Here is a 56,890-nt window from a genome sequence, read left to right as displayed (position 1 = left end):
GGGACCTCCGCGCCGACCGCCAGGTCGAGGTGGTCGATCAGGTTCAGCGCGATGAACGGCCACGCACCCTGGTTCGCCGGCTCTTCCTGCGCCCAGATGTACTTCGCCGCGTTCGGGAACTTGGCGATCTCCGCCTGGAGTTCCGTGCCCGCCAGCGGGTACAGCCGCTCGATGCGGATGATCGCCGTGTCGGTGATGCCGCGCTTCTCCCGCTCGGCCTCCAGGTCGTAGTAGACCTTGCCCGCGCAGAAGACGACCTTGCGGACCGCGTTCGGGTCCACCGCGCTGTCGCCGATGACCGGACGGAACGAACCGGTCGTGAACTCCTCCGCCTTCGACGCCGCCGCCTTCAGACGCAGCATCGACTTCGGGGTGAAGACGATGAGCGGCTTGTGGTGCGGGTTGTGGACCTGCCAGCGCAGCAGGTGGAAGTAGTTCGACGGGAGGGTGGGCATGGCCACCGTCATGTTGTCCTGCGCGCACATCTGGAGGAAGCGCTCGGGACGCGCGGACGAGTGGTCCGGGCCCTGGCCCTCGTAGCCGTGCGGGAGGAGCAGGGTGACGCCGGAGGTCTGGCCCCACTTCTGCTCGGCCGAGGAGATGAACTCGTCGACGACGGTCTGCGCGCCGTTGACGAAGTCACCGAACTGGGCCTCCCAGAGGACCAGCGCGTCCGGACGGGCCAGGGAGTAGCCGTACTCGAAGCCCATGGCCGCGTACTCGGAGAGCAGCGAGTCGTAGACGTTGTAGCGGGCCTGGTCCTCCGACAGGTAGAGGAGCGGGGTGTAGTCCTCGCCCGTCTCCCGGTCGATGAGGACCGCGTGGCGCTGGCCGAAGGTGCCGCGGCGGGAGTCCTGGCCGGACAGCCGGACCGGGGTGCCCTCCATCAGCAGCGAGCCGAAGGCGAGGGTCTCGCCCATGCCCCAGTCGATGGTGCCCTCGTCGATCATCGCCGCGCGGCGCTGCAGCTGGGGCAGCAGGCGCGGGTGGACGGTGACGCCGTCGGGGATGGTGACCTGGGACTCGGCGATCCGCTTGACGACGTCCTGGGAGATCGCGGTGTTCACGGCGACCGGGAAGACGGCGGTGGTGCCCGGGGCGGCCGGCGCGACGGCCGCGGGCTGCGTGGCGGCCTCGCGGACCTCCGCGAAGACCTTCTCCAGCTGGCCCTGGAAGTCCTGCAGCGCCTGCTCGGCCTCTTCCAGGGTGATGTCGCCGCGACCGATGAGGGACTCGGTGTACAGCTTGCGCACCGAGCGCTTCTTGTCGATCAGGTCGTACATCAGCGGCTGGGTGAAGGCCGGGTTGTCCGACTCGTTGTGCCCGCGGCGGCGGTAGCAGATGAGGTCGATGACGACGTCCTTGTTGAACGCCTGGCGGAACTCGAACGCCAGACGGGCAACGCGGACGACCGCCTCCGGGTCGTCGCCGTTCACGTGGAAGATCGGCGCCTCGATCATGCGGGCCACGTCGGTCGCGTACATCGAGGAACGCGAGGACTCCGGGGCGGCGGTGAAGCCGACCTGGTTGTTGATGACCACGTGCACGGTGCCGCCGGTGCGGTAGCCGCGCAGCTGCGACATGTTCAGCGTCTCGGCGACGACGCCCTGGCCGGCGAAGGCCGCGTCGCCGTGGAGCGCGAGCGGGAGGACCGTGAAGTCCGTGCCGCCCTTGTTGATGACGTCCTGCTTGGCGCGGGCGACGCCCTCCAGGACCGGGTCGACCGCCTCCAGGTGCGAGGGGTTCGCGACGAGCGAGACCTTGATCTGCTCGCCGTCCAGGCCCGTGAAGGTGCCCTCGGCGCCCAGGTGGTACTTGACGTCGCCGGAGCCGTGCATGGACTTCGGGTCGAGGTTGCCCTCGAACTCGCGGAAGATCTGCGCGTACGACTTGCCGACGATGTTCGCCAGGACGTTCAGGCGGCCGCGGTGGGCCATGCCGATGACGACCTCTTCGAGGCGGGCCTCGGCGGCCGAGTCGATGACGGCGTCGAGCAGCGGGATGACGGACTCGCCGCCCTCCAGGGAGAAGCGCTTCTGGCCGACGTACTTCGTCTGCAGGAAGGTCTCGAAGGCCTCCGCCGCGTTCAGCCGGCGCAGGATGCGCAGCTGCTCCTCGCGCTCCGGCTTGGTGTGCGGGCGCTCGATGCGGTCCTGGATCCAGCGGCGCTGCTTCGGGTCCTGGATGTGCATGAACTCGACGCCGGTGGTGCGGCAGTACGAGTCGCGCAGCACGCCGAGGATGTCGCGCAGCTTCATCAGCGACTTGCCGGAGAAGCCGCCGACCGCGAAGTCGCGCTCAAGGTCCCACAGGGTGAGGCCGTGCTCGGTGATGTCGAGGTCGGGGTGCTTGCGCTGCTTGTACTCCAGCGGGTCGGTGTCGGCCATGACGTGGCCGCGGACCCGGTAGGAGTGGATCAGCTCGAAGACGCGGGCGGCCTTCGTGACGTCGTCGTCGTGCGAGGCGTCGATGTCGCGGTTCCAGCGGACCGGCTCGTACGGGATGCGCAGCGACTCGAAGACGGCGTCGTAGAAGCCGTCCTCGCCGAGCAGCAGGTTCGCGACGATGCGCAGGAACTCGCCGGAGGCCGCGCCCTGGATGACCCGGTGGTCGTAGGTCGAGGTCAGGGTCATGACCTTGGAGATGCCCAGCTTGTTCAGGGTGTCCTGCGAGGTGCCCTGGAACTCGGCGGGGTAGTCCATGGAGCCGACGCCCATGATGACCGACTGTCCGGGCATCAGGCGGGGCACGGAGTGCACGGTGCCCAGGCCGCCGGGGTTGGTCAGCGAGACGGTGACACCGGTGAAGTCGTCCATCGTCAGCTTGCCGACACGGGCGCGGCGGACGATGTCCTCGTAAGCCTGCCAGAACTCGAAGAAGTTGAGGGTCTCGGCCTTCTTGATGCCGGCGACGACGAGCTGGCGGTCGCCGTTGGGCTTCACCAGGTCGATCGCGAGACCGAAGTTGATGTGCTCCGGCTTGACCAGGGTCGGCTTGCCGTCCTTCTCCGCGAAGGAGTAGTTCATGGCCGGCATGGCCTTGATCGCCTGCACCATCGCGTAGCCGATCAGGTGCGTGAAGGAGATCTTCCCGCCCCGGGCGCGCTTGAGGTGGTTGTTGATGACGATGCGGTTGTCGAACAGCAGCTTCACCGGGACGGCGCGGACGGACGTGGCCGTCGGGACGTCGAGGGAGGCGTTCATGTTCTTGGCGACAGCCGCCGCCGGGCCGCGGAGCGTCACCAGTTCGGGGCCCGTGGGGGCCTCGGTGGCGGGCGCGGGCTTCTGCGGGGCTACGGCGGAGGGGGCGGGCGCGGCCGGTGCGGCGGCCGGGGCCTGGGAGGTGACAGTCACAGCAGGGGCACCAGAGGGGGTGGCAGGAGCAGGGGCAGGAGCTGACACAGGCGTGGGCGCGGCTGTCGGGGCAGGGGCTGCGGCGCGCGCCGCCCCCGTGGCGGCCGCGTCGGTGGCCTGCGGCGCCCCGGCGACGGTGGTGGCGGCCTGTGCGGAGGCGCCGTCCGTCGTCGAGGGCTTCTCGGGACCGTCCGACTTCACCGGAGCGACAGCTACCCCCGGCTTGTAGTCGGCGAAGAAGTCCCACCAGGCCCGGTCGACCGAGTTCGGGTCCTGGAGGTACTGCTGGTAGATCTCGTCGACGAGCCACTCATTGGCACCGAAGCCTGAGGCGGGGTTCTTCCCGCCCTCTCCTGCTTCGGTCTTGGTGCTCGAGTTACTGGGGGACTGTGGCGACACGGCGGCAACCGCCCTCTTCCGCTTCACAAGGTATGGACAGCGGGAATAAAGGCTACGCCTCCTGGGCCACCAGATGCAGACCGGGCGGTACATCCGTCGTGCAGGTCACATCGAACGGCGGGTTTCGTCACCTGGAATGGCGGGAAACACCTGTGGTTCGGGTAGGGGGCACCGAGGTTGCGGCCCCCTTGGCTTCGCACCCCTGACGGACCCCGGGCACGTGTGGCCGAGATCATGTCCTTCCCACTCGAACCCTACGTCAACCCGGCGCCTGCGAGCTGCCCGGAAGCGTGACGAGGATGCGGCAGCCGCGTGACGATTCGGCCACTCCGATCCGCCCGCCGTGCAGTTCCACGGCCCACCGGGCGATCGCCAGGCCCAGTCCCGTGCCGCCGTCGCCGCCGCGCGCGCTGCCCCGGTTGAACCGCTCGAAGACCCGGTGGCGCTCCGCCTCCGGGATGCCCGGGCCCTCGTCCCGTACCTCCAGGGCCAGAGCCCCGGGCGCGTCGCCGGCCCGGGCGCGGACCGTGACCCGGCCGTGCGGGGGGCTGTGCTTGACCGCGTTGTCGATCAGGTTCGCCACCACCTGGTGCAGCCGCTCGGCGTCCGCGTACGCCCACAGCTCGGGCGGGAATACGTCCAGGTGCAGGTGCACGTCGTTGCGGGTGTGCCCGCCCGAACCGGAGAGCAGCCCCGGCCGGCCGGCGGCCGCCAGCCCCGACTCCTTCAGCACCCCCGACAGGTACGGCCACACCTCGAAGCGGCGGGCGCGCAGCGGGACCACCCCGTTGTCCACGCGGGACAGGTCCAGCAGGGTCTCCACGAGCCGGCCGAGGCGCTCGGTCTGCTTCAGCATCGTGCGCATGGTCTCCGGATCGGCGGCCGAGACCCCGTCCACCACGTTCTCCAGCACCGCCCGCAGCGCCGCGATCGGCGTGCGCAGCTCGTGCGAGACGTTGGCGACCAGTTCCTTGCGGTGCCGGTCCACCGCCTCCAGGTCGTCCGCCATCAGATTGATGGTGGAGGCCAGGTCGCCCAGCTCGTCGCGGCGTCCCGCCCCCCGCACCCGCCGGGTGTAGTCGCCGTGGGAGATCGCCCGGGCCACGGTCGTCATGTCGTCCAGCGGCGCCGTCAGGCTGTGAGCGACGAACTGGGTGATCAGCATCGAGGCGATCACCGAGAAGACCGTGATGAAGCGCAGCTCGGTGTCGGTGCGCAGGGCCACCAGCAGCAGGCCGGTCGTGATGAAGACCGAGACCACGACGAGCGTGCCCAGCTTGGTCTTGATCGAGAAGGGCGAGAAGGGCCGCAGCCCTCCGGCGGGGCGCTGCCGCTGCGTCGGCCGGCCGTTCATGCCTGGGCCGGGGTCTCCAGGGCGTACCCGACGCCGTGGACGGTACGGATCCGCTCCGCGCCGATCTTCCGCCGCAGGGCCTTGATGTGGCTGTCGACCGTACGGGTCCCGGACGCGTCGGCCCAGTCCCACACCTCGGCGAGCAGCTGCTCCCGGGAGAGCACCGCCCGCGGCGTCCCGGCCAGGCACACCAGCAGATCGAACTCGGTGGGCGTCAGGTGCACGTCCTCGGCCTGCACCCGGACCCGGCGCTGCGCGTGGTCGATCTCCAGGTCGCCCAGGCGCAGGGTGGCCCCGCGCGGGGTGTGCGCGGCGATCGTCGCCCGCTCCACGCGCCGCAGCAGGACGTGCACCCGTGCGGCCAGCTCGCGCATCGAGAACGGCTTCGTCATGTAGTCGTCCGCCCCGACGCCCAGACCGACCAGTAGGTCGGTCTCGTCGTCCCTGGCGGTGAGCATCAGCACGGGGACCGGCCGCTGCGCCTGGACCCGGCGGCAGACCTCCAGCCCGTCGAAGCCGGGCAACATCACGTCCAGGACCAGCAGCTCGGGCAGCCAGCTCTCGGCCGCGGCGACGGCGGCGGGGCCGTCCGTGGCCGTCTGCACCTGGAACCCCTCGGCGCGCAGGCGGGCCGCGATGGCCTCGGCGATGGTGTGGTCGTCCTCGACGACGAGCACACGCCGCTGGGCGCCGGGTGTCGCTGCGGCGCCGTTGTGGGTGGTGTGTGTCTGTTCCATGTCCGCCCCTGAAGATCCCGCTTGAATGGGGTGCAGCGTAGAGGAGGCACCGGCCTGCGGCTACGTGGGGTACGGACATGGCATATGTGCTGGACATCAGTAAATGGAATGAGATGTACCGGGTGCCGGACCCCCCACGGGACCGGCACCCGGCGGGCGAGACCGGTCAGGTGCCTCGCCGTTTCAGACCCCCTGGAGGGTCAGTCCGTGGCCGTGCGGGAAGACCGGGTCGTGGGTGTCGTTCGGCACGTCGGGGCGGGAGGCCGCGACGGCTTCCATCGAGCGCGGGAGCTCGAACGGGAGGCGGCCCCCGGGGCTCGCGCGGCCGAACGCCACGTCCAGCAGGGCGGCGTCCGAGGCGCCGTAGTCGGCGATCAGGGCCGCCGCGCGCGCGGCGATCTCCGGGATGACGGCGGCCCGTTCCAGGTTGATGCAGACCAGGGTGGGGACCCGGTCCAGGAGGGCCAGGACGTCGGCCAGCTCGGGCTCGGGGAAGGCCAGCGAACCCGAGTGGAAGTAGGACTCGAAGATGTTCTCGCGCGGCTCGTACGGGGTCCGCAGGCGCAGTACGGCCAGGTCCGCGTCGGCCGGGTCGGTGACGACCTCGCCGTAGGCCGCGGCGACGGTCTCGTCCACGTTCCGCACGTACAGCTTCGGTTTCGCGGAGAGCGGAAGGAATCCTTCCGGATTTGTCAGAACCGTGAGCGAGCGGCGCTGGGTCGCGGCGCCCAGGGCCGTGAAGTCGGCCCGGCCCACCGTCTCGGCCGCCGCGTCCGGATCCACGTACGGGTTCTCGAACAGGCCGAGCGTGAACTTCTCGCGCAGCAGGCGGCGCACGGACTCGTCGATCCGGGACTCGGCGATCCGGCCCGAGCGGACCAGCTCCACGACGACTTCGGGGCACTGCTCGCCGCCGAACTGGTCGCAGCCGGCCTCCAGGGCGCGGACCGCCCGCTCGGCCACGGACCGGTGCTCCAGGCCCCAGGCGCGCGCCGGGTGCGTCTGCCCGAAGATCGTCGCGTCGTTGAGCAGCCCCCAGTCGGTGCAGACGATGCCCTCGAAGCCGAGCTCCTCGCGGAGCAGGCCGGTGACCACGCCCCGGTTGAAGCCGAAGCCGACCTCCTCCCAGTCCGTGCCCATCGGCTGGCCGTAGTACGGCATCATCTGCGCGCACCCGGCGGCGATCGCCGCCTTGAACGGCTCCAGGTGGTGCTCGCGCATGCCGCCCGGATAGACCTGCTCCTTGCCGTGCGCGAAGTGCGGGTCCTCGCCGTCCTTCTGGGGGCCGCCGCCGGGGAAGTGCTTGACCATCGCGGAGACCGACCCGGGGCCGAGCGCCGGGCCCTGCAGGCCGCGTACGTACGCCTCCACGAGCTCGCCCGTCAGCCGGGCGTCGGAGCCGAAGGTGCCGGACTGGCGGGCCCAGCGGGGCTCGGTGGCCAGGTCGATCTGCGGGTGCAGGGCGACGCGGAAGCCGACGGCGAGGTACTCGCGGCGGACGGTGTCGGCGAACCGGTGGACGAGCTCGGGGTCGCCGATGGCGGCCAGGCCCAGGGCCTCCGGCCAGGCGGAGAAGGCGCCGGCGTTGAAGGAGGCGCCGATGTTGTCGGTGAAGGTGTGGCGCGGGTCGGTCGAGAGGGTGACCGGTATGCCGAGGCGGGTGCCCGCGGCCATCTCCTGGACGGCGTTCTGCCAGCGGGCCATCTCGCGGGCGCCGTGGCTGCCGAGCAGGTTGAAGTGGGAGAGGAAGCGGTCCTCGATCAGCTCGGGCGTGGTGAAGGGGAGCATCGAGCCGTCGGTCTCGGTGACCGGGGTGCCGTCCGCGTTCATCATCAGCATCGAGTGGAAGAGCTGGCCGGCCTTCTCCTCCAGCGTCATCCGGGCGAGCAGGTCCTCCACGCGCCGGTCCACGGGGAGCGAGGCGTCCTTGTAAGCGGGCGTTGCGTTCATGGCGGGGCTCCTGGAGCACGTGACCGGGCGGATCGGCAGAGCCAAGGTAAGGGTGAAAACCGTGCACCTGCTAGGTTTTTGAAAAGTGACCTGGATCACTGGGTCCGGGTGGCCGGAAACGGGCGCGTCTAGGGTGGTCCGCATGGCACAGGAGAAGGGGCGCACCGCGTCGAAGGGTCCGGCTCGGGGGACCTATGCGGTGGGCGACGCCCGCCGGCAGAAGATCCTCGACACCGCCGTCGAGCACTTCGCGCAGTGGGGCTTCCACGCGTCCTCGCTGGCCCGGATCGCGGCCGGCTGCGGGATCACCCAGGGCGGGCTGCTGCACCACTTCCGCAGCAAGGAGGATTTGCTGCTGTCGGTGCTCGCCCAGAGCGAGCAGCACGACGTCGAGCGGCTGTTCAGCGAGCCCGCCGAGTCGGTCGCCGCCCACTTCACCACGGTCGTCGCCCTCGCCGCGGACAACGAGCGGCGGCCCGGCATCGTCCGGATGTTCCACACCCTGGTCGGCGAGGCCGCCAACCCGGGGCATCCCGCACACGCCTACTTCACGCAGCGCTACGCCCGGGTGCTCGACTACACCGTCGGCCTGCTGGAGGCGGGCGTCGCCCGCGGCGAACTGCGCCCGGACACCGACTGCGAGGCCGTGGGCCGGGAGGTCCTCGCCGTCATGGACGGCCTCCAGATCCAGTGGGTGCTGGCGCCCGGGAGCGTGGACATGCCGGCGCGGCTGCGCGGGTTCCTTGACCGGCTGCTGCGGGAGATCTCGGCGGGGAGTCCCAGCGCCTCCGGCGTTTGACCTCCGGCGTTCGAGGAGCGGGGTCCGGGGCGGAGCCCCGGGAACCGGGCGGGCTCGCCCGCTCGCCCCCGTGTGCCCCTAGCTCGCCGTGAGCGGGGGCAGTGCGTCCAGCACCTTCTGCAGGGCCGGGGGCAGGGACCCCTGGTCGGCGGCGACCTCGTGGCCGCCGTGCACGAAGGAGTAGAAGAAGCCGTCGTAGATCGTGGGACCGCCCGTCGAGATCCTGGGCAGCCGGGCGAAGTCCGCGTCGCGCAGGGCGGTGCGCAGGGCTGCGAGCTGCGGCCCCGACAGCTTTCCGGTGTCCTCCGGCTTCGCCTTGACGTCCAGCCGGGTCCACGAGCCGTCGCCCTTGACGATGAGCGTGTGGGTCCGGCCGGCGAAGCCGCCGCTCTGGGTGACCCGGACCAGGGTCTCGCCGGGGGCGGGCAGCCGGTCGGCGGAGGGGCTCGCGCCGGGACCGGTGCTCGTGGCCGGGCCGGGGCTCGTGGTGGCATCGGGGGCGGGGCTCGCGCCCCCGGTCGCGCCCGGGCTCGCGGTCGCGCTCGCGCTCGGCTCCGTGGAAGCCTTCGGGGGCGTGTCGTCACCGCCCGCCGGACCGGACGGCCCGCACCCCGCCAGCACCATCACACTCAGCAGCGACGCAGCCACCGGTCTGAACGCGCGCACACCCACCTCCGCGGGAACTCGGGCCCACCCCCGAGTATGGAGTCCGCACACCCGTTCCGACAGCACCCGGAGGCCGTCATCAGCCGGATCGCCCCCTGGCGCCTGCTCCCGCCGCTGCTCGCGGTGCTCCTCGGCCTCTGGGGCCTGGAGCGGGGCGGCAGCATGTGGCGCGACGAGTCCGTCACCTGGCAGGTGGCCCACCGGCCGCTCGGCGGGATCGGGGAACTGCTCGGCCGGGTCGACGCGGTGCACGGCCTCCACTACCTGCTCATGCACGGGGTGTTCCAGGCCTGGGACGGCGGCCTGTGGGCCCTGCGGCTGCCCTCCGTCGCCGCCACCGCCCTCGCGGCCGTCGGGGTGGCCGCGATCGCCCACCGGCTCGCGGGGGAGCGGGCCGCGCTGATCGCCGGCTGCGTGTACGCCGTCCTGCCGCCCGTGCAGATGTACGCCCAGGAGGGGCGCTCGTACGCCCTGGTCGCGGCCGCGGTGGTGTGGGCGACGTACCTGATGCTGCGGGAGCGGTGGGCGGCGTACGCGGTGGTGCTGCTGATCGGCTGCTGGCTGCACGAGTTCGCGGTGCTGGCCCTGTTCGCCCACGCCTTCACGGCCTGGCGCTCGCGCGGCTGGCGGTGGAGCGCCGCGGCCGTGCTCGTCCTGCTGCTGCCGCTGGCCGTGGTGAGCGCGCGGCAGGCGCAGCAGCAGCTCGGCTGGCTCGGGCGGCCGAGCTGGCAGGACTGGGCGGCGTACGGGGTGGTGGGCGCCGCCGCCCTGCTGCTCGCGCGGGGCGCCGCGAAGGACCTCGTACGGGTGGCGCTTCCCCTGGTCCTGCTGCCGCCCGGGCTGCTGATGGTGATCTCCCTCGTGCACCCCTGGTACGTCGACCGGTACGTGCTCTACGCGCTGGCCGGGCTGGCCCTGCTGGCGGGGGCCCGGCTCGCGTCCGCCCGCGGGTGGTGGCCGTGGGTGCTGGCGGGCGCGCTCCTCGTGCCGTTCGGCATCTGGTCGGTGTGGCTGCGCACGCCCGAGAGCCGCAAGGACGACGCCCTCGCGGTGGCCGCGGTGGTGCGGGAGCGGGCCCGGCCGGGGGACGCGGTGGTGTTCATGCCGTCGCGCAGGCGCGAGTGGCTGCTGTCCTCGCCCGAGGTCTACGGGGAGCTGCGCGACGTGGCGCTGGACCGCAGCCCGGCGGCTTCGCGCAGCCTCCAGGGCGCCGAGCTGTCCGCGGACCGGATCCGCGCGGCGCTGCTCGCCTCGCCCCGGGTGATCGCCCTGCTGGACCCGGCGGGCCAGCCGCTGGACCCGTACCCGGGGGAGGCGGCCAAGCGGGAGGAACTGGCCGCCGGCTTCGACCTGTGCTCGATGACGGAGGCCCGCGGGGCCCGGATCGCGGTGTACGCCCGCCCGGGCGGCTGCGGCGCCTGAGCCCTGCGGGCCGGCTCGACCGGGCAGGGCCTGGCCCCGGCGGTCCGGTGCCGCGCCGTCTCCCGGGGCTCCGCCCCGGACCCCGCGCCTCAAACGCCGGCGGGGCTGGGTGTTGCGGCCTGGTCGGCGTGTGGCGGGGGCGGGGCTGGTTCGATTTCGTGGGCTTCCTGGCCCGGTGGCCGGGTGCCGCGCCGTTTCCCGGGGCTCCGCCCCGGACCCCGCGCCTCAAACGCCGGCGGGGCTGGGTGATGCGGCCGAGGGGGCAAGGGAGGCTCGGGGCAGGGTGGTTGTGGGGCCGGTGAAGTCGGGCTGGAGGATGGGGCGACCGCTTCGTACAGCCGGCGGGCCGGGCCGACCCAGCGGGCGGGTGCGGTGCGCCGGGCCTTCAGGAGGTGCCGTATGCCCACGTACCAGAGCCCCGCGTCCCGCGAGCCGGGGCCCGGACGGGCCGAGCCCGGACAGCGCGAGTCCGGTGGGGGCGAGACCACAGGGGCCGTGCCCAACGCAGCCGGGGCCGCAGGGGCCGAGCCCGGTGCGGCCGCCGCCGGGGCCCTCCGCGGGGGGCCCGGGCCGTTGGTCGGGGTCGGGTGGTTGGCCGAGCGGATCGGGATGCCCGGGCTGGTGGTCTTCGACGCCTCCGTCGGCGCCCATCGCGGAGCCGCTCGCAGGATCCCCGGCGCCCGGCCCTTCGACCTCGACGGGGCCCTGTCCGACCACGACGCGCCCGCCCCGCACACCATGCCCGGGGCCGCGGAGTTCACCGAGGCGGTGCGGGACCTGGGCGTCGACGACTCGGACACCGTCGTCGTGTACGACGGCGCCGGCCTCTACTCCAGCGCCCGCGCCTGGTGGATGCTGCGCGCCATGGGCTTCGACCGGGCCGCCGTCCTCGACGGCGGACTGCCCGCCTGGACGGCCGCCGGCCTGCCCGTCGAGGCCGTCGGCCCGGAGTACGGCGGCCCGCGCGGCTCCTTCACCGCCCGGCCCCGCGCCGGGTTGCTGGTCGACGCCTACACCGTCGCGCGGGCCCTGGCCGACCCGGCCGCGGCCGTCCTCGACGCCCGCACCCGCGAACGGTTCGCCGGCACCGCCCCCGAACCCCGCCCGGGGCTGCGGGGCGGCCACATGCCGGGCGCGGTCAACCTGCCGTTCGCCGACCTCCAGGGCCCCGGAGGGCTGATGCGCCCCGCCGGCGAACTCCGCGCGGCCTTCGAGGCGCTGACCGGGGACCGGGAGCGGCTCTACTTCAGCTGCGGCTCCGGTGTGACCGCCTGCGTGCTGGCCCTCGGCGCCGACCTCGCCGGGTACCGGGAGATCGCGGTGTACGACGGCTCCTGGAGCGAGTGGGGCCTGCCCTCCCCGCTGCGCCCGGTGACCACGGACCTGCGCACGACGGGGGGTTAACCCCACCGAGAGGCCGGGTACGGGCCTCATCGGCCGGGCGTCGATCCGTCGTCAGAATCGGTTCATGACCACTCACGCCTCGTCACACCGCCTCGTCCGCACCGCGATCGCCGCCCTCGGGGCCGGGTTCCTCCTGGCCGGCTGCTCCCTCTCCGACGGCTCCGTCGTGGACGGGCCGAAGAAGACGGTGACCGCCGATGCCACGGTCACCGAGGCCGTCACCGCGGTGGAGGTGACGGACGCCCGGTCCGGCTCGATCGAGGTCACCCCCGGCAACGGCCCCGGCGTCACGGTCCGCCGTACCGTCCACTACCGCGGGGACACCGTCCCCACGCCCGGCCAGCAGGTCAGCGCCGGCGTGCTCACCTTCTCCAACGGCTGCACCGGAAGCTGCTACATCGACTACCGCCTGGAGGTACCGGCCTCCGCCACGGTCAAGCTGGAGAGCAGCAGCGGCCGCCTCACCGTGACGGGCGTGGCGGCCGCCGAGCTGGAGGCCGACTCCGGCGAGGTCCGGGCCGAGCGCATCGCGGGCCCGCTGAAGATCCGTACCTCCTCGGGCGGCGTCAGCGCCACCGGCCTGTCCGGCACGAGTGCTGACGTCCGATCGGACTCGGGCGACACCCACCTGGGCTTCGCGAAGGCCCCGACCTCGGTCAAGGCCGAAACCTCCTCGGGCGGCGTCACCCTGGAGGTCCCCCCGGCCCCCTACCGGCTCGACGTCTCCACCGCCTCCGGCGCCCGCGACATCCGGTCGGCCTCGGACCCCTCGGCGTCCTCCAGCCTCGCGGTGAAGACCTCCTCGGGCGACATCCGCATCTCCGCCGTGTGACGGACGTCACGGGGGCGGTGGCCGAGTGCCGTAGCGGGCCTGCGGTTGGCGAAACCGCCAGCCAACCGCCTGGGGCAGCCGCGACAGGCACACCCGCGGCCGTTCGCCCCGGGCGAACGGGTGTTGGGGAACATCGGGAGGCGCACATGCATTGAGTCGGCATAGCTCAACTTCACTGCCGGAGGGAAGATCATGGCTTCGACGTCCGTAACGCTCACCCTGCCCGTGCTGCCGCTCGACGACGAGGTCGTGCTGCCTGGAATGGTGGTTCCGCTGGACCTGTCCGACGCCGAGGTGCGCGGGGCCGTGGAAGCGGCCCAGGCGGCGGCGGGCAGCGGGAAGCCCCGGGTGCTGCTCGTGCCGCGGGTCGACGGCAAGTACGCCGGGACCGGGGTGCTCGGGACGGTCGAGCAGGTGGGCCGGCTCTCCGATGGCGATCCCGGCGCGCTCATCCGCGGCGTCGGCCGCGTCCGGATCGGGGCCGGGACCACCGGCCCCGGGGCCGCGCTCTGGGTCGAGGGCGAGACCGTCACCGAGCAGGTGCCCGACCCGCTGCCCGGGTCGGTCGCCGAGCTCGTCAAGGAGTACAAGGCGCTCGCCACCAGCTGGCTCAAGAAGCGCGGCGCCTGGCAGGTCGTGGACCGGGTCCAGCAGATCGAGGGGGTGTCGGCGCTGGCCGACAACTCCGGCTACTCGCCCTTCCTGACCGTGGCCCAGAAGGTCGAACTGCTGGAGACCGCCGACCCGGTCGCCCGCCTGAAGTTCGCGGTCAAGGCGCTCAGCGACCACCTCGCCGAGCAGGACGTGGCCGAGTCCATCGCCAAGGACGTCCAGGACGGCGTCGAGAAGCAGCAGCGGGAGTTCCTGCTGCGCCGCCAGCTGGAGGCCGTGCGCAAGGAACTGCGCGAGCTGAACGGCGAGAAGGACGGCGAGGAGTCCGACGACTACCGGGCCCGCGTCGAGGCCGCCGACCTCCCCGAGAAGGTGCGGGAGGCCGCGCTCAAGGAGGTCGAGAAGCTGGAGCGGTCCAGCGACCAGTCGCCCGAGGGCTCCTGGATCCGGACCTGGCTGGACACCGTGCTGGAACTGCCCTGGAACGAGCGCACCGAGGACCGGTACGACATCCAGGGGGCCAGGGCGGTGCTGGACGCCGAGCACGCCGGGCTGAGCGACGTGAAGGACCGCATCACCGAGTACCTCGCCGTCAGGAAGCGGCGCAGCGAGCGCGGCATGGGCGTCATCGGCGGGCGGCGCGGCGGTGCCGTGCTCGCGCTCGTCGGACCTCCCGGGGTCGGAAAGACCTCCCTCGGGGAATCAGTGGCCCACGCCATGGGCCGCAAGTTCGTCCGGGTCGCGCTCGGCGGCGTACGGGACGAGGCGGAGGTGCGCGGACACCGCCGGACCTACGTCGGCGCCCTGCCGGGCCGGATCGTCCGCGCCATCAAGGAGGCCGGGTCGATGAACCCGGTGGTGCTGCTCGACGAGATCGACAAGGTGGGCTCCGACTACCGAGGCGACCCGGCGGCCGCCCTGCTGGAGGTCCTGGACCCGGCCCAGAACCACACCTTCCGCGACCACTACCTGGAGGTGGAGCTCGACCTGAGCGACGTGGTGTTCCTGGCCACGGCGAACGTCCTGGAGGCCATCCCGGAGGCGCTGGCCGACCGGATGGAGCTCGTCCGTCTGGACGGGTACACCGAGGACGAGAAGGTCGTCATCGCACGAGACCACCTGCTGCCGCGCCAGCTGGAGCGGGCCGGGCTCGCCACCGACGAGGTGGTCCTGGAGGAGGACGCCCTGCGCAAGCTGGCCGGGGAGTACACCCGCGAGGCGGGCGTGCGCACCCTGGAGCGGTCCCTCGCCCGCCTGCTGCGCAAGGTGGCCTCGCAGCACGAACTGGGCGAGCGCGAACTGCCCTTCCGGATCGGTGCCGGCGAGCTGCGGGGCCTGATCGGGCGCCCGCACCACGTGCCGGAGTCCGCCCAGGACCCGGCCGAGCGGCGTACCGCGGTCCCCGGTGTGGCCACCGGCCTCGCGGTGACCGGCGCGGGCGGCGACGTGCTGTTCGTGGAGGCCTCGCTGGCCGACCCGGAGACGGGCGCGGCCGGTCTGACCCTCACCGGCCAGCTCGGCGACGTCATGAAGGAGTCGGCGCAGATCGCGCTGAGCTTCCTGCGCTCGCACGGTGCGGAACTGGAACTCCCGGTCGCCGACCTGAAGGACCGGGGCGTGCACATCCACTTCCCGGCGGGCGCCGTGCCCAAGGACGGCCCGAGCGCGGGCATCACCATGACGACCGCGCTCGCCTCGCTGCTGTCCGGGCGGCAGGTGCGCACGGACGTGGCCATGACCGGTGAGGTCTCGCTGACCGGGCGCGTCCTGCCGATCGGCGGCGTCAAGCAGAAGCTGCTCGCTGCGCACCGGGCCGGGCTGACCACCGTCATCATCCCCAAGCGCAACGAGGCCGATCTGGACGACGTACCGGCCGAGGTGCTGGAGGGGCTGGAGGTGCACCCGGTGACGGACGTGCGCCAAGTCCTGGAGATCGCCCTGGACCGGGCGGAGGTGGCGGTCACCGCCGCCGCGTGACGGCCGGCCGCACGGCCCGGCATCCCGCTCCGGCGGGGTCCCGGGCCGTCGGCCTGCCCGCTGCGAAATACTGGTCCCGCACCGAACCGAGGTGCCACACACCATCGAAGGAGCGGGACGTGCACGGGAGTGAAGACCAGGAGTTCCTTGCCCTGGAGCGGGAGCTGTCCGTCTTCCTCCGGCGGGCCCGCGCCTCGTCCGGCGAGATGGCCCGCGAGCTCCACCCCGAGCTGGAGCCGGCCGCGTACGGGCTCCTCGTACGCCTGGAGGCGGCCGGACGGCAGCGCGCCACCGAGCTCGCCGCCTACTTCGGGGTGGGCAAGGCCACCATGAGCCGGCAGTTGCGGGCCCTGGAGGTCCTGGGGCTGGTGGCCCGCGAGCCGGACCCCGCCGACGGGCGGGCCTTCCTGGTCGGCCTCACCGAGGAGGGCCGCGAGCGGTTCCTGCGGGTACGGGGCGCGCGGCGCGAGCAGTACATGCGCAAGCTCGCCGACTGGGACCGCGGCGAGGTCGCGGAACTGGCCCGGCTGCTGAACCAGTTGAACGCGGGAGCGGAGTAGGGGAGCCGACCGCCGGGCGTGCCGGGATCACCGGCCACCGGCGGAGGCCGGCGCGCGGCGTGGCCGGGTTACGGAGCCGCGCCCGCGGAGGCTTCCGCGGCGAACCGCGGCTACAGCTCCGCGTAGACCGCCGACGCGTCGTCGTGCCGCTTGTACCGGCCCGACGGGCGGGCCGGGTCGGACTCGATGGCGCGGACCCGGCCGATCAGGCCCTGCGCGCCCTCCTTCCGCAGCACCGTCAGGCAGTCGGCCCAGTCGCCCTCCCCGAACGTGTCCGTCCACCGGCTCGCCCCGTCCGTGAGCGCGGCCACCGCCCGCACCTGCCCCCGCGGCGTGCGCCCGGTCACCGCCCGGGCCGCCACCGCGGGGTCCGCGGCCGCCGTGAAGAACCCGCCCTCCGCGTTGCGCAGGGCGTCCGTCGCGGCCACCGAGCCCAGCACCTCCCGCGGGATCCGGTCCAGCCGGTCGTCGAGCACCGCGGTCACCTCGCCCCCCGGCGCCTGGAGGAGCAGGACGGAGTCCGAGAGCACGAGGTGTTCCACGTACGCCTCGTCCCAGCGGACCAGGACGACCGTCGCCTGCGGGGTGCGGGGGTGAGAAAGGTCACACGTGTCGTGATGGGCTTCGGCCGTGGCGCGGACGGACTCGGCCAGGATCCGGTCCAGCGGCATGTCCCGTCGCGATCCCGACAGTTCGGTCAGTCGCCCGCCGAGCCGGGCCGCGAACCACGGCACTCCGTGCACGCAGCCGTCCTCGCCGCGCGGCGGCGTGACCCCGTCCAGGACGACCAGGACGCCGCCGCCCGAAGCGGGGATCGCGGCCGACACCCAGTCCTCATTGGGGCGTTCCTGGTGGCCGGGGGCCGAGGCGAGGTCGATGCGCATGCCGGCATTCTGCCGGGCGGCGGGCGGAAGGCGGGCTCAGGTCCGTACCGGAGCGGGAGGGGCGGGCGGGCCCGCCCGCGGACCGTTCGTCCGCGGGCCGGGAAGACCCGGGCGGCAGGGAGGGGGCGGGGGTGGGGATGTGGGCGGGCATACTGCCAAAGCCCGTATCGATCTTTCAACCACCTGTCCACGACGGTGCTCTGGGGCGGGGTGTCCGAGTTGGTCGCCAACTTATTCGTGATGTTCACTCGTTCGAGTGGCCGGGTGGGCGATGTGCGGCTCTCTCCCCAACACGCTGCAAAGGTCTGAGGCGGTACGAGGGGGCAGGGGGCGTTTACTTGTTGACCGGCCGTTACCTCGGCCACACGAGTAGACGAGAAAAAGCACACGTACAGGATTGCGAGCACCGGTGCAGAAGAAGCGGTCTCGGAAGAACGGCACCGCCGCCGACGGCCCGGCCCCCGCAGGACGTCACGTCCGCGTGCGCAGCCGGCTGGTCGTCGGCGTCGCCGTCGCAGGGCTCACGGTCCTGGCGGCCGGAGCCCCCGCCGTCGTCACCGCCGCGAGGGAGCTGAACGACTCCCAGCGGCTGGTCTCCCTCGCGGAGCAGACCGGGCAGATCCTCACCCTCGCGCACGTCCTCGCCGACGAGCGCGACGCCGTGGTCGAGTACGCCGCCAAGGGGCGTCCGGGCGCCGCCAAGGGCGCCCTCCAGGAACGCATCCTGCGCACCGACCGGCAGATCTCCGAGGCCGCGACCGAGGTGGACGAGCCCCTCGCCATGGCCCTCGCCCGCGTCGCGACCGTCCGTACGGAGGCCATCGACGGCAAGGGCACCGCCCTCGCCACCCACCAGGCCTACACCGGCGTCATCACGGAACTCCTCGCCCCGGGCGACCGGCTCGCCGAGCTCACCCCGCCGCGGGCCGAAGCCGCCCTCACCACCACCCGTCCGCTGGCCCCGCTCGGCCAGGCCGTGGAACAGGCCTCGGCCACCCGTGGACTGCTGCTCGCCGCGCTGGCCGTCCCCCGCGGTGAGCAGCTCCCCAACTCGGCCGCGGTCGACGAACTCACCACCGCCGCCCAGCGTGCGCGCGTACGGGAACTGGGCGCCCTGGACGACTTCGCGCGGGCCGCACGGCCCGACGTGCGCCAGACCCTCACCGCCACCGTCACCGGCCCCGAGGTCAAGACCGCCGAGGACTACCTCAAGCGGCTCACCGACCGGCCCACCCTGACGACCGCCGACCGCAGGACCGACGGCGCCGCCGTCGGCACGGCGCTCACCGCCCGCATCGACCGGATGCGGACCGTGGAGTCCACCCTCGCGGGCCAGCGGGCCTCCGCCCTCGCCTCCCTGCGCGACGACGACGTGACCCGACTGGAGATCATGGTCGCCCTGCTGGGCGTGCTGTTCCTGGTCGCCGTCGGCTTCTCGACCGCCGTGGCGCGGTCGCTGACCCGGCCGCTGTCGGTCCTGCGGCGCGGCGCGGAGCGGCTGGCGACGCCGGAGGGCTCGGTCGAACCGGTGCGGTTCACGGGCCGCAACGACGAGTTCGCCGAGGTCGTGCGCCATCTGAACGCGGTGCGCGACCAGACGGTCTCCCTGCACACCCGGATCGCCGGACTCGACGCCGACCGGCGCCGGATCATCGGCCGCAACGAGGCGCTGAACTCCAGCCGGGAGGTGCTGGAGGAGGAGCTGTCGAAGCTGCGGGCGGGGCTGGAGGAGCACCGCCGCGTCATGTCGACGACCTCCGTCTCGCTGTCCCTGCGGACCCTCGGCCTGGTGGAGCGCCAGCTCGCGGTGATCGAGGAGCTGGAGTCCAAGGAGCAGGACCCGGACCGGCTCGCGACCCTGTTCAAGCTGGACCACCTGGCGACCGTGATGCGCCGCCACAACGAGAACCTGCTGGTCCTGGCCGGTCAGGAACACGGCCACGGGCAGGGCCTGCCGGTACCGCTGGTCGACGTGATGCGGGCCGCCGTCAGCGAGATCGAGCGCTACGAACGCGTGGACCTCGCGGCGCTGCCCTCCTACACCCAGGTCGCGGGGCACGCGGCCGACGACATCTCGCACGTGCTGGCCGAGCTGCTGGAGAACGCGACGACGTTCTCGCCGCCGGAAGTCAAGGTGAAGGTGTCCGGCCGGCTGCTGGACTCCGGTGAGGTGGTCCTGTCCGTCGTGGACGAGGGCATCGGGATCACCGGGGACCGGCTGGAATCGCTGAACGCCCGCCTGTCCACGCCCGAGGCGTACGACGAGGAGTCCGAGGCGGAACACGGCCTGGGCCTCGGCCTGTACGTGGCCGGGCGGCTCGCGGCACGGCACGGGGTCACCGCGGAGCTGCGCGCCCCGCAGTACGGTGGGACCGAGGCCCTGGTGGTCGTCCCGGCGGCGCTGCTGCCCGCCACCCCGCCGGTCTCGCCCGTCCACACCCTGGCCACGCCGGGCGCGCCCGCGCTGCGCCTGCCGGGCGTGATCGCGGAGGCGAACGAGAACACGCTCCCGGCCCGGCCCCGCGGCGCGCATGCCGCTGGCCCGGAGTCGGGGCCGGAGCCGGTGTCGGAGTCGCCGTTGGAGTCGGAGTCGGAGTCGACGTTGACGTCGGAGCCCGAGCCCGAGCTGGAGCCCGAGCTGGAGCCGGAGTCGGAGCAGGAGTCGAAGCCCGTCCCGGTCGACATGGCCACCGCGCCGGACGAGCAGGCGTCCCTCGTCCCGGCTCCGGCCGACGAAGCGGTGCTGCCGCCTGCCGAGCAGGTCTTCACCGTTCCGGCTCCGGCTCCGGTCGTGGAGGGGCTGCCGCCTGCCGAGCAGGTGTTCGTGGTGCCTGCGGTGGCTCCGGTCGTGGAGGGGCTGCCGCCTGCCGAGCAGGTGTTCGTGGTGCCTGCGGTGGCTCCGGCCGAGGAGTTGCTCGCGCGGGTCGTCCCGGACGCGGATCCGGCTGTCTTCGGGGTGCCGGATTCCGGCGAGGGGGTCCCGGCCGTGGCGGGCGATGCCGACGCGGTGCTGCCGCCTGCCGAGCAGGTGTTCGTGGTGCCTGCGGTGGCTCCGGCCGAGGAGTTGCTCGCGCGGGTCGTCCCGGACGCGGATCCGGCTGCCTTCGCGGTGCCGGATTCCGGCGAGGGGGTCCCGGCCGTGGCGGGCGATGCCGACGCGGTGCTGCCGCCTGCCGAGCAGGTGTTCGTGGTGCCTGCGGTGGCTCCGGCCGAGGAGTTGCTCGCGCGGGTCGTCCCCGACGCGGATCCGGCTGTCTTCGGGGTGCCGGATTCCGGCGAGGGGGAGCCGGCCGCGGCGGGCGATGCCGCGCGCGTGGCCGACGTACAGGACATCGAGCCGGAGGCCGACCCGCACCGTCACGCCCCGGCCGAGGGGAACTGGCTCCCCCGCCAGGGCAGCCACCCCACCGACCCCGCCGACAGCGCCGACAGCGCCGAGGCCGTCACCGACAAGGGCCTGCCGAAGCGGACCCCGCGCACGGTCCCGGCCAAGCGGGTGGCCCGTGACGACGCACCGCCCGAGCCGCCGCGCCGGGTCGACGCCGACGAGCTGCGGCGCCGGCTGGGCGGCTTCTACCAGGGGGCCCAGGACGGCCGTCGCGTCGTCGCCGCCGAGCTCGCGCAGGACCACGCGCAGGACCACGCGCAGGGCCAGGGGAAGGACCGCGCGCAGGGCCAGGGCCAGGGGCAGAGCAAGACCGACCAGGGGGACAGCGCACAGGAGGCACGCACATGACCGCGCCCAGTACGTACGGACTGAGCACCCAGGCCCGCAATCTGCAGTGGCTGCTGACCGACCTGGTCGAGGAGGTGCCCGGCGTCAACTCCGTCGCCGTCGTCTCCTCGGACGGGCTGCTGCTCCTGTCCTCCGACCCCGGAGCGGGCGCGGGCGAGCCGGAGACCAAGCCCAAGGCCAAGGGCCCGCGCGGCGCGTCCGCCGACCTCGCCACCATCGTCTCCGGCATCGGCAGCCTCACCACCGGCGCCGCGGCCCTCATGGACAGCGGCGCCGTCAAGCAGACCATGGTGGCGATGGAGCACGGCTCCGTCTTCGTCATGGCCATCAGCGACGGCTCACTGCTGGGCGTGCACGCCACGCCCGACTGCGACATGAGCGTCGTCGCCTACCACATGGCCCTGTTCGTCGGCCGAGCCGGCCACGTCCTGACCCCCGAAGTCCGCAGCGAGCTGCGCCAGTCGATGGAGAACACCCCGTGAGGAGACCGGCCTCCGACCGCCTCCCGATACGCGGCGCCGACCGCCGTACCGCGCGCGTCCGCCCGTACTCCCTGACGGGCGGCCGCACCCGCTTCACCCAGGTCCTGCACGTCGAGACCTTCGTCGCCGCCCTGGAGACCAAGGCCTCGGAGACGCAGAAGCCCGACCGGATGCCCGAGATGCCCGCCATCGTCGAGGTCTGCCGCCGCATGCGCACGATCGCCGAGATTGCCGCGCTGCTGAAGCTGCCGCTCGGCGTGGTCCGCGTCCTGGTCAGCGACCTCGCGGACCAGGGCAGGATCCGCGTCTACGGAACGGGCCACGGCACCGGTCGTCCCGAACGCGCGCTGCTGGAAAGGGTGCTCAGTGGCCTTCGCCGTCTCTGACCAGCCGGTCTCCGGGGCCGTGGACGACGAGCCGGTCCAGCCCTGGCAGTACGACCGCTCCCGCGCGCCCGTCGCCGTCAAGGTGCTGGTCGCGGGCGGCTTCGGCGTCGGCAAGACCACGTTCGTGTCCTCCGTCTCCGAGATCACGCCGCTGCGGACCGAGGCGGTGATGACCCAGGCGAGCGCCCCGACGGACGACCTGTCCGGGACGCCGGACAAGAACACGACCACCGTCGCCATGGACTTCGGCCGCGTCACCCTCGACGACGACCTCGTCCTGTACGTGTACGGCACCCCGGGCCAGGAGCGGTTCTGGTTCATGTGGGACGACCTGGTGCGCGGGGCCATCGGCGGCCTCGTCCTGGCCGACACCCGCCGGCTGCGCGACTGCTTCCCGGCCCTCGACTACTTCGAGACCTGCGGGCTGCCGTACGCCGTCGCCGTCAACCACTTCGAGGGCTCGCAGTCGTACGAGCCCGAGGACGTGCGCGAGGCGCTCAGCATCCCGCCGCACGTGCCCGTCGTGATCATGGACGCGCGGCGCCGCCACACCGTGGTCGAGTCCTTGCTGGCGCTGGTCGGCCACGCCCTCGACACCACGCCGGAGTAGGGCAACTCCCAAAGACTTCCGAACGAAGCACTCCCGAACGAAGCACTCCCGAACGAAGCACCCCGAACACAGCGCCCCCGAACAGAGAACGTGAGAGATGCGCAAGATACTTGTCGTAGGAGCCGGCCAGTCCGGTCTCCAGCTCGCCCTCGGACTCCAGTCGAAGGGGTACGAGGTCACCCTCATGTCCAACCGGACCGCGGACGAGATCCGCACCGGGCGGGTCATGTCCACGCAGTGCATGTTCGACACGGCGCTCCAGCACGAGCGGGACCTCCAGATCAACTTCTGGGAGCAGCAGGCCCCGAAGATCGAGGGCCTCGGCGTCTCGGTCGCCGCCCCCGACGCCACCCGCGCCATCGACTGGCTCGGCCGTCTCAAGGGCCACGCGCAGTCCGTCGACCAGCGCGTGAAGATGGCCGGCTGGCTCGACACCTTCGCGCAGCGCGGCGGGCAGCTGGTCATCCACGGCGCGTCCGTCGCCGACCTCGACTACTTCTCCCGTACGTACGACCTGGTGCTGGTCGCCGCCGGCAAGGGCGAGCTGGTCTCGATGTTCGGGCGGGACGCGGCGCGTTCCCCGTACGACGCCCCGCAGCGCGCGCTGGCCGTCTCCTACGTGCACGGGCTCGGGCCGCGCCCCGAGCACCCGGAGACGGAAGCGGTCCGCTGCAACCTGGTGCCGGGCGTCGGCGAGCTGTTCGTCATGCCGACCCTGACCACCTCGGGCCGGGCGGACATCCTGTTCTGGGAGGGCATCCCGGGCGGTCCGCTGGACGTCTTCAACGGGGTCAAGGACCCGTCGGAACACCTGGCGCTCACGCTGGAACTGATGGAGAAGTTCACGCCGTGGGAGTACGCCCGGGCGACGAAGGTGGAGCTGACGGACGCGGGCGGCACGCTCGCCGGCCGGTACGCGCCGGTGGTCCGCAATCCGATCGGCCGCCTCCCGGGAGGGGGGCTCGTCCTCGGCGTCGCGGACGTGGTCGTCGCCAACGACCCGATCACGGGCCAGGGATCGAACTCCGCCGCCAAGTGCGCGGCCTCGTACCTCTCCTCGATCCTGATGCACGGGGACAACCCGTTCGACGAGGCGTGGATGAAGGCGACCTTCGACAAGTACTGGTTCACCACGGGCAAGCCGGTGACCCAGTGGACGAACGCGATGCTGGGCGTCCCGCCGGAGCACGTACTGAACCTGATCGGCGCGGCCGGGCAGCTCCAGCCGGTGGCGAACCGATTCGCCAACGGCTTCGACAACCCGGCCGACTTCGACGCGTACTTCTACGACCCGCAGGACGCGGCGGACTACCTGGCCGAGGTGACCTCGTCCGTGTCCGCGTCCGTGTCCGCTCCCGTGTCCTCGTCCGAGGGCGCCTCCTCGGCGGAGTAGCCGGTGTCGTCCCCCGCCGCCGCCTCGGGCAGCGGCGGAGGGGTGAACTGCGCCAGCGGGGTGCCGTCCGGGTCCGGGCGCACGGCGCCGAGCAGCGGATTCGCGGCGATCGGCGAGACCTTGACCTTCGCCCCCGGCCGCGGCGCCTGGATCACCTTGCCGTCGCCTACGTACAGGCCCACGTGCGTGGCCTTGGGGAAGTAGACCACCAGGTCCCCCGGCCGCAACTGCTCCAGCGGCACCTTCGGCAGTTGGGCCCACTGCTCCTGGCTGGTCCGCGGGATGGCGCGCCCGGCGTGCGCCCAGGCCTGCGAGGTGAGGCCGGAGCAGTCGAAGGACCCCGGGCCCTCGGCGCCCCAGACGTACGGCTTGCCGATCTGGGCCGCCGCATACGTGAGGGCCGCGCCGCCGGCCGCGGTGGGGGTGCCGGTACGGGTGGGAAGCCGGCCGGAGTCCACCAGGTCCCGCTGCGCCGCGGCGGTGGTCTCGGCCTCCTTCGCGCCGAGCCGGACGAGCTGCGCGGGGGTCAGCGCGGAGAGCACCCGCTCGACCTCCTTGAGCTGCACCGCGACCTGCTCCTTGTGGAGCTTCTGCCGCGCGGCCAGGTTCTGCCGGGAGTCCAGCGCCTTGCGGGCCCGGACGGCGAGCGCGTCGGCCTTCTTCTGGCCGCGCGCGAGCCGGTTCACCGCGGCGGCCCGCCGGGCGCCCTCGCGGGCGACGAGCCGACGCTGGTCCAGGGCCGCCTGGGGGTTCCCGGCGAGCAGCATCCGGACGTACGGGGAGATGCCCCGCGTGCTCTGGTACTGCTCCCGGGCCAGCTTCCCGGCGATGGCCTTCTCGGAGTCGAGCGCGGTGCGGGCCCTGCCGAGGTCGGCGGAGCGGATGCGCTCCTCGTTCTGCCCGGCCTTGAGGGCCACCTCGGTGGCGTTGTACGCCTCGGTGGCCTCCTCGGCCTTCTGGTAGAGCCCTTGCAGGCGGGTGAGGAGCACGCCGACGGACTCGCCGGACGCAGCCGGTTCGGCGTCGGCGGCGGGGACGGGGCCGGCGGTGACGAGCACCGCGGCGATGCAGGCGGCACGAAGCAGCCGATGTGACATGGGATCACCTCCGAGGTGCCCGATGTTGCCACGTATGGTATGACAAATGCCCTAAGTGGGGCGGCCGGTCGGGCGTGGTCACTCGGTTGGGGGATCGGGGGGATCGGGGTATCGGGTCGTGCGGCGGGGGCTTCGGGGGCCTGAGCCACTCGCGCCGAATCAGGGATGGTTTGGGGGGTTCCCGTCAGTCTCATCGTCTCTCCGTGGCGGGCCGGTCCCTCAAGGGCGCTCCCTTCGGTCGCGTCGCTGCGCGATGGCCTGCGGCCACCCTTGACCGACCGACCCGCCACGGAAATCCGAAGACCGACGGGAACCCCCCAAAGGAACGGGCCGGCCATTGCCTATTCAGGGGCGGGCCGATCAGCGACCCCCGGGCGGAGCCGGGGCGCGTCCGATCGCTACGCGCTTCTCGCGTCTCAGCGGCTGCAGTCCGTCTGTGGCCGGACATAAGCCGCCACACTTCGCTGCGCGCTCCTCATGTCTCAGCGGCCGACGGCCGTCTGCGCGCAGGCGCATGCTCGATGCGGTCGGCGCAGGCGGGCTGGGAGCGGTGCCGGCAGGGGGCGGTGCCGGCAGGGGGTGGTCGCTACGTCGCCCGGTCCCTCCCCGGCTACGTCAACCCGGCCGTAGTGGGCTTCGCGCTGCCCGCCGTCGGCTGCGGTGTCGCCGCAGCCGTGGCATCGGAGCGCCGGGCGCGTCGGGGCCCGGCCGTGTGACACGGGCGGGTCCGGCCCGCGTCGTCGTCAGTCGCGCAGCAGGCGGGCCTTGGCCGTCGTGAATTCCTGTGGGGTCAGCAGACCCTCGCGGGCCAGGTCGGCCAGTTGGGTGAGTTCCGCCACCAGGTGGCCGGCCGGGGGTGTCGGTCCCACCGTGGGCGCCTCGTCCTCCGGCTCCGGCTCTTCGAGGTACAGGGGTTCCGGTTCCTCTGTGGGTTCCCCTTCCGGCCAGGCCCAGTCCGGCGCTTCGGCCGGGCCTCCCGCCGCCTGCACCGCCCGCGCCAAGAGGCCCCGGCGGGGTGGTTCGTCCGGGCCGACCGCGCCCGTCGTGGCCTCCACCGCCCCGGCCGCCCGCGCCAGCAGGCCCCGTAGCAGAGGCTGCCCCGCCGGGCGGTTCGCCGCGTGGACCGTCGCTCCCACCGGTCGGATGAACATCAGGCCACCCCTGCCCGGGGGTCCGCCGGGACCCGGTCCGGCGGGATGCGGACCGAGCCCACGATGCGCCCGCCCGCCGCCCGTACGGCGATCGCCGCGTCCTCGGCCCACACGTGCTCGACCACCAGCAGCAGCGCGCAGCTCCCGCGCTCCAGCAGCCCCGCCGCCTCCTGTACGTCCTCGGGCCCGATCAGCCGGGCCACGTCCCGCCCCGTCAGCAGGCCCTGCAGTTCGACGAACTCGTCGAACTCGGCCGCCAGTACGTTCCCCGACGCCGTCCTCGTCACCACGAGTCCGTCGATCAGCCGGACCACGCCCGTCTTGCGCAGCCCCATCACGGCTTCGACCGCCGGGACCCGCAGCTGCTCCTCCGGGAAGGCGAGGACGATGAATTCCACAGGTCCCATGCGCCTCGGCTCCTCACTTCCGACCGTTTATGACGACTCTTCGGCACACTATGACATAAGCAGACATACCATCCGTTCGCTTGCTACGTTTCGGTGTATGACCGCTCTGACGGCAAAGGTGACGGAGCCCGCCCCGCCCCCGCCCCCCGGCGCCGGCGCTCCCAAGCGCCGCGGCGTCGAGCTGACGCTCCTCGCCGGCGCGGTCCTGATCTCCGTCCTCGGTCACCTCCACGTCGGCCTGGCGACCACCGGCCGCATCCCCGAGCAGGCCGCCCGCTACGCCGGCGGCCTCTCCGTGGCCGCCCTGCTCGCGCACCTCGCCGTCCGGTTCAGGGCCCCGTACGCCGATCCCCTCGTGCTTCCGATCGCCGTCCTGCTCAACGGCCTCGGCCTGGTCCTCATCCAGCGCCTCGACGTGACCACCCCCGGCCACCTCACCGCCGGGGACCAACTCCTGTGGTCCGCCCTCGGGATGGCGCTCTTCGTCCTCGTCGTCGCGCTGCTGCGCGATCACCGCGTGCTCCAGCGCTACGCGTACCTCTCCGTCGCCGTCGCCCTCGTGCTGATGCTGATCCCCGTCTTCTTCCCGGCCGTCAACGGCGCGCACATCTGGATCCGCTTCGCCGGACTGTCCTTCCAGCCGGGGGAGTTCGCCAAGATCCTGCTCGCCGTGTTCTTCGCCGCGTACCTCGCCGCGAACCGCACCGCCCTCGCCCTGACCGGACGCCGGCTCTTCTGGAAGCTGCGCCTGCTGCCCGGCCGCGTGCTCGGCCCGATCCTCGCGATCTGGCTGCTCAGCGTCGGCGTGCTCGTCCTGGAGCGGGACCTGGGGACCTCGCTGCTCTTCTTCGGACTGTTCGTGATCATGCTGTTCACCGCCACCGGACGGATCGGCTGGATCGCGATCGGGCTGCTGCTCGCCGGGGTGGGCGCGTACGCCGTCGGGACCTTCGAGCCGCACGTGAACAGCCGCGTGGACGACTGGCTGAATCCTTTCGCCTCCATCGAGCGCGGCGAGGGCCCCGGCCAGCTCGCCCAGTCCCTCTTCGCCTTCGGCGCCGGCGGCCTGCTCGGCGCCGGCCTCGGCCACGGCCAGTCCTTCCTCATCGGCTTCGCCGCCAAGTCGGACTTCATCCTCGCCACCGCCGGCGAGGAACTCGGCCTCGTCGGCCTCGCCGCGATCCTGCTGCTCTACGGGCTCCTCGTCGCCCGCGGCTTCCGCGCCGGGCTCGCCCTGCGCGACCCCTTCGGCCGGCTGCTCGCCACCGGGCTCGCCTCGATCGTCGCCCTCCAGGTGTTCGTCATCGCGGGCGGGGTCACCGGGCTGATCCCGCTCACCGGCATGGCCATGCCCTTCCTGGCCCAGGGCGGCTCCTCCGTCGTCACCAACTGGATCATCGTCGCCCTGCTGGTCCGGCTCAGCGACAGCGCCCGCAGACCCCGCCCCGCAGGGGAGCCCGCCGAGTGATCCGCTACATCCGCTGGTGCGCGTACTTCTGCGCCCTTCTGCTCGTCGCCCTGCTGTTCAACATCGCCCGCGTGCAGGTCTGGGAGTCCGCCGCCTACGGCGCGAACCCGGCCAACAAACGCCCCGCCATCGAGCGCTACGCCGAGCCGCGCGGGGACATCCTGGTCGACGGGCGCCCCGTCACCGGCTCCCGCGACAGCGGCCAGCTGCTGCGCTACGAGCGGACGTACACGAACGGCCCGCTCTACGCGCCCGTCACCGGCTTCTCCTCCCAGACGTACGGGACCAGCTTCGTGGAGCGCGCCGAGGACGCGGTCCTGTCGGGCACGGACCCCGGGCTCTCGGTCTTCCCGCTCTGGTACGAGCTGTCCCGCGGCCGCCCGGCCGGCGGGAACGCCGCCACCACCCTCCGCTCCGGCCCGCAGCTGGCCGCGTACACCGGGCTCGCGGGCAAGCGCGGGGCGGTCGCCGCCGTCGAGCCGGCGACCGGGAAGATCCTCGCGCTGGTCAGCAGCCCCTCGTACGACCCCTCGGTGCTCTCCGGCACGGGCACGAAGGTCAAGGAGGCCTGGGCGGCGCTGAACGCGGACCCCGCCAGGCCGATGCTCAACCGGGCGCTGCGCGAGACGTACCCGCCCGGCTCCACCTTCAAGATCGTGACGGCGGCGGCCGCGCTCGACGCCGGCGTGGTCACCGATGTGGACGCGCCGACCCGCACCCCCGACCCCTACCCGCTGCCCGGGACCAGCACCCTGCTGCCGAACGCGGCCACGGGCTGCGAGGACGCCTCGATGGCGGATGCGGTGCAGTGGTCCTGCAACACGGTGATGGCGAAGATCGGGGTGCAGGTCGGGCTGCGCGGGATGGTGGAGGCGGCGCGCCGCTTCGGGTTCAACGGCGAGGGGCTGCGGGTGCCCTCGTGGGTGTCCCGGTCGACCTTCGACACCGACATGAGCCGGGACCAGCTGGCCCTCTCCTCGATCGGGCAGTTCAACACCAGGGCGACGCCGCTCCAGATGGCGATGGTCGCGGCGGCCGTCGCGAACGGCGGCGAGCTGAAGTACCCGTACCTGGTGGACCGGACGACCCAGAACGACGGGTCCCAGGTCCGGCGCGGCGGCCAGCGCAGCCTCGGCCGGGCGATGACCCCGGCGACCGCCCTGCGGCTGCAGGGGCTGATGGTGAAGGTGGTGGAGAACGGGACGGGCAAGAACGCGGCGATCCCGGGCGCGGTGGTCGGCGGCAAGACCGGCACCGCGCAGCACGGCGTCGGCAACGCGGGCACCCCGTACGCCTGGTTCATCTCCTGGGCGAAGGCGGACGGTGCCCCGGTGCCGGCGGTCGCGGTGGCGGTGGTGGTCGAGGACGCGGCGGCCAACCGCGGGGACATCAGCGGGAACCTGGCCGCCGCTCCGATCGCGCGGGCCGTGATGGAGGCGGCGCTGGCCACCGGCTGACACCCGGCACGCAATTCCCGCCGGACCCGGACGGCCGGTTGGTTCGATAGGGGGGCGGGGCAGGGGGCGGCCCAGGCCCCGCCTGCTCCGTTGGGCACTCCCTAGCCGGACGTGTCCTCGGCGCCCTCCCGGACCGCGGCCTCGACCTCCGCCACCCGCTCCGACTCCTCGGCCGCGAAGCGCTCGCGGTCGAGGGCCTCGGCGATCTCCTCGTCCTGGCTCATCAGCAGGTCCAGGTTCGAGTCGCCCATCTCGAAGACGCCCATGTCCAGGTACGCCCGCTGCAGCCGCTCGCCCCACAGCCCGATGTCCTTCACGCACGGCACGATCCGGCTGAACAGCAGCTTCCGGAAGAGGTGCAGGAACTCCGACTGCTCGCTGAACTGCTCGGCCTCCTTCCTCGGGATGCCGAAGTTCTCCAGTACCTCCACCCCGCGCAGCCGGTCCCGCATGAGGTAGCAGCCCTCGATCACGAACTCCTCGCGCTCGCGCAGTTCGGCGTCCGTCAGCTGCTTGTAGTAGTCCCGCAGCGCCATCCGCCCGAAGGCCACGTGCCGGGCCTCGTCCTGCATCACGTACGCCAGGATCTGCTTCGGCAGCGGCTTGTCCGTCGTGTCGCGGATCATGCCGAAGGCGGCGAGCGCCAGGCCCTCGATGAGCACCTGCATGCCCAGGTACGGCATGTCCCAGCGGGAGTCGCGCAGGGTGTCGCCCAGCAGCCCCTGCAGGCTGTCGTTGATCGGGTACAGCATCCCGACCTTCTCGTGCAGGAAGCGCCCGAAGATCTCGGCGTGCCGGGCCTCGTCCATGGTCTGCGTCGCGGAGTAGAACTTCGCGTCCAGGTCCGGCACCGACTCCACGATGCGGGCCGCGCACACCATCGCGCCCTGTTCGCCGTGCAGGAACTGGCTGAAGTTCCAGGCGGCGTAGTGCCGGCGCAGTTCGCCCTTGTCCTTCTCGGTGAGCTTGGCCCAGTGCCGCGTGCCGTAGAGCGTCAGAGCCTCGTCGGGGGTGCCGAGCGGATCGTACGGGTCCACCTCGATGTCCCAGTCGATGCGCTTGGCGCCGTCCCACTGCTTGTCCTTGCCCTTCTGGTAGAGGGCGAGGAGTCGCTCGCGGCCGTCGTCGTACTCCCAGCTGAAGCGGGCGGAGCCGGAGGCGGGGACCTGCCAGACGGCTTCGCCCGGGTCCTCGGTGTAGAGCTCGTGCGTCGACACTGACGCCCCCTCGTCTCACGTACTGCCGTGCAGGACCGGACAGTTGGCAGCGTCACACGTTGGTAGACGCGGGGTCAACAAGTCGTGCGCGGGGGATTGACGACCTTGCTGACAAGCAGTCTCATAAGTGGTGACCCCCGGTAACTCGACGACGAGGTGTCCGAAGCCATGACGACCGTGACCGAACGAGCCGCGCTCAGGGACGCCCTCGGCCAGCTCAAGGACCGGGAGCAGATCGCCGAGCGACTGCTCGAATCCTCGGCCAAGCACTCCTTCGACCCCGACAAGGAACTCGACTGGGACGCCCCCGCGATCGAGGGCAAGTACTACTGGCCGCCGGAACTGCTCTCCCTCTACGACACCCCGCTGTGGAAGAAGATGGGGGAGGAGCAGCGCATCGACCTCTCCCGCCACGAGGCGGCGGCGCTCGGCTCCCTCGGCATATGGTTCGAGATCATCCTCATGCAGCTGATGGTCCGGCACATCTACGACAAGTCCCTGACCAGCAACCACGTGCGCTACGCGCTCACCGAGATCGCCGACGAGTGCCGCCACTCGATGATGTTCGCCCGCATGATCCAGAAGGCCGGCGCCCCCGCGTACCCGGTCTCCCGCCTCAACCACAACCTCGCGCGGATCCTGAAGACGGTCTCCACCACCCCCGGCTCCTTCGCCTGCACCCTCCTCGGCGAGGAGATCCTCGACTGGATGCAGCGCCTCACCTTCCCGGACGAGCGCGTCCAGCCGCTGGTCCGCGGGGTCACCCGGATCCACGTCATCGAGGAGGCCCGGCACGTCCGGTACGCCCGCGAGGAACTGCGCCGCCAGATGCTGACGGCCCCGCGCTGGGAGCAGGAGCTCACCCGGATCAGCTGCGGCGAGGCCGCCCGCGTCTTCTCCCTCGCGTTCGTGAACCCGGCCGTCTACGACAACGTCGGCCTGGACCGCCGCGAGGCCGTCGCCCAGGTCAAGGCGAGCGGCCACCGGCGCGAGGTCATGCAGAGCGGCGCGCAGCGGCTCACCGACTTCCTCGACGACATCGGCGTCCTGCGGGGAGTCGGCCGCAAGCTGTGGAAGAGCTCGGGACTCCTGGCCTAGGTGTAATGCCCCGGGAGGTTGTGGACGGGTGATGCAGGTCTCGGCTGGGGGATCTTGAACGGGTGAGGGCCTTCCGGGTTTGGTGTGGATTGCGACGTCTACACCGACCGGAAGGCCCTCATGCCCCACCGTAATGCACCCCTGACCGAGACCGGACGGCTGCGGCTTGCCCGCTGCGTGGTCGAGGACGGCTGGACCCACCGCCGGGCAGCCGAACGCTTCCAGGTCTCCCCGACGACCGCCCAGCGGTGGGCCGACCGCTACCGAACGCTCGGCGACGCGGGCATGCACGACCGGTCTTCCCGCCCGCACAACAGCCCGCGCCGGACCCCGACCCGCACCGAACGCCGGATCATCAAGGTCCGCGTCCTGCGCAGGTGGGGACCCGCCCGCATCGCCCACCTGCTCGGCCTGGTGCCCTCAACCGTGCACCGGGTGCTGACCCGGTTCGGCCTGGCCCGCCTGTCCCATCTGGACCGGGCCACCGGCCGCGTCATACGACGCTACGAACGACCCAAGCCCGGCGAACTCGTCCACGTCGACATCAAGAAGCTCGGCAACATCCCTGACGGCGGCGGCCACAGGGCTCTCGGCCGACAGGCAGGCCGCAAGACCAGGTCCGGCACGGGCTACAGCTACATCCACACCGCCGTCGACGACCACTCCCGCCTCGCCTACAGCGAGATCCTGGCCGACGAGAAGAAGGAGACCGCCGCCGGCTTCTGGACCCGGGCCCAGGCGTTCTTCACCGGCTGCGGGATCACCGTCGAACGCGTCCTGACCGACAATGGCGCCTGCTACAAGTCCCACGCCTGGCGCGACACCCTGGCGGCGGCCGGGATCACCCACAAGCGAACCCGGCCCTACCGGCCCCAGACCAACGGCAAAGTCGAACGCCTCAACCGCACCCTGCTGGAGGAATGGGCCTATGCCCGCCCCTACCGGTCAGAGCAGGAACGACGCGACGCTTTCCCCGGCTGGCTGCACACCTACAATCACCACCGCGGACACACCGCGCTCGCAGGCAAACCACCCGCCAGCCGCGTCCCCAACCTCACAGGGCAATACACCTAGGGCGTGTCTTCCGGATCCTGCCGGGACCTCGCGGGCAGGCCCGCCGGGATATCCCCTCGTCCGGGCTGATCGGCAGGACACCACCCTGCGCGGACCCCGCGGGGCTTACCCTGCGGTCATGACCGTACGCGCGTACCGCAGGCTGAGCGTCGAGGAGCGGCGAGCCCAACTCCTCGACGCCGCCCTCTCGCTGTTCGCGCACCGGGCACCGGAGGAGGTCTCGCTGGACGACGTCGCGGAGGCCGCCGGAGTCTCGCGCCCGCTCGTCTACCGCTACTTCCCCGGCGGCAAACAGCAGCTCTACGAAGCCGCCCTGCGCTCGGCGGCCGACATCCTCGAACTCTGCTTCGCCGAACCCCAGCAGGGCCCGCTGACCCGGCGCCTGTCCCGGGCCCTGGACCGCTACCTCGCCTTCGTCCACGAACACGACGCCGGCTTCGCGGCCCTCCTCCAGGGCGGCAGCGTCGTCGAGACCTCCCGAACGACGGCGACGGTCGACGGCATCCGCCGGGCCGCCGCGGACCAGATCCTCCTCCACCTCGGGGTCCCGTCCCCCGGACCCCGGCTGCGCATGATGGTCCGTACGTGGATCACGGCCGTCGAGGCGGCCTCCCTCATCTGGATCGACGAGGGCAAGCAGCCTGAGGTCGACTCCCTCCGGGACTGGCTGCTGGACCAGTTCATCGCCCTGCTGACGGCCACCGCGGCCACCGACCCGGAGACGGCGGCGGCCGCCCGCGCCGCCCTCGCCCTGGAATCGGCGGACGGCCCGGTCGGCGTCCTGGCCCGCCGCGTCATCCCGGTGGTCTCCGAGGCCGCCCACCTGCTGTGACACTGGTGGGGTGAGAAGCCAACCGACCCCGTTCGAGGGCGGCCCGATGGACGGCCGGGTCCTCCCGATCCTCCTCGGCCCGACCGGACACCCCCCGAAGTGGTACGAGATCCCCGTCCCGGCACCGGACGGCGGCCCGCCGACGGTGCTGCTGTACGAACGCGTCCCCGCGGGGTACTCCAAGCGGCTGGGCCTCCAGAAGGGCTGGAAGTACGACTTCCGCCCCTCCGCCACGAAGCCCAAAATCCGCTGGCCCTGGACAAAGCCCCCACGCCCCTGAACCGGGCGGGCCGGGGCCGGCCGGGGGCGTGTGTGCGCCGGGGTGTCCCCGCAGGGCGCCGAACGCACCGCCGCCGCGCCTTCCGACCCCTCGTCACGTTCGGCGTCCGAGGAGACACCCCGGCGCGCGCCCGACCCCGGCCGCAGCCCGGTCAATCCAGCCCCGCCGGCCACTTCCAGCCTCGCCGCCACTTCCAGCCCCGCCGGGCCAAATCCAGCCCCGCCGGCGTTTGAGGCGCGGGGGTCCGGGGGCCGCGCCCCCCGGCAACGGCGCCGCACCAGCCCACCCGGCGCCCCGGCCGCTCCACGACCAGGCATGAGCCATACGCCCTGCCCTGGCCCGGCCCCGCCCTGCCCTGGCTCGGCCCCGCCCTGCCCCGGCCCGGCCCCGGCCCGGCCCCGCCCTGCCCTGGCCCGGCCCGGCCCCGCCCTGCCCCGACCCCGGCCCGCGCAGCGCCGTCATCCGCCGAGCCTCCGGCCAGGAACCCGGCAAAGTGAGGACCGCCAGGCCCCCGCCGCCCTCCGCCGCGCCGAACTCCAGCCGGGCCCCGATCACCGCCGCCTGTCCCACCGCGATGGTCAGCCCCAGCCCGTGGCCCTTGCCGCCGCCGCTCCTGAAGCGCTGCGGGCCGTGGGCCGCCAGGTACTCCGGGAACCCGTCCCCGTGGTCCCGTACGGTCACCACCGGCCCGTCCACCGTCAGCACCACCGGCAGCCGACCGTGCTTGTGGGCGTTGGCCACCAGGTTGCCCAGGACCCGTTCCAGCCTCCGCCGGTCCGTCTCCACGTGCGCGTCCCGGACGACCACCACCTCCGTGTCCGTCCCGGACGCCCGCACCACCCGCCGTACCAGCCGCCCCAGCTGGTGCAGATCGCTCACCACCACCTCGCTGCCCGAGTCCAGCCGGGAGATCTCCAGCAGGTCCTCCGTCAGCTGCCGCATCGTCCCCACCCGCTCGCGGACCAGCTCCGTCGGCCGGCCCTCCGGCAGCAGCTCCGACGCCGCGTGCAACCCCGTCAGCGGTGTGCGCAGCTCGTGCGCCACGTCCGCCGTGAACCGCCGCTCGCTCTCCAGCTTCGACTGCAGGCTTCCCGCCATCGTGTCCAGCGCCCCGGCCACGGTCGCCACCTCGTCCTGGTGCCGCGAGGGGTCCTTCGTCCGCGGGTCGTCCACCCGCGCGTCGAGGTCGCCCTGGGTGATCCGCCGCGCCACGGTCGCCGTCTGGTGCAGCCGCCGGGTCACGCGGGTCACCGAGAAGGCGCCCACCAGCAGCGTCCCGCCGATCGCCAGCATCGACGACCCGATGATCGCGTTGTCCAGCCCGCTGATCGTGCGGGCGCTCTGCCCGTAGTCGACGGCGGCCGCCAGGGCCCGGCCGTCCGCCGGCGCCGCCGCCCACATCGTCGGCCGCCCCCGGAAGTCCGCGACGACCGTCCCCCGGTACCCGCTGACGGCGAGCGCCCGCAGCTTCGGCGGCAGCCCCACCGGGTCCAGCCCCGCATCGGGCGGCAGGGCCTCGCCCGCCTCGTACGCGCGCGAGACGTCGTGCAGTTTGCCGAGGGCCTTCTCCCGCGCCGTGGCCACCGTCTGCCGGGTCACCTCCACGTGGACGAGCGCACCCAGCACGGCCGCAAGCGAGCAGCACATCACCACGATGAAACACGCCGACTTCCAGGTCAGCGTCGCCGTCCAGGCGGGCAGCCGCAGCAGCCGCGCCCGGTGCCTCGACCCCGGTCGCCGCCCGGAGCGCGGTCCCTGCCCGGACCCCGGTCGCGGCCGCTGCCCCGACCTCATGGCCGTACGGGGGCGGGACCCGGCCCGCGGCTCGCCGGGCCCTGCGACTGCGCGGGCACCCGTACGATCTGCTCGCGCGTCGGCAGCATGGTGCGCTGCTTCTCGTCCCAGGACCAGGCGGTGATCAGCTCGTAGCCGTGGTTGCCGCTGGGCACCCGCAGGATCACGTCCCGCCCGGCCAGTTCCACCGAGATGACGGTCTCCGTCGTCGCCATGATCCGGTTGAGCCGCCCGTCCGGGTCCGCCGTGTACACCCGTACCGACATCATCTTGTCCGGGAACTCGATGCCGACGATCAGCTCGTCCTTGCCGTTGCCCGTGAGGTCCCGGTAGTACGGAGCCAGCACCGGGCACGATCCGGGCTCCGTGCCGTCCTTCCCGCACGCCTTGATCGCGGCCGCCGTCTCGGCGGGCATCCCGTCCGCGCCGGACACGGCGTTCGGATGGGCCCGCAGCTCCGCCTTGACGAGGGCCACCGGGTCGACGTCGTGCACGTTCTGGTGCTGGACGGGCGGGATCCCCTTCACGTACTCGGGCGGGGCGCCGCCCGGATCGGCGGGCGGTACGGTCGCCCCCGGGCGATCGGGCCACAGGTGTACGGGGCCGCTCGCTGTCGGGGTGGAGCCGGCGGCGACCAGCCCGCCGGTGTCCCCGCAGCCCGCCAGCAACGGCACGATCGGCAGCAGGGCGAGGGCGGGCAGACCGTAGAGCGCGGCCACACGGAAGCGAAACGTGCGAAGCCTGTTCACAGCCACCCCCCTGTGCCCTTCTGTCCGCGCCACGACGGCGACGACCGATCACGCCCACCATATGCGGGCGACCCTCCCCTTTTGCCCGTGTAGGCGGCGCCGAGGACATCGAGGACGTAGAGGACGTCGAAGGCGCTGCGGGCGCTGCGGGCGTTGAAGGCTTCGAGGGCCGGGGCCGGGGCCGGGGCCGGGGGCGGGGGCGGGGGCGGGGTCGGGGCGCCGAGGTGTCAGCTGTCCGTGCGTCCTCGCCGCAGCATCGCGAAACCGAGCCCGGCGGCGCCGACCGCCGCGATGCCGCCGCCGGCCGCGAGCAGCAGCACGCCCTCGCCCGGCCCGTCCGCCAGCGTGCTCAGGCGTCGCCCGGCCGCAGACTCGGCGGTGAGGGCGCGGGTGTCGCCGGCCGCCGCCTTCTGCGGAGCCGAGGCGGGGACCACCTGCCCGCTGCGGGTGCCGGTCTTGTGCCCGTCGCCCGCGACGGCGTGGCCGCCGCCCTGCGCCGGGACGTCGCCCACCCAGGAGGTCAGCCGCCCGGTGGAGTCCAGCGCGGCGTGCAGGTCCCCGGTGCCGCCGAAGGCGGTGACCCCGTCACGGCTGATCAGCGTGGCGGCCTTGGTGCCGTCCGCGGTCAGGATCTCGGCCTGGTACCCGCCCTTGGCCGTCCGGTAGACGTGCGCCGTGGAGACCCCGTCCGCGAGGGAGAGGCTCTTGACCAGCGTCCGCTTCGGGGCCGAGGAGTGCGCGGACGAGGCCGCCGGCACCCCCTCGGCCAGCGCGGCGGCGGTGGGCAGCGCCAGCAGGCTTCCGGCACATGCGGTCACGGCGGCGGCGCGAACGAGAGTGCGGCGGCTGACGGTGCTCACGGGAAGTCCTTCGGTGCGGGTCAGGGCCTGGTGTGCCCAGGTGGCACCAACCTAGGCGCCGGCCGTTGCGGCCGAGCCCCGGACGTGTAACAGCGGAGTCGCAACGTTCCGTCGGAGTCGTTACACGACCGAGGGATTGCCGTGTGGCGCCCCGGCTGCTCCCATGGACGGCGGGGGTGAGGGCGATGCGCGGACTCAAGGTACTGCCGAGCGGCCGGCCCGGCCGCGGCCGGCTGTACGTCAACCTGCCCGACGGGCAGGCGGTGGCCTGGTACGACCGGCAGGCCAACCGGATCAGCGTTCTCGCGGACGATCACCGCGAGGCGATCCTGGCGGTGCTGCGCCCGTACTTGAGCGGGACCGTCTCGATCGGCCCGCCCCCGGTCCCGACCCCCGCCGACCTGCGGCGCCTCGCCCTGCCGCCGGACACCGACCTGGCCCCGAACCGCCCCGGGGAGACCCTGTTGGGCGAGCTGGAACACGCCCCGGCGGGCACCCGGGCCCGGCACCGGCTGCGCCAGGACCTGGCCGCGCAGCAGCGGATCGGCGACGCCTTCGATGCCCTGGAGCCGGAAGGCTGGCGGATCCTGCACTGCGTCCCGCTCCCGGGGCTGGGCCGGATAGACCACCTGCTCATCGGCCCGCCCGGGATCTTCTGCGTCCGCACGGTCCCGGGCCGCCGTCAGCGCGCGGTGGTCGGCGACCTGCTGCTGACGGTCGGCCGCGCGGAACCCCGCCCGGACCCCCGCTGGATCCGCCGCGCGGCGGCCCGCGCCACCTTGGCGCTGACCGCCAAGGTCACCCCGGCCCTGGCGGTGGTCGACGCCTCCCGCCTCGAAACGGCCCCCACCGTCCGCGACATCCGCATCCTCCAGCCCCCGACGGCCACCCCGAACCTCACGTCGTCCCCCACCACCCTCAAACCCCCGGACGTGGAAGCCCTGTTCGCGGAGGCCCGGGACGCGAGAACCTGGCTGGAGACCCCCTAACATCCACCCCCGGCCGCCCGGCCAACCAGCCGAGCCCGCCCGGCCATCCAGCCCCGGCCGCTCCACCCTCCAGCCCCGCCGGCGTTTGAGGCGTGCTGTACAAGCCCCGGCCGCCCCACCTCCAGCCCCGCCGGCGTTTGAGGCGCGGGGTCCGGGGCGGAGCCCCGGTTTCGGGAAGGGGCGGGCAGGGGAAGCGGAAGGCGCCGCAGGCCCCACCCGCTCAACTCTCCCCGTTTCAGGCGGAGGACCGCTTCCGCGGCGTCGCCGACGCCTTCTTCGCCGCCGCACCCGTCTTCTTCGCGGCCGCGGTCGCGGACGTGGACTTCGCCGTCGCCGCTGACTTCGCCGTGGACTTGGTCGCTGCCGAAGTGGACTTGGTGGCCGCCGACTTGCCCGTAGTGGCCTTCTTCTTCGTCGCGGCCGACGCCGCCGGCTTCTTGGCCGAAGTCGCCGTCGACTTCTTCCCGCCCACCGCCTTCGGCGCAGCCGCACCCGCAGCCGGCCTCGTACCCGCTGCCGCCCTCGTACCCGCCCCCGCCCCCTTCCGCCGGATCGGCGTCACCTCGGCCTCGCCCCCGCCCCCGCCCTCCCCGGAGACCGCCGCCTCCCCCCGCGAAGCCTTCGCCGCCCGCACGCTCTTCTCCAGCGCCGCCATCAGGTCGATCACCTGGCCCCCGGCCGGCTCCACCACGGCCTCGGACGGCTCGAACGCGCCACCCGCCTTCGCCGCGATCATCACCTCCACGGCCTCCCGGTAGTCGTCGTGCAGCGAGGTCATCTCCACCTCGCCCAGCGTCGCCATCAGCGCGTCCGCCAGGTCCAGTTCGGCATCCCGCACCGACACCTCGACGTCCGGCGCCACCCCCTCCGGCGCCCGGATCTCGTCCGGCCACAACAGCCCGTGCATCGCGATCACGTCGTCGACGACCCGCAGCATGCCGAGCCGCTCCCGCCCCCGCAGCGCGTACTTGGCGATCGCGACCTTCCGGCTCCGCTTCAGCGCCTCCCGCAGCAGCGTGTACGGCTTCGCCGCCGTCGCCCCGTTCGCCGCGAGGTAGTACGCCGCGTCCATCTGCAGCGGATCGATCTCGTCCGCCGGTACGAACGACATGATCTCGATCGTCTTGGCGGTCGCCAGCGGCAGCTGCGCCAGGTCGTCATCCGTGATGGGGATGATCGACCCGTCGGCCTCCTCGTACCCCTTGCCGATCTCGGCGGTCGGCACCTCCTCGCCGTCCAGCTCGCACACCTTGCGGTAGCGGACCCGCCCGCCGTCGGCGAGGTGGATCTGGCGGAAGGAGATCGAGTGGCTCTCGGTCGCGTTCACGAGCTTGATCGGAATGCTGACCAGGCCGAAGGAGATCGCGCCGTTCCAGATGGATCGCATAGCCCGGTTCCTCCCGTTTCATGGCAGTCTCATCGTATGACGCCGATCACCATGGTGGAGGGCCGTCGCATCGCGCTCAGCAATCTCGACAAGGTCCTGTACCCGGAGACCGGCTTCACCAAGGGCGAGGTGCTGCACTACTACGCCACCGTCGCGGACTTCCTCCTCCCGCACATCCACAACCGCCCGGTGTCCTTCCTGCGCTATCCCGACGGCCCGGACGGCCAGCTCTTCTTCACGAAGAATCCGCCGCCCGGCACACCCGCCTGGGTGACGACCACCGCCGTGCCCCGCTCCGGCGAACCCTCCGCCGAACAGGTCGTCGTCGCCGACCTGCCCTCCCTCATGTGGGCGGCCAACCTCGTCGTCGAGTTCCACACCCCCCAGTGGCCGGCCGGCAGCCCCGCCGTCGCCGACCGCCTGATCATCGACCTCGACCCCGGCCCGCCCGCCACCGTCGTCGAGTGCTGCGCCGCCGCGCACTGGCTGCGGGACCGGCTCGCCGCCGACGGCCTGCACGCGTACGCCAAGACCTCCGGCTCCAAGGGCATACACCTGGCCGTGCCGCTGGAGCCGACCGCGTCCGCACGCGTGTCCGCGTACGCGAAGCTGCTCGCCCAGGAGGCCGAGCGCGAGCTCCCCGACCTGGTGGTGCACCGCATGGCCAAGGCCCTGCGCCCCGGCAAGGTCTTCGTCGACCACAGCCAGAACGCCGCCGCCAAGACCACCGCCGCCCCCTACACGCTGCGCGCGCGGGCCCGCCCGACCGTGTCCGCGCCCGTCTCCTGGGAGGAGGTCGAGGCCTGCCGGACCCCCGACGACCTGGTCTTCCTCGCCGACGACATCGCGCCGCGCCTCGCCCGCGACGGCGACCTCTTCGGCCCGCTGACGGACCCCGACCTCGCGGGGAGACTGCCCGGGAGGCAGCGGTGATCCAGGTCGCGCTCGCCGCAGCCGTACGCACCCTGCCGCGCGGGGCGGGACTGGCGTACGAGCCGAAGTTCGACGGCCACCGCCTCGTCGTCGTCCGCTCGGAGACCGATGTGACCCTGCAAGCACGCTCCGGCCGGATCGTGACCAGCGCCTTCCCCGATCTGGCCGCGGCCGCCCTGCAGTTGCCCGCCGGGACGGTCCTCGACGGGGAGGTGGTCGTCTGGCACGCGGGCCGCACGGACTTCGCGCTGGTGCAGCGGCGGGCGGCGGCCACCGCGGCCCGCGCCGCCGTGCTCGCGCAGAGCCTGCCGGCCTCGTACGCCGCCTTCGACGTACTGGAACTGGCCGGGCTCGACCTGCGCACCCGCCCGTACGAGCGCCGCCGGGCGCTCCTGGTCGACCTCCTCCTGCCGCTGGGCCCGCCGCTCCAGCCGGTACCGATGACGACCGACCAGGAGCTGGCGGCCCTCTGGTACGAGACCCTGCCCGCCAGCGGCATCGAGGGCCTGGTCGTGAAACGGCTGGACCAGAGCTATCCGGCGGGGCGGCGCGGCTGGCAGAAGCTGCGGCACACGGACGTCCGGGACGCGGCGGTCGTCGGCCACACCGGCACCCCGCGCCGGCCGGTCGCCCTGGTGCTCGTGCTGCCGGTCGGGGACGAGACCCCGCTGGTGTCGAGCCCGCTGACGGCGGCGCTGCGCGCCGAGGTGGCGGCGGAGCTGGCCGCGCGCCGGGCGCCCTCCCCACCCACGGCGACGATCACCGCCATCGGGCTGGGGGAGGTCCCCTTCCACCCCCTCGACCCGCCCCTCACAGCGGAGGTCCGGCACACCTCGACCCGGCACCCGCCGCCGGAGGTGCTCCGGCTGCGAACGGACCTCTGACCCGCGCGGGAGGCACGGGCCAGAGGCCGGATGGGTCGCTGTTCGGGGCCGGGGGGAGGATCGGCCGGCGGGCCGACGGGCCGTGGGGTCGGCGGGCCGGTGGTCAGGAGTGCGCGCCGCGCCCCGCGTCCGGGGGCGCCCCGGGCTGCGGGTGCGGGCCGGGCCCCTCGACGTGCTTGTACCCGGACTCGCGCTCGGCCCGGACCTCGTCCGGATGGGTGGAGGTGGTGGACCCGAAGTTTCCGTACCCCTGCATCTCGTGCGGCCTCAGCCCGCCCTCGGGGATCTCCACCTGGTCCCGCTCCTCGCGGACCTCGTAGACGGCCCCGCCGTTCGGCAGGTGCGGCTGGTCCTCGGCGGCGGGCGGCGGCGGCTCCTTCGCCCGGACCCGCTGCCCCAGCTTGAAGCCGCCGAGCAGCAGGCCGATGACGGCCAGTCCGGCGAACAGGAACCACGCGATATCGGTGAGGATCGCGTCCACGCTCAGGATCGTGTCCATGTCGCCCATTTTTGCGCATTAAGTCACGATCTGCGCATTCCCGCCCCCGTCCCCTTGCCCCGCCCGGCCGGCAAGCCGGTCGGACGACCTGTGGGCAACGGCCTCACCCGCATCCGCATCGTCGGGCACCCAGCGCAGTACATCGCCGGGCTGGCAGTCGAGCGTGCGGCAGATCGCGTCGAGCGTGGTGAACCGGACCGCCTTCGCGCGGCCGTTCTTCAGTACCGCGACGTTGGCGGGGCTGATGCCGACGGCGGCGGCGAACTCTGCGACCGAAAGCTTGCGTTTGGCGAGCTGCACGTCGAGATCGACGATGATGGCCATCAGACCACCTCGGCGAGTTCGTTCTTCATGTTGTTCGCCTTGCGCAGCAGATTGCGCATGATGACGATGAGCATGACCAGGCAGGCCCCGATGCCGGTGGTCGCGGTCGCGCCGGCCAAGGCGCTGATGAGCTCCATCCCGTCATCGGGGGAGGGGATGCCGGCCAGCATCAGGTGGCAGGTGACGGCGAGGGCCAGCAGCGTCGCCGCAATGGTGGAGCCGATGATGGTGTCGACCCACCGGAAGGCTGCCGACGAGAAGATCGCATCACGCTCGATCATGGTGAGCAGCCTCCACGCCGCAGCGAGGACGACCTGGAAGCAGGCGACCCCTGCTATGGCAGCCACCGTGTAGGGCAAGGCGTACGGGGCGTACGGGGGGAAGCGGTCGACCTCGTCGGCTGCCGTGGTGGGGATGACGACGAGCTGACCGAAGAGGCCGAAGAGGATCGCCATGGCGATGCCACCGCGCAGCACGGTGATGAAGAAGCGATGCATATATCGATAATCGATTGATAGCTATCGATAGTCAATGGGTCGGTGCGGAGGTTCCGCATGCCTGCGCCGCGTAGGCGGGCAGGGGGCAGGGGGCAGGGGGCAGGAGCGCAGAGCCCGCCCGCTCCGCCCGGACGGCAGTCGCGGTCGCCGGCCGAGCGAGCGGGGCGTGTCGTTCCCGTGAGCGAGCCCGTGCTCCCCTCAACCTCGCGGCCCTCCACATCTGGGCCGCAAGGTGACCTCCAGGAAACGGCCTGGTCGGCCAGTTGGCGGGCTGCGGCCTCGCGGACCGGGGGCGCGGCGCACCGACCCGGCGGCCGATCCAGGGGTCCCGACCACCGACGCCCGGCCGATCCACGGGCGCTGACCCGCTGACCCGCTGACTCGCTGATCCGCTGATCCGCCGACGGCCGAACCGGTCAGCGGAATCGCTGAAGGCGTCGTGAGGGTGCAGCAGGTGCAGCAGGTGCAGGGGGGCTGCCGCAGGGGCCCGACCGGTCTTACGGGACCGGCTTACGCGGCCGCTCTCACGGGTTGAGAGGCCCCTCCGCATCCCGCAGCGCGCCCGCCTTGCGCGCCCCCAGCACCCCCAGGATCTCGGCGCAGATCGCGAGCGCGGTCTCCGCCGGGGTACGGGCGCCGAGGTCCAGCCCGATCGGCCCGTGCACGAGCGCCAGCTGGGCCTCGCTCACGCCCGCGCCGATCAACCCCTCCCGCCGCCGCGCAGTCGTACGGCGCGACCCGAGCGCGCCGACGTACGGGACCCCCGCGGCCAGCGCGTCCCGCAGCGTCGGTACGTCGAACTCCTCGTCGTGGCTCAGCATGACCACGCACGCGGCGTCCCGGCGCGCCTCGATCACCTGGGCCGCTTCCTCCCGGCCGGTGACCAGCACGGCCTCCCAGCCCAGCAGCAGCGCCTGCCGCTCGATGATCTCGGCCAGCTCACCGCCGCCGCCGATGACCACGTACGGGGCCGACGGGTACGCCTCGACCAGCACCAGCCCGGAGTCCCCGTACAGCGCGTCGCGCCCGGGCCGCCGGACGGCCAGCAGTTCCCCGGCCCGCCGCCCGGCCTCATCACGTACCGCATCGGTGGCCCGTACGACCTCACTGGTGGCCTGATCGGCGGTCTCGTTCAGCCGGGTCACCAACGCCACCCCGACCCCTTCGTCGAGCAGCTCCCACCACTCGGCGGGGATCGCCGCGAGCGGCTGGATCAGTACCTCGGCCTGCCCGCCGCACGTCAGCTTCGCCGCCTCGGCCTCCGGCCCGCGCACGGACACCTCGCACACCCGCGCCGTGCCCCCGGAAACCCCGCCGGCCGCGGCCCCCATGGCCCCGATGGCCCCGACCTCGGCGATCAGCTCGGCGTCGAAGACGCCCCGGTACAGGGCGCCGACACACTCCCCCCGCGCATCGACGAGTACCGCCCCGGCCGGATCCCGGGGCCCGAACCCCTGCTCGGTCACGGGCCGGGCCAGATACCCCGCCCGCCCCTCGGCCAGCCACTGCCGCGCCGTCTCCACCAGTTCACGCATCCGCCGCCCCATCCTTCTGCGAGCCACTCCCCGCAAAGCACCAGGTCAACGGCACAATGCGGCCTGTGTGACCACCCTAGTCACGCCCCTTACCCCTACCCACCCCCCAAAACCCACAGACCCGGCGCCACCTCCCTCGTACGGACCACCGGAATACCGCCGTCGCGGACACGACGGAGAATCGAGTGGAGGGAGCGACCGTGGTGCGCGGACGCCGCCGGAACCACCGCGGCGCAGCGGAAAGGGAACCGACCGAACCGTGAAGACCTGTGGGCGCACCTTCCAGTCCTTGTCGGTGCGCAACTTCCGGCTGTTCGTCTTCGGACAGCTCCTGTCGGTGACGTGTACCTGGATGATGGTCATCGCCCAGGACTGGCTGGTACTGGAACTGTCGGGGGATTCGGCGACGGCGCTGGGTGTCGTGACGGCGATGCAGTTCACGCCCGTACTCCTGCTGACCCTGTACGGGGGGCGGCTGGCCGACCGCTACGACAAACGGCGCATCCTGCTGCTCGCGAACCTGGCGTCGGGGTTCCTCGCGCTCGCGCTGGGACTGTGGCTGCTCATCGGGGACGTGCGGCTGTGGCACATCTGGCTCTTCGCGCTCGCCCTCGGCACCGTGAACTCGGTGGAGGCGCCCACCCGCATCTCCTTCGTGAGCGAGATGGTGGGCCCCGAGCTGCTGCCCAACGCGTCGGCGATGAGCGCGGCGTACTTCAACGTCGCCCGCGTCGTCGGGCCGGCGATCGCGGGCTTCCTCATCGCCCGCCTCGATGTGGCGGCGGTCGTCCTGATCAACGCCGTCAGCTACCTGGGGACGGTGGTGAGCGTCGCGCTGATGCGGCCGTCGGAACTCCACCGGGCGGCCGTGCGGCCGCGCAAGGCCGGGGTCGTCGACGGCCTGCGCTACATCGGCGGGCGCCCCGACCTCATCCTGCCGATGGCGCTGGTCGGCGTACTCGGCCTGGTCGGCTTCAACTTCCAGCTCACCCTTCCCCTCCTGGCCAAGACGGAGTTCCACACCGACTCGACCGCCTTCGGGCTGCTGAGCAGCTCACTGGCGGCGGGCTCCCTGCTGGCGGCCTTCGTGACCACCGCCCGGCGCGGGCGGCCGACGGCGCTCGTGGTGACCGGCTCGGCGCTGGCGTTCGGAGCCCTGGAAGCCGTCACGGGCCTCGCCCCGACCCTGCCCGCGGCCTGCGTGCTCCTCGCCCTGACGGGCTTCGCGATGATGTACTTCGCCCAGGCCTCCAACCACCGCGTCCAGCTCGGCTCGGACCCCGCCTACCGGGGCCGCGTGATGGCCCTCTACACGCTGATCTTCCAGGGCACGACCCCCCTGGCGGCCCTCTTGACCGGCCTCCTCTCGGAACACTGGGGCCCGCGCTGGGCCCTGTACACGGGCGGCCTGATCTCCCTGACAGCAGCAGCCGCCACCCTCCCCCTGAGCCGCCGCAGTCGCCGCCGCCGCGCCGCCCAGCCCCCGACCGCCCCGAACGTCCCTGCCCATCCCGGAAGTTCCCGCCGGCCCAACCCCCGCAGGACCCCGATGTCGTAGCGTTGTCAGCCAGTTCATGGCGGCATGATGCCAACGGCGCGGGCCGGTCAGCGCCTTAATCCGGAGTGCCCCCGGCAGGATTCGAACCTGCGCACACGGCTCCGGAGGCCGGATCGTACCCAGGTGTTTGCCCAGGTCAGGCACCTTGCTGATGGGTTGTCGGGCTTGCCGTCCCACGCATGTCCCGCGATTCGGAAATGCGCTGAATGTCACAGAATCTGAAGGGTGTGGGCCTCGGTGGCTGAGGCGCCGGCGCGCGGGTTCCTTCCCCTCCGTCTCGGCGGGGCTGCCGACGAGGACGTCAGAAGCGAGCTAGAGTCTAAGTAAGATTCAATCTACGTAATATCGAACCTGCGTTTAATGAGTGCTGGGGATGGGCGCTGATGGAGTTCAAGGGCAGGTCTGCCGACCTGGATCAGCTGGCTCGGCAGCTGGGCCTGGTGGTCGGCGGTACGCGGGCCACGCGTGGTCAGGCTGTGGTCGTGACGGGCCGACGCCGGGTGGGGAAGTCTCGTCTGGTCCAGGAGTTCTGCGACCGTTCCGGGCTTCCGTACGTGGTCTTCCAGGCGACCCGGGGACGCAACGCGGTGGCCGAGCGGGCGGACTTCGCCGCGACGCTGGCGCATTCCGCTCTTCCCGGGGCTGAGCTGGTGGCCGGGCTGCAGGCCGCCGACTGGAACCAGGCACTGCGTTCCCTCGCAGTCGCGATTCCAGACGATGCCCCGAGCATTGCGGTGGTCGACGAGGTGCCGTGGCTGGTCGAACAGGACGGGGAGTTCGAGGGGGCGCTGCAGACGGTCTGGGACCGGCACTTGTCCGCCAAGCCCGTCCTGTTGATCCTGGTCGGCAGTGACATGTCGGTGATGGAGGCGCTGCAGTCCTATGGCCGCCCCTTCTTCGGCCGGGCGGCCAAGATGACCGTGCAGCCGCTGCATCTGGCCGATGTGCAGGCGATGACCGGCCTTGACGCGGCGGAAGCGGTGGACGCGCTGCTGATCACCGGAGGGTTCCCGGAGATCGTTCAGTCCTGGAGCCCGGGGATGGGCCGCAGAGACTTCCTGCGCGAGGCTGTGTCCAACCCGCTTGCGCCGCTGTTGGTGGCGGGCGAACTGTCGCTGCTGGGGGAGTTTCCCGAGGCGTCCCACTCACGCGCGATCCTGGAAGCGGTCGGCAGCGGCGAGCGGACCTTCTCCACCATTGCCGCACAAGCCGGTGGTGCCGGCGCGCTGCCCTCGGGCACGCTGTCTCCGCTGCTGAACACGCTGCTGGCCAAGCGAGTACTGGCCGCTGACCTGCCGCTCTCGGTCAAGGCGGACAGCAAGAACAAGCGCTATCGCATCGCCGATCCGTATCTTCGGTTCTGGCTGGCTTTCCTGCAGCGCGCTATCCCGCTCATCGAGCGCGGTCGCGGTGATCTGGCGCTGGAGCGCATCGAGCGGTCGTGGACGACCTGGCGGGGCCGGGCCGTCGAGCCGGTCGTCCGCGAGTCGCTGCTGCGGCTGCTGCCCGACGAGATGTGGCCGCAGACGGAGGCGGTCGGGGGCTGGTGGAACCGGCAGAACAACCCGGAGATCGACCTGATCGGAGCCGACCGCGAACCCGTTGCGGGGCAGGTCCAGTTCATCGGCTCGGTGAAGTGGCTGGAGTCGCAGCCGTTCGGCCGACGTGAGTACGACGCCCTGGTGCGGGACATGCTCGCCGTGCCCGGTGCCGAGCCGGACACGGCGCTGGTGGCGGTGTCCCGTTGCGGTGTCGAGGCCGGTCTGCCTCTTGCGGCGCACTGGGGTCCGGAAGACCTTGTTCGTGCCTGGCGGTAGTCAGGGAACCGCCAAGGTGATCATGGTGACGGAACCGACCTCGGACGCCCTGTGGCAGTAGGCATCGACCGTCCTCTGAGAACCTTCCGAGCATCGAAGCCCATGCACGAGGCGGTGTACGCGCTGTCCAGCGCTGCGTCTGGCTCCACCACCCGGGATCAGCGCCGTCGCGTGACGCCGCCTGCCGAGGGCGTCGGTGCCCGGTCTGCGCGATGCCGGTTGACTGGCGCCTGTCCCATGCGGCGGTGAGAGCGCCTCGTCGGCTTCCCGAGCCCGGCGTGCGGACGCGCGATGCCGGGGAGGGAGGCTCTTCGCCATCCGGGAGCCGATCGCGTGGGCGAGGGTGAGCGGAAGCAGCCGGGGCGGCGCCGGCGGGGGACCTGACGGTCAACTGCGAGCACGTCGTGGTGGAGGCCCTGAAAGGGGGGAGCTGGGACGTCGCCGAGCTGCGGTGATCCTCGAGTGCTGCCTGGTTCAACCCTGCGGGGTGGTCGCCGGCGCTAGGCTGGCCGGGTGAACGCGCGTACCGCCCTGGCGAAATGGCTCGGCACCCTGGATGCCGAGCGACTCACCGCCCTGCTGGAAGAGCGGGATCTGCCGCTCGCCGCCGAGTACCGGCGGATCACCACACTCCGCGAACTGGCCGAACACCTGCTCACCGACGAGTCGGTGGGCCACGGCCTGATGGCGGGCACCGCGGGCGAACTGGAACTGCTGGCTTCCATCGCCGCCCTGGCGTTGGAGCGGCACGGACCCGTGGCCCGCGGCGAGGCCGAGGACGGGCCCCGTTATCCCTGGCAGCAGCACCGGCCCGTGGCGCCGGTGGAGCCCGCCGAACGGCTGGTGGCCGAGCGGGACGTACTGGCCTGGTTCGAGCCGGGGGCGGAGCGGCGGCGGGCGGAGCACACGCTCGCCCGACTGCGGGAGCGCGCGCTGTTGCTCCCCGCGCCCAAGGGGAAACTGGCGCTGCCGCCGCTGCTGCACGTCCGGGCCGCCGGATTCGACGGCTACGGGCGCACCGCCGACTGGCTGCTGACCTCCGCCTACAACGCCCCCGAGGTCAAGCGGATCGCCGCCACCCTCTTCGGCGAGGGCGCGGCCCGTACCCGCGACCAGGCGCAGGAGCTGATCACCACCGTGCTCGCCGACCCCGCCCTGGTGCGGCCTCTCGTGGCGGGTGCCCCGGCCCGGGCTCAGGAACTGCTGGACCACCTGGTGCCCGGCCCGCCGCTGCTGCGCACCCACTGCTTCGTCAGCCGGTACGGGGCGCAGTACGCGGCCCCGGACTCCAAGTACGTCTTCCGAGAGGGCGGCAGCGGCGACGAGGGCACCGACTGGCTGGCCGCACGCGGGCTGCTGGTCCCCGTCGGGCTCGACCTCGTGGAGCTTCCGTACGAGGTCGCCCGTGCGCTCCGCGATGAGGGCGCGGCACCCAGCCCCCGGCTTGAGGCGGAGCCGCTCACCGCCACCGCGCCCCTGCCGCCCGGCTGGGAGGGCGAGGGCGGAACGGCCGCCGCGGCGGCCGCCTGGCGGGTCGAACTGGTCCTGCGGGCGCTGGCCGCCCAGCCCGTCGCGATCCGCAAGGCGGGCGGGATCGCCGTACGGGACACCCGGCGGCTGGCCAAGGCGGCCGGGGCGGACGAGGCCGACACCCGGCTGTGGCTCGACCTCGCCGTGAATGCGGGGCTCGCCACACCACAGAACGAGGAGCCGGCCCCCGCCGCCCGGGGCCGGAACTCCAAGGCCCCCAAGCCCGCGGCCCGGCTGCTGCCCAGCGACCGCTACGACGCCTGGGCCGCCGCCCCGGCGGCGGGCAAGCTGCTGCCGCTGCTGGCTGCCTGGGTGGTGGTCCCCGAAGTCCTCAGCCACTGGCCGGACCCGGACGAGACCCCCGTCGCGCTGATCAGCCCGCAGGACGAGGAGGCGGTCACCCTGCGCACCGGGGTACTGCGGGCTCTCGCCACCCTCCCCGACGGACAGGGCCTCACCGGGGAGGCGCAGGGACATGCCGAACTCTTCGCTCTGGCCGCATGGTTCAGGCCAGCCCTGCGCGCCAACCTGGCCGGAGACGGCACCGGAACACTGACCGGTGCGGACGAACTACTCGACCGGCTGGCCGCCACCCTGGAGGAGGCGGCACTGCTCGGCGTGGTCGCCCACGGGGCGCTCACCCCCGTCGGCCGTGCCCTGTGCCGCCTGCTGGAGGCGGGGGCGGCCCACCACTACCCGGCCGTGCCGGGAGCGGGCGCCAACCCGGCCGCCCGCGGCTCCGAGGGCGTGGGCGAGGACCTCACCACCCGCCCCGCCCTGGCCCAGGCGGTGACCGCGCTGCGCGAGGCGCTGTACGCCACCCTGCCCGCACCCAGCGACACGGCGCGGTTCCAGAGCGACCTGACCGCCACCGTCACCGGCGCGCCCGCTCCCGTCCTCGCCGACCTGCTCTCCGCCGTAGGCGATATCGAATCCGAGGGCCACGCGGTGGTCTGGCGGATCACCGCGGCTTCCGTACGCCGGGCCCTGGACTCCGGCTGGAGTGCCGACGAACTCCTCGACCGCCTCACGGCCGCGAGCGAGCGCGGCACAATGCTGCCGCAGCCGCTGGCCTACACGATCAAGGACACCGCCCGTACCCACGGACAGCTCAAGGTCGTCCGCTCCGCCTGCTGCATCCGCTCGGACGATACCGCCCTGATCGCCGAGGTGGCCCAGGCCCGCGGCCTGGCCAAGCTCCGCCTGCGCCGGATCGCCCCCACGGTCCTGATCTCCACAGCCCCGCCGGAGGAGACGTTGTCAGCCCTCCGCACGGCCGGCTACGCCCCCACCCAAGAGGCCGAGACCGGCACCACCGTCCTCGACCGCGCCCCCACCGACCGCGCGCCGAGCCTCCTGCCCACCCTGGACCAGGCTCACCCCGTGTACGGCAAGCCGGTCCGCGGCGTCCCGGCGAGCGCCCGCGCGCTGGCCTGCGCACTCACCTCGGCCGGCTAGGACGCGTGGGTCAGACCTCGATGACGGTGACCCGACCGCCGCACAGCGCCGTCAGGCCTTCCGGAGCGGAGGTGAGCACGGTGACAGGGTCGGGCGAGTCGAGGGGCGGTGGCGCAGGGCATGGCATCGATGGCGTGTATTCGCGCGTCGCGCCCCGCTCGCCGTCCCGGATTCCGCCGATGGGAACGGGCGGCCGTGCCGCGTCGCTAGGCTGCCGGGATGAACACCGCCACGCCACTTCTCCTTGATATGGACTCGTTCCTCGCCCGGGCCGAAGAGCGAGGCACCCCGTTGGACGTGCGGGCGGCGGAGGCCGTCCTCGGTCTACTCGCGCTGGGCGAGGCACGCCGCCGGACCGGCCTGCCCGAGCCCACCGAGGAGCTGGCCGAGGAACTGCTGCACATCCTGCTCCCGCTGTACGTCAGCGCCACCGAGGAAGAACTGCCGGGCTTCGTGGCCGCGCTGGTTGCGCTCGTCGACCACACCCACGAGGCCGGCCGCCTCAATGCCAAGCGGCACGCGAAGCTCATGGCCCGGGTGCACGAGCTCGCCGAGGGCTTCACCCAGGCGATGACGAGCCCCCGCCGCCTCACCTGGCCGCGGCTGTACGGAAACCTGCTGCGCGCCGCGGGCGTGGACGCCACCGATCCCCGGGCTGTGCGCGACTGGCTGGAGGCGTTCGCCGCGACGCGCCCGCACCCCGAGCGGCACGCCGCGCTCGGCTTCGCCTCCTCCGCCTCCTCCTCTCCGAACGGACCGCTCGCCGAAGCGGCATACGTGGAGGCGCTGTGCGCGGAACGCTCCAGGCAGGCCCGTCCGCTGCTCGCCGCACGGCTGGAGGCCGTGGCGCTGGCCCAGCAGGTGCGGCCCCGCCCCGGAGAGGGCCTGCTGGTCGCCGATGCCCCCGTAGGCAAGCCGGACGACGAGAGGGACGACTGGTACGACGAGCAGGCGGGCGTGCTCGCCGATCGCTGGACCGCAGCCGGGCTCGACACCCTGCTACGCGGCCCCTTCGCGCACCTGGCACCGAGCGGTGGCAGCGCTGCCACCCCTCTCCTCGCCCTCGTCGAGGCCATGGCCGGCCAGCACCTGGAGATGTTTGGCGACGCCTTCGCGCCGCTGCCCCCGGCCCCGTTGCCGGCCTCCCCGGAGGAACAGGCCGCGCTGCTGCGTTCCGCCCCGTTGCCCCAGCTCCTGGCGCAAGCCGCCGCCGATCCGCAGGGCGCGGACGAGCGAACGCGCGAACTGGCGCTGGCGAGCGGGTTCCTGGTGCGGGAGCAGGGCGGCACGCCGAGCGCGGGGCCATCGGCCGAGGCCTGGCGTGAGGGTGGCCCCGCCGAGCTGACCGGACTGGCCCTGAACCTGCTCGGTGCCCTACTGGCGCAGCCAGCCGAGGAAGAGGAGACGGCCGAAGAGTACGAAGGCGAGCATCTGATCACCCTCTACCTCCTGTGCGAACAAGCGGGGATGGCGCAGTCCGTGGCCCGCATGGCAGCCCTGAACGACATGTGGTTCGTGCCGCCGGGCCATGAGAGCGACCCCGACACGTCCGTCCCGGCGACCGGAGACTACGAACTGCCCGACCCCCAGGCCCTGTCCGCGCTCCTGGGACTCCCGGCACTCACCGAGTCCGACCGTACGGATCTGATCCCGTCCGCTGCCCGCCTCGTGCGCCTGATGGACCGCCTGGCCGCTCTGGGCATGACCGAACGGGCCGGAGACGCACTCAGCCTCACCCCACTCGGCTCCGCCCTGCTCCGCGATGCCCTCCTGCTGGGCCTCGGAGGCGAAGCCGCCGATGTCTTCCCCACGCGGGAGCAGATGCTCGCCTGGGACGCGGAACGGCTCGTCGCGGCAGCCCAGTGGTGGCCGAAGCGGGCCGCCCGCCCGGCCGTCGGCGACTGGCTGGCCGCGCAGCGCACCGGCGGATGGACCCCTCTGTTCGCGGCGATCTCCGCCGCCTGCCCCGAGGACGAGCCCGCCAGGCGGCGAGCGCTGCTCGCCACTCTCGACGCGACGGCCGTACCCGACGAGGCCCTGTACGCACTGCTGGCCGACCCGGTCCTGGGCGGCTGGGCCGAACACACCCTGCACGCACGCGGCCAGGGGCCCGATGCCTCCGCCGTTCCGCTGTCGGCCCGCGCGGTGTACCTGGTCGACGCGCTCGAAGCCGTACGGAGCGCCGCATCCCTCGACCACCGCATGACGGCGGCTGCGAACGAGGAGGAGCCCGAGCTGTTCGCCGAGGTCCACGCCGCCTTCGACAAGGCCGCGGCAGCCTGGCCCGGCGGCGCCCCGGCCCTGCTCACCGCCCTCACGGCGTCGGACCCCTACGCGTCCGCCTTCCTGGCAGAGCAGCTCTCACACCACCCCGACCGCGCCACCGCCGAACAGGCCCGTCGCGCCTGGCGGGCCTTCGAGACCAGCGGTACGACCCGCTCCCCGGGCAGGAAGAAGCCCGCCAAGCGCGCGGGCGGGAAACGCAAGCGGCGCTGACCGACGTGAACACCGGGCCGGGGCCGCGCGGGGCCGGGGCCCGCGCCCGCCCGACTCCTGTCACCGGGCCGACCGGTCAGCGCACCTGCGTGACGAACGCCTGCCAGGCGCCGGCCCCGAACCCGATCACAGGCCCGGCGGGCCGCTTGCTGTCGCGGACGGGGACGATGCCGGGGACGTTGTCGGCGACCTCGACGCACTCACCCTGGCCGCCGCTGTAGCTACTGACGCGCCACGACGCTGCCGTGAGGTCGGGCATGGGGGAGGGGTCCTGAATCATGGTCTGTGCTCCTTGGCGATGCGACGGATCAACCCGAGCGATTCCGTGGGCGGCAACGCGGAGGTACGAGCGTCGTCGAAGAGCTCGCGATACCGGGCGACTTCGGATTCCTGTTCCATCCAGATGTTGCCCGTCGGGGTCTCCGTCAGCACCAGGTTTTGCGCTGCAACCCGTGGAAAGCTCATCAGCAGGTACGGGCCGAACATACCTGAGTGCGCCCCACGCGAGAACGGCAGTACCTGGACGGTGATGTTGGATTGTTCCCCCATGTCTGCCAGGTGCTCCAGCTGATCACGCATCACTGTCGGTCCACCCACCTGCTGGCGGAGCACCCCTTCGGCAAGGACGGCCCAGAGCTCCAACTGCCGCTCGCCGGCCAGCCTCTCCTGTCGAGCCAGGCGCACCTCAACGAACTGTTCGACCTCCTCGGCACTGTGCCACGCGCGTGAGGCGACGGTGACAGCTCGCCCGTATGCCGCGGTCTGGAGGAGCCCCGGTACAAGCTGGGCCTGAAAGGTCCTGATGCTGTCGCAGATGTCTTCCATCTCGATGTAGTCACGGTAGGCGTCAGCGAGAACCGATCCGTACTGATGCCACCAGCCCTCACGACGGCGACGATTGGCCCTCTGGGCCAGGGCGCCCAGCCGATCCCGGGTCTCGGCATCGGTCACCCCGTAGGCGTCCATGAGCGCTACGAGATCTGGTGTCCGGACTGGCACATGACCGTTCTCGATCCGGCTGATCTTGCCACCGGTGCAGTCGAGGGCCTTTGCCGCAGCGGCGGTGGTGAGACCCGCCGCCTCGCGTAGGCGCCGGAGTTCGTCGCCGAGCTGGCGACCGAGCACGGTGGAGGGTTTCACGTTCGGCATAAGTAACTCCCTACCAGAGCACCGCTCTTGGGACAGCAAATCTTCCCGATGGAGTGAACCTTGCGATTCTGCGGCATTCAATATTGCACGGATCGCATCCGGCGAGGCACGCTCAGCGGACGGGGTCGAACCCCGCTGAACGCAAGGCGACTTGATCAACAGCCATCAACCCTCAGGGGACTGCTGTGACCTCACTCAGCGAAGTTGTGTTCCGTCTTTCCCGCCGCCACCGCAGCGCGCCGAGGGCCCGCGCGGCACTGCACGCCCTACTCGGGGACTGGGGCGCGGGGGACGACCTCCTCCAGACCGCCGAACTAGTCCTCTCCGAGCTCGTGACCAACGCCCTGCGCGCACCCGCACCCAGCGACCGCCAAGTCGGCGTACGGATCGCGCACTCCTCGACGGACTGGCTGCTGCGCCTGGAGGTGAGCGACGCCGGGTCGGGCCGGCCGGAACTCAGGGACCCCGGCGCGGAAGACGAACGCGGCCGGGGGCTACGGCTCGTGGACGAGCTCAGCCACCGCTGGGGCGTCAGCGCACGCGCGGGCGGCATCGGCAAGACCGTCTGGTCCGAGCTGAAAGCCCCGGACCTCGTCCCCACCCCCTCATCGAGGGAGATCGCGGCGGTCACGGTCAGCCCCGGCCAACAGATCCGCGTCTGGGGTGCCTGGCGCGCGGTCCGCAGTGTACGGACGGCCCGCCACGCCACCGGCGGCCTGACCGTCGTCCTCGGCCTGGACGAGGGCCCGCCGCTGTGCCTGCCCGCTGCGGAACCGCTGGCCGTACGAGGGCTGCCGTAAGGTGAAACGCGCCGTACGAGTGCCGAGTGCGATGTACACCCAGGCCCCGCACTCACTTCCCGCAGGCAAGGAGGCGACACCGTGGCGGACCCGGTCCACCACCCCATCCCCGTCCGCCGCGGACACCTGCGCGACGCCGCCGAGCAGATCGAGCGGGTCACCGGCATGCGCGTGGAGATCATCGGGGGCACCCTCATGATGTCCCCGAGCCCGAGCGGCAAGCACGCCGGGACCGTCATCGACCTGCGCGACGCCATCCGTCCGAGCCTTGCCGCCGCGTACGAGGCCTACGAGAACGTGTCCGTCCCCATGCCGGACGATCCGGACGACTACGCGACCCCGGACCTGACCATCGGTCCCCGCGCTTTCAAGGAGGACGACGGCTGGCTCCTGGAGGCGGACGCGATCGCCCTCGCGGTAGAGGTCATCTCGCCCAGCGAGCGGCTGAGAGGGATCAACGAGAAGACCGCGTGGTACGCGGCAGCACGTGTCGTCCGTCTGTTGCAGATCGACCCCCGCACGGGCACGTGGTCCCTGTTCACCCGTCCGGGAGAAGGCGAGTACAAGGGCGTCGTCCACGGGAAGTACGGCGAACCGGTCCCGCTGCCCGACGACCTCGGCGGCGACCTGCCCACTTCGGGCCTTCCCCTGTACGGCACGCCGCCCGGCTCTTGAGACGCCGAGGGCGCCACGGGCAGCAGTCCACAGCGCCCTCGCCCATCCCAGAGGTCAGCCGAGAACCTTGGCGATCGCGAGAGCGATCCGCTCGATCCAGTCGATCGCGTCCGTCACGTCGGCGTCGGAGATGGGGCGGCGCCGCTTGAGGTCGCCGTCCAGCAGGTCCGCGTCATGGGCGATCTTGTTGCGACGGTCGGTGATCGAGATGTACTGCTTCTTGAGGGTCTGGTCGGTCATCCCCGTGCGGCCGTGGTTCCACTCGTTGAGCTGAACTGCGGCCTTGCCCCAGATGTTCTCCTCCGTGACCAGCTTCAGCGCCTCGCTGATCTTGCGCGGGTTCTGAAGGGAGGCGTTGGCCCACTTCGCCTTGACGTGCTCGGACACGGCGTCGGCGAGTGTGGTGGTGCCCCGCCGGACCTCCTCGACCTTCTCCAGCGGCAGCTCGAACTTCGTCAGCTGGTACGGCATGCCAGGACTGTCCGAGGCGGCGAGGTCGGCCACCCGGCGGTACAGCTCCTCGTGGAACCAGTGGTCGATGGCGCTGACCGCCTGCACCCACGCGGCACGGTAGAAGTCGCCGATGTCGAAGACAGGGGACTGGAAGGCGGCCAGGCTCTGGCCGGCGAGGACCATCTTCCGGGCGTACTCGATGTTGGTCTTGAATGCCTGGAACTCGCGCGTCTGTGGCTGCGGAACTGCCATGGGATGCCCCCGTCTCGCTGATTGATCGAGATCAAGACTTCCGGCGGGACGGGGGCGGGTCAACTCAGTTGCGGGTCAGGCGCCTTCGCCTGGCTGGATCTCGTCAGTATCGGCTGAGATCTCGCCACCGAGCGCCTCCGCGATCGCGGCGAACTCGCTGAGCGCGGCCTGCAAGTCCTCAACGATCTCCTGCGCGATCACCTCGGGCGGCAGCAGGCTGTCGGCGTCGTCGAGGGCCGGGTCCTTCATCCAGGTGATGTCGAGGTTCACCTTGTCGCGGGCGATGAGTTCGTCGTACTCGAAGCACTTGAAGCGCTCGCTTTCGACACGCTCGCTGCGGTCCTTGCCCGGTAGGTAGGCCTCGACGAACTCCTCCAGAGCAGCACGAGTCAGCGGGTGCTGCTTGAGGGTGAAGTGCTTGGCGGTGCGGAAGTCGTAGACCCAGAGCTTCGAGGTGTTGTGCGCGCCTCCGCTGCGGGGCGGCTTCTTCTCGAAGAAGAGGACGTTGGCCTTGACGCCGCCCGCGTAGAAGATGCCGGTGGGCAGACGAAGGATCGTGTGGAGGTCGAAGTCTTCGAGTAGGCGACGCCGGATCTTCTCGCCGGCCCCGCCTT

At 72.5% G+C, this 56,890-nt stretch carries 47 protein-coding genes and 1 pseudogene (2 of these 48 only partly in view); 26 read left to right on the top strand and 22 right to left on the bottom strand.

Going from position 1 to position 56,890, the window contains the following annotated elements; translation table 11 throughout:
• From OG534_RS11825 to OG534_RS11810, 4 genes are all read right to left on the bottom strand, one after another.
• Window positions 1-3,752 carry the 5' portion of a multifunctional oxoglutarate decarboxylase/oxoglutarate dehydrogenase thiamine pyrophosphate-binding subunit/dihydrolipoyllysine-residue succinyltransferase subunit gene (locus tag OG534_RS11825; RefSeq protein ID WP_326588046.1) on the bottom strand. It extends 118 nt beyond the left edge of the window, so only the first 3,752 of its 3,870 coding nucleotides appear in the window; the start codon lies at window positions 3,750-3,752; the stop codon falls past the left edge of the window.
• Between the two features lie 259 nt (window positions 3,753-4,011).
• The gene (locus OG534_RS11820) at window positions 4,012-5,106 is read right to left on the bottom strand and encodes a HAMP domain-containing sensor histidine kinase (RefSeq protein ID WP_326588045.1); all 1,095 of its coding nucleotides are present in this window, start codon (window positions 5,104-5,106) and stop codon (window positions 4,012-4,014) included.
• On the bottom strand, window positions 5,103-5,843 hold the full coding sequence (locus tag OG534_RS11815) for a response regulator transcription factor (RefSeq protein WP_326588044.1): 741 nt from the start codon (window positions 5,841-5,843) through the stop codon (window positions 5,103-5,105). The genes OG534_RS11820 and OG534_RS11815 overlap by 4 nt, the downstream gene beginning before the upstream one ends.
• A 183-nt stretch (window positions 5,844-6,026) precedes the next feature.
• Entirely contained in the window at window positions 6,027-7,793 is a 1,767-nt protein-coding gene (locus OG534_RS11810) for a glycoside hydrolase family 3 protein (protein ID WP_326588043.1), read from the bottom strand.
• Window positions 7,794-7,935: 142 nt separating this feature from the next.
• On the opposite strand from OG534_RS11810, the gene OG534_RS11805 reads away from it, so the two are divergent.
• On the top strand, window positions 7,936-8,592 hold the full coding sequence (locus OG534_RS11805; RefSeq protein ID WP_326588042.1) for a TetR/AcrR family transcriptional regulator: 657 nt from the start codon (window positions 7,936-7,938) through the stop codon (window positions 8,590-8,592).
• A gap of 78 nt (window positions 8,593-8,670) precedes the next feature.
• Here OG534_RS11805 and OG534_RS11800 read toward each other — a convergent pair whose 3' ends face one another.
• Window positions 8,671-9,258: a hypothetical protein gene (locus OG534_RS11800; protein WP_326588041.1), complete on the bottom strand. Its 588-nt coding sequence runs from the start codon at window positions 9,256-9,258 to the stop codon at window positions 8,671-8,673.
• 36 nt (window positions 9,259-9,294) lie between these two features.
• Between OG534_RS11800 and OG534_RS11795 the strand changes: the two genes are divergently transcribed.
• From OG534_RS11795 to OG534_RS11775, 5 genes are all read left to right on the top strand, one after another.
• Window positions 9,295-10,680 carry a glycosyltransferase family 39 protein gene (locus tag OG534_RS11795; protein WP_326588040.1) on the top strand — a complete coding sequence of 462 codons (1,386 nt, stop codon included), beginning with the start codon at window positions 9,295-9,297 and terminating at the stop codon, window positions 10,678-10,680.
• 399 nt (window positions 10,681-11,079) lie between these two features.
• The gene (locus tag OG534_RS11790; protein ID WP_326588039.1) at window positions 11,080-12,084 is read left to right on the top strand and encodes a sulfurtransferase; all 1,005 of its coding nucleotides are present in this window, start codon (window positions 11,080-11,082) and stop codon (window positions 12,082-12,084) included.
• Window positions 12,085-12,148: 64 nt separating this feature from the next.
• Complete coding sequence (locus OG534_RS11785; protein ID WP_326588038.1) at window positions 12,149-12,916, top strand: DUF4097 family beta strand repeat-containing protein; 768 nt, start codon at window positions 12,149-12,151, stop codon at window positions 12,914-12,916.
• 192 nt (window positions 12,917-13,108) lie between these two features.
• Window positions 13,109-15,505, top strand: a complete 2,397-nt coding sequence (lon, locus tag OG534_RS11780; protein WP_326588037.1) for an endopeptidase La — start codon at window positions 13,109-13,111, stop codon at window positions 15,503-15,505.
• 119 nt (window positions 15,506-15,624) lie between these two features.
• On the top strand, window positions 15,625-16,065 hold the full coding sequence (locus OG534_RS11775; protein ID WP_234323486.1) for a MarR family winged helix-turn-helix transcriptional regulator: 441 nt from the start codon (window positions 15,625-15,627) through the stop codon (window positions 16,063-16,065).
• Window positions 16,066-16,175: 110 nt separating this feature from the next.
• On the opposite strand, the gene OG534_RS11770 is transcribed toward OG534_RS11775, so the two are convergent.
• Window positions 16,176-16,949, bottom strand: a complete 774-nt coding sequence (locus OG534_RS11770; protein ID WP_326588036.1) for a protein phosphatase 2C domain-containing protein — start codon at window positions 16,947-16,949, stop codon at window positions 16,176-16,178.
• A gap of 409 nt (window positions 16,950-17,358) precedes the next feature.
• On the opposite strand from OG534_RS11770, the gene OG534_RS11765 reads away from it, so the two are divergent.
• From OG534_RS11765 to OG534_RS11745, 5 genes are all read left to right on the top strand, one after another.
• The gene (locus OG534_RS11765; protein ID WP_326588035.1) at window positions 17,359-20,685 is read left to right on the top strand and encodes a sensor histidine kinase; all 3,327 of its coding nucleotides are present in this window, start codon (window positions 17,359-17,361) and stop codon (window positions 20,683-20,685) included.
• Window positions 20,682-21,167 carry a roadblock/LC7 domain-containing protein gene (locus tag OG534_RS11760; RefSeq protein ID WP_326588034.1) on the top strand — a complete coding sequence of 162 codons (486 nt, stop codon included), beginning with the start codon at window positions 20,682-20,684 and terminating at the stop codon, window positions 21,165-21,167. The genes OG534_RS11765 and OG534_RS11760 overlap by 4 nt, the downstream gene beginning before the upstream one ends.
• Window positions 21,164-21,553 carry a DUF742 domain-containing protein gene (locus OG534_RS11755; RefSeq protein WP_326588033.1) on the top strand — a complete coding sequence of 130 codons (390 nt, stop codon included), beginning with the start codon at window positions 21,164-21,166 and terminating at the stop codon, window positions 21,551-21,553. Before OG534_RS11760 ends, OG534_RS11755 begins: the two co-directional genes overlap by 4 nt.
• Window positions 21,534-22,163 carry a GTP-binding protein gene (locus OG534_RS11750; protein WP_326588032.1) on the top strand — a complete coding sequence of 210 codons (630 nt, stop codon included), beginning with the start codon at window positions 21,534-21,536 and terminating at the stop codon, window positions 22,161-22,163. The genes OG534_RS11755 and OG534_RS11750 overlap by 20 nt, the downstream gene beginning before the upstream one ends.
• A 97-nt stretch (window positions 22,164-22,260) precedes the next feature.
• Window positions 22,261-23,556 (top strand): styrene monooxygenase/indole monooxygenase family protein, encoded by a 1,296-nt coding sequence (locus tag OG534_RS11745; RefSeq protein WP_326588031.1) that lies wholly within the window; start codon window positions 22,261-22,263, stop codon window positions 23,554-23,556.
• Here the strand turns inward: OG534_RS11745 and OG534_RS11740 are convergent.
• From OG534_RS11740 to OG534_RS11730, 3 genes are all read right to left on the bottom strand, one after another.
• Window positions 23,472-24,653 carry a C40 family peptidase gene (locus tag OG534_RS11740; protein ID WP_326588030.1) on the bottom strand — a complete coding sequence of 394 codons (1,182 nt, stop codon included), beginning with the start codon at window positions 24,651-24,653 and terminating at the stop codon, window positions 23,472-23,474. The genes OG534_RS11745 and OG534_RS11740 overlap by 85 nt on opposite strands.
• 743 nt (window positions 24,654-25,396) lie before the next feature.
• Window positions 25,397-25,804, bottom strand: a complete 408-nt coding sequence (locus OG534_RS11735; RefSeq protein WP_326588029.1) for an SHOCT domain-containing protein — start codon at window positions 25,802-25,804, stop codon at window positions 25,397-25,399.
• The gene (locus OG534_RS11730) at window positions 25,804-26,211 is read right to left on the bottom strand and encodes a DUF6325 family protein (protein WP_326588028.1); all 408 of its coding nucleotides are present in this window, start codon (window positions 26,209-26,211) and stop codon (window positions 25,804-25,806) included. The genes OG534_RS11735 and OG534_RS11730 overlap by 1 nt, the downstream gene beginning before the upstream one ends.
• Before the next feature lie 97 nt (window positions 26,212-26,308).
• Here OG534_RS11730 and OG534_RS11725 point away from each other — a divergent pair, with 97 nt between their 5' ends.
• The gene (locus OG534_RS11725; protein WP_326588027.1) at window positions 26,309-27,679 is read left to right on the top strand and encodes an FtsW/RodA/SpoVE family cell cycle protein; all 1,371 of its coding nucleotides are present in this window, start codon (window positions 26,309-26,311) and stop codon (window positions 27,677-27,679) included.
• Window positions 27,676-29,136 carry a penicillin-binding transpeptidase domain-containing protein gene (locus OG534_RS11720; protein ID WP_326588026.1) on the top strand — a complete coding sequence of 487 codons (1,461 nt, stop codon included), beginning with the start codon at window positions 27,676-27,678 and terminating at the stop codon, window positions 29,134-29,136. The genes OG534_RS11725 and OG534_RS11720 overlap by 4 nt, the downstream gene beginning before the upstream one ends.
• 101 nt (window positions 29,137-29,237) lie before the next feature.
• Here the strand turns inward: OG534_RS11720 and OG534_RS11715 are convergent, their stop codons facing one another.
• Window positions 29,238-30,353: a ferritin-like domain-containing protein gene (locus OG534_RS11715; RefSeq protein ID WP_326588025.1), complete on the bottom strand. Its 1,116-nt coding sequence runs from the start codon at window positions 30,351-30,353 to the stop codon at window positions 29,238-29,240.
• 168 nt (window positions 30,354-30,521) lie between these two features.
• Here OG534_RS11715 and OG534_RS11710 point away from each other — a divergent pair, with 168 nt between their 5' ends.
• The 4 genes from OG534_RS11710 (at window position 30,522) to OG534_RS11695 (ending at window position 33,637) form a co-directional block, all read left to right on the top strand.
• Window positions 30,522-31,451: an AurF N-oxygenase family protein gene (locus OG534_RS11710; protein ID WP_326588024.1), complete on the top strand. Its 930-nt coding sequence runs from the start codon at window positions 30,522-30,524 to the stop codon at window positions 31,449-31,451.
• Window positions 31,452-31,571: 120 nt separating this feature from the next.
• Window positions 31,572-32,525 (top strand): IS481 family transposase, encoded by a 954-nt coding sequence (locus tag OG534_RS11705; protein ID WP_326586481.1) that lies wholly within the window; start codon window positions 31,572-31,574, stop codon window positions 32,523-32,525.
• Window positions 32,526-32,643: 118 nt separating this feature from the next.
• On the top strand, window positions 32,644-33,357 hold the full coding sequence (locus OG534_RS11700) for a TetR/AcrR family transcriptional regulator (RefSeq protein ID WP_326588023.1): 714 nt from the start codon (window positions 32,644-32,646) through the stop codon (window positions 33,355-33,357).
• Between the two features lie 10 nt (window positions 33,358-33,367).
• The gene (locus tag OG534_RS11695; protein WP_326588022.1) at window positions 33,368-33,637 is read left to right on the top strand and encodes a hypothetical protein; all 270 of its coding nucleotides are present in this window, start codon (window positions 33,368-33,370) and stop codon (window positions 33,635-33,637) included.
• Window positions 33,638-34,123: 486 nt separating this feature from the next.
• On the opposite strand, the pseudogene OG534_RS11690 reads toward OG534_RS11695, so the two are convergent.
• From OG534_RS11690 to OG534_RS11680, 3 genes and pseudogenes are all read right to left on the bottom strand, one after another.
• Window positions 34,124-35,284: pseudogene (locus tag OG534_RS11690) on the bottom strand (histidine kinase dimerization/phospho-acceptor domain-containing protein); the annotation flags it as partial.
• 143 nt (window positions 35,285-35,427) lie between these two features.
• A complete protein-coding gene (locus OG534_RS11685) occupies window positions 35,428-36,180 on the bottom strand; it encodes a hypothetical protein (protein WP_326588021.1) in 753 nt (250 codons plus the stop codon).
• Window positions 36,181-36,407: 227 nt separating this feature from the next.
• Window positions 36,408-37,040 carry a hypothetical protein gene (locus OG534_RS11680; RefSeq protein WP_326588020.1) on the bottom strand — a complete coding sequence of 211 codons (633 nt, stop codon included), beginning with the start codon at window positions 37,038-37,040 and terminating at the stop codon, window positions 36,408-36,410.
• A gap of 185 nt (window positions 37,041-37,225) precedes the next feature.
• On the opposite strand from OG534_RS11680, the gene OG534_RS11675 reads away from it, so the two are divergent.
• A complete protein-coding gene (locus tag OG534_RS11675) occupies window positions 37,226-38,029 on the top strand; it encodes a nuclease-related domain-containing protein (RefSeq protein WP_326588019.1) in 804 nt (267 codons plus the stop codon).
• 235 nt (window positions 38,030-38,264) lie between these two features.
• On the opposite strand, the gene ku is transcribed toward OG534_RS11675, so the two are convergent.
• The gene (gene ku, locus OG534_RS11670; RefSeq protein WP_326588018.1) at window positions 38,265-39,416 is read right to left on the bottom strand and encodes a non-homologous end joining protein Ku; all 1,152 of its coding nucleotides are present in this window, start codon (window positions 39,414-39,416) and stop codon (window positions 38,265-38,267) included.
• A 36-nt stretch (window positions 39,417-39,452) separates the two neighbouring features.
• On the opposite strand from ku, the gene ligD reads away from it, so the two are divergent.
• Window positions 39,453-40,349, top strand: coding sequence for a non-homologous end-joining DNA ligase (ligD, locus tag OG534_RS11665; RefSeq protein WP_326588017.1), 897 nt, complete (start codon window positions 39,453-39,455; stop codon window positions 40,347-40,349).
• Complete coding sequence (locus tag OG534_RS11660) at window positions 40,349-41,233, top strand: ATP-dependent DNA ligase (RefSeq protein WP_326593561.1); 885 nt, start codon at window positions 40,349-40,351, stop codon at window positions 41,231-41,233. Before ligD ends, OG534_RS11660 begins: the two co-directional genes overlap by 1 nt.
• Window positions 41,234-41,336: 103 nt before the next feature.
• Here OG534_RS11660 and OG534_RS11655 read toward each other — a convergent pair whose 3' ends face one another.
• The 4 genes from OG534_RS11655 to OG534_RS11640 form a co-directional block, all read right to left on the bottom strand.
• Entirely contained in the window at window positions 41,337-41,732 is a 396-nt protein-coding gene (locus OG534_RS11655; RefSeq protein ID WP_326588016.1) for a DUF6479 family protein, read from the bottom strand.
• A gap of 18 nt (window positions 41,733-41,750) precedes the next feature.
• Window positions 41,751-42,056, bottom strand: coding sequence for a helix-turn-helix domain-containing protein (locus OG534_RS11650; protein WP_326588015.1), 306 nt, complete (start codon window positions 42,054-42,056; stop codon window positions 41,751-41,753).
• Window positions 42,056-42,553 carry a DUF2975 domain-containing protein gene (locus OG534_RS11645; RefSeq protein WP_326588014.1) on the bottom strand — a complete coding sequence of 166 codons (498 nt, stop codon included), beginning with the start codon at window positions 42,551-42,553 and terminating at the stop codon, window positions 42,056-42,058. The genes OG534_RS11650 and OG534_RS11645 overlap by 1 nt, the downstream gene beginning before the upstream one ends.
• Window positions 42,554-43,077: 524 nt before the next feature.
• Entirely contained in the window at window positions 43,078-44,088 is a 1,011-nt protein-coding gene (locus OG534_RS11640) for an XdhC family protein (protein ID WP_326588013.1), read from the bottom strand.
• Between the two features lie 259 nt (window positions 44,089-44,347).
• Between OG534_RS11640 and OG534_RS11635 the strand changes: the two genes are divergently transcribed.
• The 4 genes from OG534_RS11635 to OG534_RS11620 all read left to right on the top strand — a co-directional run bounded on the left by OG534_RS11635 (window position 44,348) and on the right by OG534_RS11620 (window position 52,947).
• On the top strand, window positions 44,348-45,646 hold the full coding sequence (locus OG534_RS11635) for an MFS transporter (protein WP_326588012.1): 1,299 nt from the start codon (window positions 44,348-44,350) through the stop codon (window positions 45,644-45,646).
• Between the two features lie 383 nt (window positions 45,647-46,029).
• The gene (locus OG534_RS11630) at window positions 46,030-47,463 is read left to right on the top strand and encodes an ATP-binding protein (protein WP_326588011.1); all 1,434 of its coding nucleotides are present in this window, start codon (window positions 46,030-46,032) and stop codon (window positions 47,461-47,463) included.
• A 513-nt stretch (window positions 47,464-47,976) separates the two neighbouring features.
• Window positions 47,977-50,451: a helicase-associated domain-containing protein gene (locus tag OG534_RS11625; protein ID WP_326588010.1), complete on the top strand. Its 2,475-nt coding sequence runs from the start codon at window positions 47,977-47,979 to the stop codon at window positions 50,449-50,451.
• A gap of 219 nt (window positions 50,452-50,670) precedes the next feature.
• On the top strand, window positions 50,671-52,947 hold the full coding sequence (locus tag OG534_RS11620; RefSeq protein WP_326588009.1) for a hypothetical protein: 2,277 nt from the start codon (window positions 50,671-50,673) through the stop codon (window positions 52,945-52,947).
• 76 nt (window positions 52,948-53,023) lie between these two features.
• On the opposite strand, the gene OG534_RS11615 is transcribed toward OG534_RS11620, so the two are convergent.
• Window positions 53,024-53,227, bottom strand: coding sequence for a DUF397 domain-containing protein (locus OG534_RS11615; RefSeq protein WP_326588008.1), 204 nt, complete (start codon window positions 53,225-53,227; stop codon window positions 53,024-53,026).
• Window positions 53,224-54,096 (bottom strand): helix-turn-helix domain-containing protein, encoded by an 873-nt coding sequence (locus OG534_RS11610; RefSeq protein WP_326588007.1) that lies wholly within the window; start codon window positions 54,094-54,096, stop codon window positions 53,224-53,226. The genes OG534_RS11615 and OG534_RS11610 overlap by 4 nt, the downstream gene beginning before the upstream one ends.
• A 185-nt stretch (window positions 54,097-54,281) precedes the next feature.
• Between OG534_RS11610 and OG534_RS11605 the strand changes: the two genes are divergently transcribed.
• Both OG534_RS11605 and OG534_RS11600 read left to right on the top strand, forming a co-directional pair.
• On the top strand, window positions 54,282-54,896 hold the full coding sequence (locus OG534_RS11605; RefSeq protein WP_326588006.1) for an ATP-binding protein: 615 nt from the start codon (window positions 54,282-54,284) through the stop codon (window positions 54,894-54,896).
• 81 nt (window positions 54,897-54,977) lie between these two features.
• Window positions 54,978-55,571 (top strand): Uma2 family endonuclease, encoded by a 594-nt coding sequence (locus tag OG534_RS11600; protein WP_326588005.1) that lies wholly within the window; start codon window positions 54,978-54,980, stop codon window positions 55,569-55,571.
• 54 nt (window positions 55,572-55,625) lie between these two features.
• Here the strand turns inward: OG534_RS11600 and OG534_RS11595 are convergent, their stop codons facing one another.
• Entirely contained in the window at window positions 55,626-56,276 is a 651-nt protein-coding gene (locus OG534_RS11595; protein WP_326588004.1) for a hypothetical protein, read from the bottom strand.
• A gap of 75 nt (window positions 56,277-56,351) precedes the next feature.
• On the bottom strand, window positions 56,352-56,890 hold the 3' portion of the coding sequence (locus OG534_RS11590) for a type I restriction-modification system subunit M (RefSeq protein ID WP_326588003.1). The gene runs 1,021 nt beyond the window's last position; 539 of the gene's 1,560 nt are visible here — the last part of the coding sequence; the start codon falls outside the window, past its right edge — the gene reads right to left on this strand; the stop codon is at window positions 56,352-56,354.

Origin of the sequence: Streptomyces sp. NBC_01294 (assembly GCF_035917235.1) — a bacterium.
Classification (GTDB): domain Bacteria; phylum Actinomycetota; class Actinomycetes; order Streptomycetales; family Streptomycetaceae; genus Streptomyces; species Streptomyces caledonius.
The sequence above is the reverse complement of the archived record's forward strand: the minus strand, read 5'-3'. Positions and strand labels throughout refer to the sequence as shown.

Excerpts from the sequence above, each read along its gene's own strand:
- OG534_RS11820 (WP_326588045.1), bottom strand. The coding sequence starts at position 5,106 with ATGAACGGCCGGCCGACGCAGCGGCAGCGCCCCGCCGGAGGGCTGCGG.
- OG534_RS11815 (WP_326588044.1), bottom strand. The coding sequence starts at position 5,843 with ATGGAACAGACACACACCACCCACAACGGCGCCGCAGCGACACCCGGC.
- OG534_RS11810 (WP_326588043.1), bottom strand. The coding sequence starts at position 7,793 with ATGAACGCAACGCCCGCTTACAAGGACGCCTCGCTCCCCGTGGACCGG.
- OG534_RS11805 (WP_326588042.1), top strand. The coding sequence starts at position 7,936 with ATGGCACAGGAGAAGGGGCGCACCGCGTCGAAGGGTCCGGCTCGGGGG.
- OG534_RS11795 (WP_326588040.1), top strand. The coding sequence starts at position 9,295 with ATGGAGTCCGCACACCCGTTCCGACAGCACCCGGAGGCCGTCATCAGC.
- OG534_RS11790 (WP_326588039.1), top strand. The coding sequence starts at position 11,080 with ATGCCCACGTACCAGAGCCCCGCGTCCCGCGAGCCGGGGCCCGGACGG.
- OG534_RS11785 (WP_326588038.1), top strand. The coding sequence starts at position 12,149 with ATGACCACTCACGCCTCGTCACACCGCCTCGTCCGCACCGCGATCGCC.
- lon (WP_326588037.1), top strand. The coding sequence starts at position 13,109 with ATGGCTTCGACGTCCGTAACGCTCACCCTGCCCGTGCTGCCGCTCGAC.
- OG534_RS11770 (WP_326588036.1), bottom strand. The coding sequence starts at position 16,949 with ATGCGCATCGACCTCGCCTCGGCCCCCGGCCACCAGGAACGCCCCAAT.
- OG534_RS11760 (WP_326588034.1), top strand. The coding sequence starts at position 20,682 with ATGACCGCGCCCAGTACGTACGGACTGAGCACCCAGGCCCGCAATCTG.
- OG534_RS11745 (WP_326588031.1), top strand. The coding sequence starts at position 22,261 with ATGCGCAAGATACTTGTCGTAGGAGCCGGCCAGTCCGGTCTCCAGCTC.
- OG534_RS11740 (WP_326588030.1), bottom strand. The coding sequence starts at position 24,653 with ATGTCACATCGGCTGCTTCGTGCCGCCTGCATCGCCGCGGTGCTCGTC.
- OG534_RS11735 (WP_326588029.1), bottom strand. The coding sequence starts at position 25,804 with ATGTTCATCCGACCGGTGGGAGCGACGGTCCACGCGGCGAACCGCCCG.
- OG534_RS11730 (WP_326588028.1), bottom strand. The coding sequence starts at position 26,211 with ATGGGACCTGTGGAATTCATCGTCCTCGCCTTCCCGGAGGAGCAGCTG.
- OG534_RS11725 (WP_326588027.1), top strand. The coding sequence starts at position 26,309 with ATGACCGCTCTGACGGCAAAGGTGACGGAGCCCGCCCCGCCCCCGCCC.
- OG534_RS11710 (WP_326588024.1), top strand. The coding sequence starts at position 30,522 with ATGACGACCGTGACCGAACGAGCCGCGCTCAGGGACGCCCTCGGCCAG.
- OG534_RS11705 (WP_326586481.1), top strand. The coding sequence starts at position 31,572 with ATGCCCCACCGTAATGCACCCCTGACCGAGACCGGACGGCTGCGGCTT.
- OG534_RS11700 (WP_326588023.1), top strand. The coding sequence starts at position 32,644 with ATGACCGTACGCGCGTACCGCAGGCTGAGCGTCGAGGAGCGGCGAGCC.
- OG534_RS11675 (WP_326588019.1), top strand. The coding sequence starts at position 37,226 with ATGCGCGGACTCAAGGTACTGCCGAGCGGCCGGCCCGGCCGCGGCCGG.
- ku (WP_326588018.1), bottom strand. The coding sequence starts at position 39,416 with ATGCGATCCATCTGGAACGGCGCGATCTCCTTCGGCCTGGTCAGCATT.
- ligD (WP_326588017.1), top strand. The coding sequence starts at position 39,453 with ATGACGCCGATCACCATGGTGGAGGGCCGTCGCATCGCGCTCAGCAAT.
- OG534_RS11655 (WP_326588016.1), bottom strand. The coding sequence starts at position 41,732 with ATGGACACGATCCTGAGCGTGGACGCGATCCTCACCGATATCGCGTGG.
- OG534_RS11650 (WP_326588015.1), bottom strand. The coding sequence starts at position 42,056 with ATGGCCATCATCGTCGATCTCGACGTGCAGCTCGCCAAACGCAAGCTT.
- OG534_RS11645 (WP_326588014.1), bottom strand. The coding sequence starts at position 42,553 with ATGCATCGCTTCTTCATCACCGTGCTGCGCGGTGGCATCGCCATGGCG.
- OG534_RS11640 (WP_326588013.1), bottom strand. The coding sequence starts at position 44,088 with ATGCGTGAACTGGTGGAGACGGCGCGGCAGTGGCTGGCCGAGGGGCGG.
- OG534_RS11630 (WP_326588011.1), top strand. The coding sequence starts at position 46,030 with ATGGAGTTCAAGGGCAGGTCTGCCGACCTGGATCAGCTGGCTCGGCAG.
- OG534_RS11620 (WP_326588009.1), top strand. The coding sequence starts at position 50,671 with ATGAACACCGCCACGCCACTTCTCCTTGATATGGACTCGTTCCTCGCC.
- OG534_RS11615 (WP_326588008.1), bottom strand. The coding sequence starts at position 53,227 with ATGATTCAGGACCCCTCCCCCATGCCCGACCTCACGGCAGCGTCGTGG.
- OG534_RS11610 (WP_326588007.1), bottom strand. The coding sequence starts at position 54,096 with ATGCCGAACGTGAAACCCTCCACCGTGCTCGGTCGCCAGCTCGGCGAC.
- OG534_RS11595 (WP_326588004.1), bottom strand. The coding sequence starts at position 56,276 with ATGGCAGTTCCGCAGCCACAGACGCGCGAGTTCCAGGCATTCAAGACC.